The organism is Streptomyces sp. NPDC053541 (assembly GCF_044544705.1).
Classification (GTDB): domain Bacteria; phylum Actinomycetota; class Actinomycetes; order Streptomycetales; family Streptomycetaceae; genus Streptomyces.
On sequence record NZ_JBITXM010000002.1, the window covers coordinates 114,265 to 169,589 of the forward strand.

A 55,325-nucleotide genomic window follows, 5' to 3' on the forward strand; every position below is an offset into this window, starting at 1 on the left:
CCGGGTGCGGGTCCGCGTGCAGCAGCCCGGTGCGCGCCGGGCCGGAGAACAGGAACCGGGCGAGCAGCTGACCGGCCCGGTCCCGCTGCTCCGGCGTGCCGTCCGCGATCACCTCCGACAGCGGCACCCCGTCCATCCACTCGGTGACCAGCACCTGCTCCGACTGGTGCACCACCGCCGGCACCACCACGTCCGGGTCGCCGGCGAACTCCTCGGCGTGCGCCCGCTGGGCCTCCGCCTCCAGCCCGTAGTCCAGCTCCTCCGAGACCCGGTCCCGCAACTCCGTGATCAGCGGCTTGACGTCCATGCCCGGGATCAACGGGCCGAGCAGGCGGGCGAACCGGCTCAGCTGGGTGAGGTCCGAGAGCAGCGCTTCCCCGGCGCCCGGGTACTGCACCTTCACCGCGACCTCGCGGCCGTCGTGCCACACCGCCCGGTGCACCTGCCCGATCGACGCGGCCGCCGCCGGCTTGTCCTCGAACTCCTCGAACAGCTCCCGCCAGTCCGCGCCGAGCCGCTCGGCGAGCACCGTGTGCACGGTCCGGGTCGGCATCGGCGGTGCCGCGTCCTGAAGCCGCGTCAGCGCCGCCCGGTAGGGCCCGGCGATCTCCTCGGGAAGGGCCGACTCGAAGACGGACAGCGCCTGCCCGAACTTCATCGCCCCGCCCTTCAACTCGCCCAAAACCCTGAACAACTGATCGGCCGTGCGCTGCTGGAGCTCGCGCGCCACGATCTCCGCGGACCGCCCGCCGATCCGCTTGCCCAGGCCCCAGGTGGCCCGGCCCGCGAAGCCCAGCGGCAACGCGGCCAACTTGGCGGTCCGGGTGACCGCCTTCCGGGGAAGATCAGACATGCGCCCTCCAGGTCCCAGACTGCCGTGCCGTGCGGGACGTCCGCCCCGCCATTGTGTCCTGCACCGCTCCGGCCGCGGTCGCATGCTCCCCCTCGGGGCCGCGGCGCGCCCCGCACGGACACGCCGGATGTGCCCGGACCGGGGCCGAGCGCCACTCCAGCAGCGGCAGCGACGCCTCCCAGCGCGCCCCGGTGCTGGCCGGCAGGTCCCCGTCCAGGAAGGCCAGGGCGTGCGCGGCGGCCAGCCCCGCGACCGCCGCCGCCAGCGTCACGTCGCACGCGGGCAGCGCGTGCGGCGGCCCCGAGCGCCACTGCGCCGGCAGCCGCGGCCACACCGGCTCCCGGTCGGTCCGCTCCCGCTGCATGCAGCCCGCGCAGGCCGTGCCGCCCGGCAGCACCAACGGCCCCACCACACCGGTGGCTTCGAGCACCCCCGCGTACAGATGCGGCGTCCCCGTGGCGAGCCAGGCCTCCGCCGGCAGCGGGTCCGGCACATAGGCACCGAGCCCGTCCCGCGGGGTCACCACCACCAGCGCGAGCCCCGGCTCCCCGCCCCCGTCGTCCCGCCCGCCGGAGGCGGCCCGCGGCGGGCGTCCGCCCGGCGCCGAGCGGCCCACGAGGCGCCGCGCCGCCACCGTCCGGCGCTCGCCGACCGCCTCGGCCGGCAGGCCGCCGGGCGTCACCTCCCACGGCGGGACCGTGCCCCGGTCGAGCACCTCGACCCGCCCCACCCCGGCCGCCGAGAGCAGTGCCGCGACCGCCGCGCCCACCCGTCCCGCGCCGCGCACCTGCACCCGCGCCGCCCGCCGCGCGGCCAGCGTGCGCGCCGCGCCGTCCGGCTCCCGGTGCACCACCGACAGCGAGGCCAGATCCGCCCGCACCGGGTCGAGCTCCTCCGCCGCGCCCGGAGGCCCGCCCGGAGGCCGGGCCTCCGCGTCGGCGATCAGCCCGGCGGCGGCGAGCCGGTCGAGCAGCGCGTCGAGCCGCCCCTCCGGCAGCCCCAGCGCCGCCGCCTCGGCCCGCAGCAGCTCCAGACCCCGCGTCCCGTCGAGCAGCCCCAGGAGGCTGCCGGTCGTCAGGTCCAGCGGACCCAGGACCACCGCGTGCGCGGGCGTCACCCCGAACTGCACGGACTGCATGTCGCGCCAGGCGCGCCGCAGCGCCGGCTTCACCATCGGATGCATCAGCCACCCCCGTCGTGCCCCGTCATCGCTTGCACGGTCAGGTTGCCCGCTCCGCGGGATCCGTGCGCCGGGTTGTCCACAGGGCTGAGGCATTAATCATTCGAATGCGGCGGTGCGCGACGTCCGCCGCCGCCTCCGGGTAACGTCGGGGCCGTGCCGGACGACCCACACCGCAGCGTGACCAGCGAACCGCCCCGCTCCCCGGGGACGAGCGCGGTCGAGGTGCGCCGGAGTTCCCGCCGGCGCAGAACGGTCTCCGCCTACCGCGAGGGCGACCGGACCGTCGTGCTGATCCCCGCCCGCATGTCGGCGGCCGAGGAGAAGCGCTGGGTCACCGTGATGCTGGACAAGCTGGCCGCGCAGGAGAGCAAGCGGCTCCTCGGCGACCGCGAGCTGACCGAGCGCGCCGCCCGCCTGTCCGAGCAGTACTTCGGCGGCCGGGCCCGCCCCCGCTCGGTGCGCTGGGTCACCAACCAGAACACCCGCTGGGGCTCCTGCACCCCTTCCGAGGGCAGCATCCGGCTGTCCCACCGGCTCCAGGGCATGCCCGAGTACGTGATCGACTACGTGCTCTGCCACGAGCTGGCCCATCTCCTCGTGCCCGGCCACGGCCCGCGCTTCTGGGGCCTCCTGGAGGCCTACCCGCGCACCGAGCGGGCCCGCGGCTATCTGGAGGGCGTGGCCGCGGCCGCACGGCTGCCGCACCTGCCGCGACCGGACGGCGCCGCGGGCGACGAGGACGCGGTGCAGGACGAGGGCGCCGTGCAGGAGGAGGACTCCGCGTCGGGGCGGGGCTCCGCTCCGTAGCGGACCGTTCCGCTCCGTAGCCGAGTGCTCCGGTTCTGTACCGAAGAGCCACGGCCCTGCCGCGATGTCCGGATCAACCGTTAGCCTGGCGCGACGCAATCGTCGTTATCGGATGGGGGACGGTCGTCACTCATGGCCAGGGAATTCCAACGCGGCCACAAGGCCAAGATCAGCGATCTCACGGCGGGCACCGATCTGTACGTGGGCGTGCAGATCGCGGCGCCCGGCCTGACCTTCGACATCAGCTGCTTCGGGCTGGACGCCGACGAGCGGCTCTCCGACGACCGCTACTTCGTCTTCTTCAACCAGCCCAAGTCGCCCGAGGAGTCCATCCAGCTGCTGGGCGCGCAGGCCGGTGACACGGAATCCTTCCGGGTGACACTCGACCGGATCCCCGCCCACATCCACAAGCTGTCGTTCACCGCGACCATCGACGGCGCCGGCCAGATGTCCCAGATCGGGCCCGGCTGGATCCGGATCGTCGCGGGCGGCGAGGAGGTGGCCCGCTACGCCTTCGACGGCGCGGAGTTCTCCACCGAGCGCGCCGTCATGCTCGGCGACTTCTACCTCAAGGACGTGTGGCGCTTCGCCGCCGTCGGCCAGGGCTTCGACGGCGGACTGGAAGCGCTCCTGAAGAACTTCGGCGGCGAGGTCGCCGAGGAGGAGCCCGCCGCGCCGCAGCCGCCGCAGGGCGCCGCCCCCGGCTTCGCGCCGCCGGCCCAGGCCGCCGCGCCGCCCGCCTTCGCCGCCCCGGCCGCTCCCGCCCCGGCGCCGGCCCCCGCGCCCGCCCCGTCCTTCGGCGCGCCGGCCGCTCCGACGCCGCCGCCGGCGCCCGCTCCGGTGCACTCGGCGCCGACGATGGTCGGCCCCGTGACGCCCCAGGCGCCCACCCCGCCGCCCGCGCCGGCCCCGGCCCCGGCCCCCTACGGGCAGCCGCCGCAGCCCCCGCAGTACGGCCAGGTCCCGGGCCAGACGCCGCCGCACGGCGCGCCCGCCCCCTACGGGCAGCCGGCCCCCGGCCCGTACGGGCAGCCCGCGCCCGCCGCCCCCTACGGGCAGCAGCCGCAGTTCGGCCAGGTCCCGGGACAGGTCCCCGGCCAGCTGCCGCCGCAGGGCGTGCCCCAGGGCGCCCCGGCCGCCGGCGCCGGGCTCGCCGCCGCGCTCGCGCCGTTCAAGGAGACCGCGACCGGCGTCCGCTGGACCCCGCAGAACCAGCAGCTCATGCGGGTCGACCTCGCCATGGGCGGCGTCCCGGTCCTGGCCCGCCAGGGCTCCATGGTCATGTACCAGGGCAAGGTCGACTTCTCCTACAAGGGCGCCGGCTTCGCCGGCCGGATCGTCGGCAACGCCACCGGCCAGGAGATGCAGCTGATGCGCTGCACCGGCCGCGGCCAGGTCTTCCTCGCCGAGAACGGCGCCCACCTGCACCCGATCGAGCTCCAGGGCGACGGCATCTGCGTCTCCGCCGAGAACGTGCTCGCCTTCGACGAGTCGCTCCAGTACGAGGTGCGGCGCATCGAGGGCCACGGCATCCCCGGCGGCGCGCTGTTCACCATGCAGTTCCAGGGCACCGGCACCGTCGTCGTGAAGACCCACGGCACCCCGGTGGTGCTGCCGGTCACGCCGACCACCTTCGCCGACAGCAACGCCGTCGTCGCCTGGTCGTCGGCCTCCCAGGTCATCCTGTCCAGCCAGGTCCGGCTGCGCCGCAACGCGTACCCCGGCCACAGCGGGGAGACCGTGAACCTCCAGTTCCGGGGAGCCCCCGGCAACTTCATCGTCGTCCAGCCCTACGAGGTCTAAGGGGAGCCCGGAACCATGAACCAGCAACTCGCGGGCTACGCCCCGACCCCGATCGCGGCCCGGATGGAGAACCACGGCCGCTCCATGCTCAAGGTCGCCATGGCCACCGGCCAGGACCTGTACGCGCGCACCGGCTCGATGGTCGCCTACGAGGGCTTCATCAGCTACGAGCCCAACCCGCCGGCCGTCCGGCAGGTGGCCCAGCAGTGGATCACCGGCGAGGGCGCGCCGATCATGAAGTGCACCGGCGACGGCCTGCTCTACCTCGCCGACTACGGCGCCGACGTCGTCGTCATCAACCTCAACAACGACTCCCTCTCCGTCAACGGCAGCAACCTGCTCGCCTTCGACGCGCACCTCCAGTGGGGCGTCGAGCGGGTCAAGGGCCTGGCCAAGTTCGCCGGCCAGGGCCTGTTCAACGTCGAGATCTCCGGCACCGGCTGGGTCGCCATCACCTCGCGCGGCACCCCGGTGGTCGTCGACTGCGGCCGCGGCGAGGACGAGACCTATGTCGACCCGGACGCCCTGGTCGCCTGGTCGCCCGCGCTGAAGGTGAAGGGCAAGCGCAGCTTCAAGGCCTCCTCCCTGATCGGCCGGGGCAGTGGCGAGGCGTTCCAGATGGCCTTCTCGGGCCAGGGCATCGTCGTCGTACAGCCGAGCGAGGACAGCAGCGACCGGCTCCGGATCCGGGGCTGAGGGGGAGCGAGAGACACATGCAGAGCCCGCTTTTCAACCACGCCGAGCAGCAGAGCCAGGAGCGCTACGTCGTGCAGAACCCGCAGATGCTGCGGGTCTCCCTGGTCGGCCAGGACGACGTCCTGGCCCGCAAGGGCGCGATGGTCGCCTACCAGGGCCTGATCGACTTCGACGGCGAGTACCAGACCTCCGGCCAGCGCCGGGCCCGCGCCCGCACCGGCGAGGGCCTCGACCTGATGCGCTGCTCCGGGCAGGGCACGGTCTACTTCGCCAACCTCGCGCAGTACATCCACGTCGTGGACGTGGACCACGAGGGCCTCACCGTCGACAGCGCCTACGTCCTCGCGCTGGACTCGACCCTGCACACCGAGGTCATCGCGGTGGACAGCCAGTACGGGGTCTCCGGCACCGGCAAGTACCAGCTGAACATCACCGGCCGCGGCAAGGTCGCCCTGATGACCTCGGGCCAGCCGCTGATGATGCAGGTCACGCCCGACAAGTACGTGAGCGCCGACGCCGACGCGATCGTCGCCTGGTCCACCGGGCTGCGGGTCCAGATGCAGGCCCAGACGCACAACTCCGGCGTCCGTCAGCGCCGCGGCAACACCGGTGAGGGCTGGGAGCTCAGCTTCCTCGGCCAGGGCTTCGCCCTGGTGCAGCCGAGCGAGGTCATGCCCCCGCAGAACGCCGCCATCGGGCAGGGCATCGCCGCCCAGTACGGCGTCGGCCAGCACGGCGCGCACGCGCAGAACCAGAACAACGCCTGGAACTGAGACGGGGCCCGCGGGCGCGCGGGCCAGGACACGGGTAAGGGGCGGTCGCCATGGCGACCGCCCCTTACCCGTGAGTCACAGGCGCTTGAGACCCATGTGTCACAGCCGCTTGAGCGTCTCCTCCAGGAGCCGCACCACCGAGGTGTCCGCCACCCCGGCCACCTCGTCGTACGCGAACCAGCGCAGGTCCAGCGACTCGTCGCTGATCTCCTCCGCCGCCCCGGCCGGGGCCAGCGCCGCGTACTGCACGTCCAGGTGCCAGTTGCAGGGCGCCGGGATCGGGTGCCGGTCGAGCCGCACCGGGCCGCCGGGCAGCAGCGTCAGACCCGGGATGCCGGACTCCTCCGTGGCCTCGCGCAGCGCCGCGCCCGCCACCGTGGTGTCCTCCGGCTCGCAGTGCCCGCCCATCTGCAGCCACATGTTCAGCTTCCGGTGCAGCGTGAGGAGCACCCGGCCCCGCTCGGGGTCGATCACCAGCGCGCTGGCCGTCACGTGCCCGGCCGAGCACGGCTTGTACATGCCGTCCTCGTGCGCCGCGAGGTGCTCCAGATAGACGTCACGCAGCTCCTGCTGGTCCTCGTACCCCTTCAGCACCAGGACCGCGTCGTCGTGCAGGCTCACTTGTCGGTGTCGTCCTTGTCGTCCTCGGAGGCGTCCTCGGCGCGCCCGCGCGCCGCCTCGCCCAGCATCTTGTCCAGCTCGGAGAAGTCCGGCTGCTCGCGGTGGACGAAGCCGTCCGGGTCGTCCAGGTCGGTCGCCGTCGGCAGCATGTCCGGGTGCTCCCACAGGGCGTCCCGGCCGTCCACGCCGCGCGCGTCGGTGAGCGAGGCCCACAGCCGCGAGGCGTCCCGCAGCCGGCGCGGACGCAGTTCGAGACCGATCAGGGTGGCGAAGGTCTGCTCGGCGGGGCCACCGGTCGCCCGGCGCCGGCGCAGCGTCTCGCGCAGCGCGTCCGCCGAGGTCAGCCGGGTCTTCGCGGCCTCGTGCACCACCGCGTCCACCCAGCCCTCGACCAGCGCGAGCGCCGTTTCGAGCCGGGCCAGCGCGGCCTTCTGCTCGGCGGTGTCCTCGGGCTGGAACATGCCCTGCTGGAGCGCCTCCTGCAGCTGCTCGGGATGCGTCGGGTCCAGCCGGCCCACCGCCTCCTCCAGCTTGGAGGTGTCGACCTTGATGCCGCGGGCATAGCCCTCGACCGCGCCGAACAGGTGCGAGCGCAGCCACGGCACGTGCGCGAAGAGCCGCTGGTGGGCGGCCTCGCGCAGGGCCAGGTAGAGCCGCACCTCGTCGGCGGGGACACCCAGGTCCTTGCCGAAGGCCGCCACGTTCAACGGGAGCAGCGCGGCCTTGCCGGCCGGGCCGAGCGGCAGGCCGACGTCGGTCGAGCCGACGACCTCGCCCGCGAGCACGCCCACGGCCTGGCCGATCTGCTGCCCGAACATGGCGCCGCCCATGGAGCGCATCATGCCGATCAGCGGGCCCGCCATGGCCTGCATCTCCTGCGGCAGGACGTCGCCCATCGCCGTGCCGACCCGCTCGGCGACCGGGTCCACGAGCTGCTTCCAGGCCGGCAGGGTCGCCTCGACCCACTCGGCGCGGCTCCACGCCACGGCCGTGCCCGCGCCCGAGGGCAGCGAGGTGGCCTGGTCGAGCCACAGGTCGGCGAGGCGCACCGCCTCCTCGACCGCCGCCTTCTCGGCGGGGCCGACGCTCGCGTCCTTCGTGCCGTCGGGGGTGCCCTGCGCCACGACCTGGCGCGCGATCTGCTTGGCCATGTCCCAGTTGACCGGCCCGCCCTCGTAACTGAGCATCTGGCCGAGCTGCTGGAAGGCGGCGCCCAGGTCCTGGGGGTTCATGTTCCCGAACATCGCGGCGAACGGGTTGTCCGCGCCGCCCGGTCCGCCCATGCCGGGCAGCCCGCCGAAGCCGAACGGGTTGGCCCCGAAGGGGTTGCCCCCGCCCTGGCCACCGGACCCCTGGCCACCTCCGGCGGGGTCCTTCTTCTTGCCCTCGTCGCCGTTGTCCGGCTCCTCCGGCGGAAGGCCGAATCCGAATGGGGTGTCGCTCACAGGTTTCCTCGGCTCGTCGGGCCGCCGGCTTCCTGCCGACGGCGGGCTCTCACCACCAGCGTAGGCGGTGGCCCGCCGGTCGGGCCGGGCCGACGGCAGGCGACCGCCCCGACATCCGCACCGGATCCGGGCTCGGTGCTCCGCCGGGCCGTGGCCTGGGGCAGGATGGACGCCACCTGGTACGTACGCGTCATTCGGGTACGTACTGAAGACAACCGCTGGAGACGCCCGGTGAGTTCCCCTGATCCTCAGGTTCGCGCAGCGCGAAACCACTCAACCCGGTCCGCCGCGCGCGGCCCCGTCGTCGCGGTCACCGGTGCCGCGGCCGGCGTCGGCGACCTGCTGACCCGGCGCCTCGCCGCGTCGGACGAGGTCAAGCAGGTCATCGCGATCGACGAGCGCCGGGGCGAGGTGTCCGAGGCGCAGTGGCACATCCTCGACGTGCGCGACCCGGCCATCGCCGAGAAGCTCCGCGGCGCGGACGTGGTGGTGCACCTCGCGGTCGACCTCGACCTGGAGACCGACCCGGCCGCGCGCACCGCGTACAACGTGCGCGGCACCCAGACCGTGCTGACCGCCGCCGCCGCGGCCGGCGTGCACCGGGTCGTGCTGTGCACCTCGGCCATGGTCTACGGCGCGCTGCCCGACAACGACATCCCGCTGTCCGAGGACGCCGAGCTGCGCGCCACCGCCGAGGCCACCGGCGTCGGCGACCTCCTGGAGATCGAGCGGCTCGCCCGGCGCGCCCCGCGCGCCCACCCCGGCCTCAACGTCACCGTGGTCCGCCCGGCGGTCCTGGTCGGCGGCACGGACACGGCGCTCACCCGCTACTTCGAGTCGCCCCGGCTGCTCGTCGTCGCCGGCTCCCGCCCCACCTGGCAGTTCTGCCACGTGGAGGACCTGGTCAGCGCGCTGGAGTACGCGGCCCTGGAGAAGGTCGACGGCGAGTTCGCGGTCGGCTGCGACGGCTGGCTGGAGCAGGAGGAGGTCGAGGAGCTGTCCGGCATCCGGCGCATGGAGCTGCCCTCGGCGGTCGCCCTGGGCGCCGCGGCCCGGCTGCACCGGATCGGCCTCACCCCGTCCCCGGCGGGCGACCTCGCCTACACCATGCACCCGTGGGTGGTCAGCGTCGGCCGCCTGCACGACGCCGGCTGGCGGCCGCAGTGGACCAACGAGGAGGTGCTCGCCGCGCTCCTGGAGGAGGTGCAGGGCCGGCACACGGTCGCCGGGCGCCGGCTCGGCCGCAAGGACGCGACGGCGGCGGGCGCGGCCGGCGCGACGGTGGCGCTGCTCGGCACGGCGGCCCTGGTGCGGCAGATGCGGAAGCGGCGCGGCCTGTAGGACCCTCCTACGGAGGGTCCGGCCCGCCGGTGGAAAACGCTATTCCGCGCCGTCGGCGGCGTACGGCACGATGGAGCCATGGCAGACACGCACGCCCACGCCAGTGACCACCCCGGTGAGCGGGTCGCGGACGACCCGATCAAGCTCCTCGCCATCCGTGACGTCCCGCTCTCCCTCGACGAGGTCTTCCGCGCCGTCGGCGACGACGCGGCGGGCGGCACGACCCTGTTCGTGGGCACGGTGCGCAACCACGACGGCGGCGCCGACGTCGACGCGCTCGGCTACTCCTGCCACCCGACCGCCGAGGCGGAGCTGCGCCGGGTCGCCGAGAAGGTGGTGGCGAACTACCCGGTCCGTGCCCTGGCCGCCGTCCACCGGGTGGGTGACCTCCGTGTGGGTGACATCGCGGTGGTCGTCGCGGTCTCCTGCCCGCACCGCGGCGAGGCCTTCGAGGCCTGCCGGATGCTGATCGACGACCTCAAGCACGAGGTCCCGATCTGGAAGCACCAGACCTTCTCGGACGGCACCGAGGAGTGGGTGGGCGCCTGCTGAGCCCTCGCTCCGAGTCTGGGGGTCCCCCCGGCCGGAGGCTGGGGGAGGGTGGGCGCCTGCTGAGCCCTCGCCCCGAGTCTGGGGGTCCCCCCGGCCGGAGGCTGGGGGAGGGGCGGGGCTTGCTGAGCCCTCGTCCGCATGCACGAACCGGCGCAAGGCGCCACGCCGACCACCCGTAGCCGAACGCCCCGATTTGCGTAACCGCCCCCCGCGCGTGAGCGTTGATTCCGCGGATGAATAATCTGCGATCAACCACTGATCATCTGCTGATCAACTCACTGCGGACCATTGGGGATGGGAGGTCGGGATGGCAGCGCTGGCTTGGTTGCTGATTCCGCTTTTCGCCGTCGTCGGCGCGGCGATATGGGGAAGCTGGGCTTCGAGGAACAAGACGATAGGCGACGTCGCCGAGCTCGCGGGCTACGCGCGCTTCCGGGACGCCATGGAGCGTTCCCACGCCGTCCCCGCCGGGCCCGCGCACGCCGCCGCCTCCGCTTCGCTGGTCGCCGAACGAGAGACCGCCCCGGCCACCACCACCGGCTGAGCACGGCTGATCACATACGGACCGCCCCGGGGGCGCACTCACAGACCGGTCCCGTACTGTCGTTCCATGCCACGCCGCACCGCGACGATGCTCGCCTCCACCCTGGTCCTGATCACGCTGCTCTGCGTCGGCGTCCTCATTCCGGTCCCGTACGCGGAGATGAGCCCCGGTCCGACCGTGAACACCCTCGGCGAGGCCCGCGGCGAACCGGTTCTGCAGATCTCCGGGCACCAGACCTACCCGACCTCCGGCAACCTCAACATGACGACGGTGCGCGTCACCGGGGCGGACTACCGGATGAACGCGGTCGAGGCCGTGTACGGCTGGCTGGCGCACGACAGCGTGGTCGTCCCGCACGACACCCTCTACCCGGACGGCAAGACCGAGGAGGAGTCGAGCCAGGAGAACGCCGAGGAGTTCAGCCAGTCCCAGGAGAGCGCCAAGGTCGCCGCCCTCAAGGAGCTGAACATCCCGGTGACCACCCGGGTCGTCGTCGCCACCGTGGTCAAGGGCACCCCCGCCGAGGGCAAGCTGCACGCGGGCGACGTGATCCGTGCCGTGGACGGCACGCCCGTCAAGGAGCCCGGCGACGTGGCCAAGCAGGTCACGAAGCGCAAGCCCGGCCAGGACGTGGTCTTCACGATCGTCCCGGCCAAGGCGGCCGCCGCCGCGGAGAAGGCGCACAAGGACGCCACCGAGACCGAGCGGGTCGTCATCCGGACGGTGAAGTCGGACGAGGGCGACCGGGCGATCGTCGGCATCCAGGCCGGCACCGACCACGTCTTCCCGTTCACCATCGACATCAAGCTGGCCGACGTCGGCGGCCCCAGCGCCGGCCTGATGTTCGCGCTCGGCATCGTCGACAAGCTCACCCCGGGACAGCTCACCGGCGGCAAGTTCATCGCCGGCACCGGCACCATCGACGACAAGGGCGAGGTCGGCCCGATCGGCGGCATCGAGATGAAGCTGGTCGGCGCGCGCCGGGCGGGCGCCCAGTACTTCCTGACGCCCGCCGACAACTGCGCCGCCGCGGCCTCCGACACGCCCGCCGGCCTCACGCTGATCAAGGTCGACACCATCGACGACGCGACGAAGTCCCTGGAGAAGCTGCGCAACGGCGACACCGCGTCGCTGCCCAGCTGCTCCCAGGGCTGAGCCCGGTCTCCCGGGCGGGGGGCCTACGACTCGAAGGTCGCCGCCAGCGCGTCCGCGAGCCCCGGCACCAGGTCGGGGCCGGTCAGCACCTCGGTCGGCGAGTCCTTCTCGCGCAGCCGGATCGCGGCCTCGCGGGCCCCGTCCCGCAGCACGGCGACCGTCATCCGGACCTCCTGGCGGTCCGGGTGCCGGGCCACCCACTTGGCGAGCTGCGCCTCGCTCAGGTCCTTCGGCACACTGGCCTCGGCCGACGGCGGCAGCATCAGCCGCTCGACGGTGAGCGCGCAGCCGGCCACGCCCTCGGGCCAGGCGATGGTGCCGAGGAACTCGTCGAGCGCCTTGCCCTTCGGCAGCTCGTCCTGCTCGATCGGCGTGTAGGTGGTGGTCTCGTCGGCGGCGCCGCCGAGCTGGGAGGCGAGCGAGGGCGCCTGGGCGCGCAGGCGCGCGGTGTCGACCAGGGCGAACAGCCGGGCCGGCCGGTCCCAGCCGAGACCCGAGGCGTACTCGTCGATCTCGAGCACCGCGCGGGTGAGGGGGCTCGCGGCCATCGGAGGGCCGGAGGGGGAAACGTTGGACATGAGCAATATCCTGCCTGGTCTTCTCCCGAAGACGGGAACTAGGTAAAGCCTCAGTAAGTTGCATCAGTGGGCTCTACGATCGCGGAGCCTGCTTATCGACGCATTCGACGCATCAACCTCGAGGGGCGCACGTTGGCTTTCCAGATGCCGGACCGCGGCGGCGGCACAGGTCCTTCCGGACCGAGGATCAGAGTCGGCCGGCCGTCCCGGCGCGCCCGTACGCTGCTGATGACGCTGGGCGTCCTGGCGGTCCTCGCCATGGTGTTCGTGATGTTCGCCGGGTTCTGGACGGACTGGCTGTGGTTCCGCTCGGTCCACTACTCGTCGGTGTTCACCACCACCCTGTGGACCAAGATCGGGCTGTTCCTGGTGTTCGGCCTGCTGATGGCGCTGGCCGTCGGGCTGAACGTCTGGCTGGCCTACCGGCTGCGGCCGCCGCTGAGCGCGATGTCGCTGGAGCAGCAGAGCCTCGACCGGTACCGGATGGGCGTGGCGCCGTTCAAGAAGTGGGTGCTGCTCGCGGTCACCGCGCTGGTCGGCCTGATCGCCGGCGCCTCGGCCTCCGGCCAGTGGCGCACCTGGCTGATGTGGGTGAACGGGGTGCCCTTCGGCGAGAAGGACCCGCAGTTCCAGCTCGACGTGGCGTTCTACGCCTTCGACCTGCCCTGGTACCGCTTCCTGCTGGCCTTCGGCTTCGCCGCCACCGTGCTCTCGCTGATCGCCGCCGCCCTCACCCACTACCTGTACGGCGGGCTGCGGATCACCAGCCCGGGCGCCCGCGCCACCGCCGCCGCGACCGGCCACCTGTCGGTGCTGCTCGGCGTGTTCGTGTCGCTGAAGGCCGTGGCGTACTGGCTGGACCGGTACGGCCTGGCGGTGAAGTCCAGTGACTTCAAGGCCACCGGCAACTGGACCGGCCTGCGCTACGTGGACGCCAACGCGTACCTGCCGGCGAAGACCATCCTGTTCTGCATCGCCGTGATCTGCGCGGCGCTGTTCTTCGCGACGCTGTGGCGGCGCACCTGGCAGCTGCCGGTGATCGGCTTCGGCCTGATGGTGCTCTCGGCGATCCTGATCGGCGGTCTGTACCCGGCCATCGTGCAGAAGTTCCAGGTCCAGCCGAACGAGCAGGCCAAGGAAGCGCCGTACATCCAGAAGAACATCGACGCGACCCGCAAGGCCTACGCGATCGACGCCACCAAGCCCGAGGAGTACTCGGGCAAGTCGACGGTGAAGGCCAAGGACCAGCTGCGGGCCGACGCGGACACCGCGGCCAGCTACCGCCTGGTCGACCCGAACGTGGTGTCGCCGACCTTCCAGCAGCTGGAGCAGAAGCGGAAGTACTACCAGTTCCCGCTCACCCTGGACGTCGACCGCTACCAGGGCAAGGACACCGTGGTCGGTCTGCGGGAGCTCAACATCAAGGGCATCCCGAAGCGGAACTGGATCAACGACCACTTCACCTACACCCACGGCTACGGCGCCATCATGGCGACCGGCACCCAGACCGACAGCAACGGCTCCCCGGTCTTCACCGAGCAGGGCCTGCCGACCACGGGCATGCTCCCGAAGTACGAGCAGCGGGTCTACTACGGCGAGAAGACCGACCAGTACTCCATCGTCGGCGGGCCCCAGAAGGAGCTCGACTACGAGGAGAACGGCGAGAAGACCACCAGCTACCAGGGCAACAGCGGGGTCAGCCTCTCCAACACCTTCAACCGGGCGGCGTACGCGGTCGCGTTCAGCGAGCCGCAGATCCTCTACTCGGGGGCCATCGGCGAGGGTTCGCGGATCCTCTACAACCGCACGCCCAAGGAGCGGGTCGAGGCCGTCGCGCCGTGGCTGACCATCGACGGCGACGCCTACCCGGCGGTCGTCGACGGACGGATCCAGTGGATCGTCGACGCCTACACCACCACCAACGGCTACCCGTACGCCTCGCGCACCACCCTCGGCGAGAGCACCGCGGACGCCCTGACGGTCGGCAACCAGCAGCGCGCGGTCGTCGCCCAGCAGAACCAGGTCAACTACATCCGCAACTCGGTGAAGGCCACCGTCGACGCCTACGACGGCACGGTGACCCTCTACCAGTGGGACACCAAGGACCCGGTCCTGAAGACCTGGATGAAGGCCTTCCCCGGCACGGTCAAGGAGCGCTCCGCGATCAAGCCGGAGCTGCTGGCCCACCTGCGCTACCCGCAGGACATGTTCAAGGTCCAGCGCGAGCTGCTGACCCGCTACCACGTGCAGGACCCGGCGCAGTTCTACAGCGGCTCGGACGCCTGGCAGGTGCCGGACGACCCGACCAGCAAGGACGGCAACGCGGTCCCGCCGTACTACCTGAGCCTGAAGATGCCCGGGGACACGGCGCAGACCTTCTCGCTGACGACGACGTTCACGCCGAACGGACGTCCCAACCTGGGCGGCTTCATGGCGGTGGACGCGGACGCCAACAGCAAGGACTACGGCCGGATAAGGCTGTTGAGGGTCGGCGAGAACGTGCCGGGACCCCAGCAGGTGCAGAACAAGCTGAACAGCCTCCCGTCGGTCGCGACCTTCGTGCGGGACATGAAGGGCGCGGACTCCGACATCATCTACGGCAACCTGCTGACCGTCCCGCTCGACGGCGGCTTCCTGTACGTGGAGCCGGTGTACGCGCAGGGCCGCACCGGTCAATACCCGCTCCTGAAGAAGGTGGCGGTGTCCCACGTGGACGCCGACCAGCCGAAGGGCGACACCACCACGGACACCACGGTGTTCGCGGACAACCTGACGGGCGCCCTGAACGCGGTGTTCGGGGTCGAGGGCACCCAGCCGCCGGCCACCCAGCCGCCCGGCACCAAGCCCCCGACGACGCCGACGACCGACGAGGCCGCGCTGAAGCAGGCCATCGCGGACGCGCAGAAGGCGTACGACGACGGCGAGGCGGCGCTCCAGAAGGGGGACTGGGCGGCTTACGGCAAGGCCCAGGACGCCCTGCAGGAGGCCCTGCGGAAGGCGGCGGACGCCGGAGCGAGGATCCAGCCCGCCAATCCCGGCGCCAAGCCCTCCGCGCAGCCGTCGGCCACACCGTCCGCCCCGCCGGCCGGAGGTTAGGCCGGCGGACCATCGGTCAGGGCTTCACTCCGCGTCGTGATACGGTTGCGTTACCGACGCGGGGTGGAGCAGCTCGGTAGCTCGCTGGGCTCATAACCCAGAGGTCGCAGGTTCAAATCCTGTCCCCGCTACTGACACGAAGAGGGCCCGAATCCATAAGGATTCGGGCCCTCGACGTGTGTCCGGAGCGACCTCGGGCACGAAGGGCGGTATGGATGGGGCGAGTTGGCGTGAGTCGTGTTTGACTTGTCTCTCTGTGGGCATGTCGACAAAACGCTGAAGTGACCTCACTGGCTGCGATATACCAGGTGTACGCGGGTTGCGGGTGGTGCGACGATGGTATTTATGGGGGACAGGGCAACTCTGTTGGAGACAGGGCGGTTTGTGCAGCGGCATGCCGGAAACGCCGCAGACGAGATCATCGAGGCCGCGGGGGCCGTCGATGCGGCCGTCGACACCACCACCGACCAGGAGACCGAGGCCGAGACCGAGGCCCGCCACCGCCTCGCGGCCGAGAAGGGCGACACCGCCGCCATGAGCGTGCTCGGCGCGCTGCTGCTGCGCCGAGGGGACCTGGACGGCGCCGAACCCTATCTGCGCGGCGCCACCGCCCAGGGCGACCGCGCCGCCGCCAACAACCTCGGCGTCCTGCTGCACCAGCGCGGCTACCCGGACGAGGCCGCCGGCTGGTGGCGGGTCGCCGCCGTCGCCGGCTCCGCCCCGGCCGCCCACGCCCTCGGCCGGCACCACCGCGAGCGCGGCGACGAGCCCGCCGCCGAGTACTGGCTGCGCCAGGCCGCCGAACAGGGCCACGCCCTCGGCGCGTACGCCCTCGCCGACCTCCTGGAGCACCGCAGCGACGTCGGCGCCGAGCGCTGGCTGCGCGCCGCCGCCGAGCAGGGCCACCGCGAGGCCGCCTACCGGCTCGCCCTCGCCCTGGAGCGCCGGGCCACCGGCCCGGCCGCCCGCGGCCCGCACGCCCACCACACCGGCACCGGCCGCCCGGCGCCCGCCGGCGAGACCGCTCCCGCAGCCCAGGACGCGCTCGCCGAGGCCGAGCAGTGGTTCCGGCAGGCCGCCGCGCGCGGCCACCGGCGGGCCGCGCTGCACCTCGGCGCCCTCCTGGAGAAGCGCGGCGAGCTGAAGGAGGCCGGCCGCTGGTACCTGACCTCCGCCAAGGACGGCGAGGCCAGGGCCGCCCGCGCGCTGGGCTTCCTGCTGCGCGACGCCGGCGACGAGGAGAGCGCCGCCGTGTGGTGGCTGCGCGCCGCCCAGGACGGCGACGGCAACGCCGCCAACGCGCTCGGCGCGCTGCACGCCGCCCGCGGCGAGCAGCAGACCGCCGAGCGCTGGTACCGCGCCGCCATGGACGCCGGCGACGTCAACGGCGCCTACAACCTCGGGCTGCTCTGCGCCGCCCAGGACCGCACCCAGCAGGCCGAGCAGTGGTACCGCCGGGCCGCCTACGCGGGCCACCGCGAGGCAGCCAACGCGCTGGCCGTGCTGCTGCTCCAGGCCGGGGACGCGGGCGGCGCCGAGCCGTGGTTCTCCAAGGCCGCCGAGGCCGGCAGCGTCGACGCCGCCTTCAACCTGGGCATCCTGTACGCCGGCCGGGACGACGACCGCACCGCGCTGGTCTGGTACGAGCGGGCCGCCGCCGCCGGTCACACCGAGGCCGCGCTCCAGGTCGGCATCGCGCACCTGCGCGACGGCGACGAGCAGGGCGCCGAGCGGCACCTGCGCTGCGCCGCCGGCGGCGGCAGCGCCGAGGCCGCCTACCGGCTCGCCACCGTCCTCGACGCGCGCCGCCCGGCGCCCGGGCCGCCCGCCCTCGGCGCCCCGCGCGAGGAGAAGAGCGAGTGCGAGGAGTGGTACGAGCGGGCCGCCCAGCAGGGCCACCGCCGGGCCCAGGTCCGGGTCGGCATGCTGGCCGCCGCCCGCGGCGACGTCGAGGAGGCCGCCCGCTGGTACCGGGAGGCGGCCGAGGCCGGCTCGCGCAACGGCGCCTTCAACCTCGGGCTGCTGCTCGCCCGCGAGGGCGCCGAGCGGGAGGCCGCCCTGTGGTGGACCCGGGCCGCGCACGCCGGGCACGGCCGGGCCGCGCTGCGGCTCGCGCTGCTCGCGGCCCGGCGCGGCGAGCTCACCGAGGGGCGCCGCTGGTGCGACCGTGCGGTGGAGCTCGGCCCGGCCGAGGTCGCGGAGCGGGCGGCCCGGCTGAGCGAGGCGCTGCACCAGGAGCTCACGGCGTAACGGATTTGCGCTGGTCCGAGGGGTCCCGTAAGGTTGTGTTCACCGACGCGGGGTGGAGCAGCTCGGTAGCTCGCTGGGCTCATAACCCAGAGGTCGCAGGTTCAAATCCTGTCCCCGCTACTCAGTAGCACGAAGGCCCGGATCGTCTCGACGATCCGGGCCTTCGTCGTCTGCGCGGTGAGCGTACGCGGAAAGCCCCGCCGGGAGGCGGGGCTTTCGTGTGCCGTCAGGCGGACGCGCAGTTCGGGCAGATGCCCCGGTAGGTGACCTCGACGTCCGAGATCGTGAAGCCGAAGCGCTCCGAGGCGGGCAGGTCGGCCAGCGGGTCGCCGGCCGGGTGCACGTCCCGGATCGCGCCGCAGCGGGCGCAGACCAGGTGCTGGTGCGGACGGTGGGCGTTCGGGTCGTAGCGCTTGGCGCGCCCGTCCGTGGCCACCTCCAGCACCTCGCCGAGCGTCACCATCTCGCCCAGCGTGTTGTAGACGGTCGCGCGGGAGATCTCGGGCAGGCGCTCGACGGCCCGGGCGTGGACCTCGTCGGCGGTCAGGTGCACGTGGTCTCCGTCGAGCACCTCGGCCACGACACGGCGCTGCGCGGTCATCCGCCAGCCACGGCCGCGCAGTCGTTCCAACAGGTCACTCATGGGGGTCAGGGTAACAGTCGCCGCCCGGGAGCCCCGAAGCCGTGTGACTTCGGACACGATCCTTCTTTAGACCAGGTCCACCATGGCCCCGGCGTCTGCCCCGGCCCCCGCCCCCGCTCCCGCCCGGTGGGCCGGCAGCCAGCAGCGGATGATGTCGCGGACGGAGACGATGCCCACCGGTCCGTGCTCGTCGAGCACCACCAGATGGCGGAAGCCGCCGCGGGTCATGGCCTCCGCGGCCTCCTCCAGGGTCCAGGTCGGGGCCGCGAAGACCACGTCCCGGGTGGTGTGGGCGTCGCAGGTCTCGTGGTCGGGGTTCCGGTCGGTGCCGATGGCGTTGAGGACGTCGCGTTCGGTGAGGATGCCGAACCCGCCGGCGTCGCCGTCCTGGACGACGGCCGCGCCGACGCGGCGCGCCGACATCAGCCGGGCGGCCTGGCGCAGTGTGTGGGCCGGTCCGATGGTGAGGATCAGGGTCGTCATGGCGTCACGGACGAGCATGGAGGGAACCACCTCCGGTTCGGTGACTTGAGAACTTTTTCACAAGTTCACAAAGGGGGGATTCTCAGAGTGACACCGGGGGAGGGGGCCGACAAGGGGGCGCGCGCAGCGCCCCCGGGCGCACACCGGGGGCGGATGACGGAACGTCAGGCGTGACCGGGGGTCAGCCCTGCCGCGGCGGCTCCGTGTTGAGGTAGCTCAGCAGCTCGCCGTGGAGCAGCCCGTTCGACGCCGCCGCGTTGCCGCTGTGCGGGCCGTGCCGGCCGTCCAGGCCGGTGAAGGTGCCGCCGGCCTCCTGCACCACGATCGCCGTGGCCGCCATGTCCCACAGCGACAGCTCCGGCTCGGCGCACAGGTCGACCGAGCCCTCGGCCACCATCATGTACGGCCAGAAGTCGCCGTACGCCCGGGTCCGCCAGCACGCGCGCGTGAGGTCCAGGAAGCCGTCGAGCCGGCCCCGCTCCTCCCAGCCGCTCAGGCTGGAGTACGCGAAGGAGGCGTCCTCCAGGCGGCCGACCTTGGAGACCCCGATCCGGGTCGCCGAGGCCAGGCTGCGGCCGGTGTACGCGCCGAGGCCCTTCGCCGCCCACCAGCGGCGGCCGAGCGCCGGGGCCGAGACCACGCCCACCACCGGCTGGAAACCGGTCTCGCCGGCCTCCATCAGCGCGATCAGGGTCGCCCACACGGGCACCCCGCGCACGTAGTTCTTCGTGCCGTCGATCGGGTCGATCACCCAGCGGCGCGGGCCCGAGCCCTCCACGCCGTACTCCTCGCCGAGGATCGCGTCCCGCGGCCTGGCCCGCTGCAACTGGCCGCGGATCAGCTCCTCGGCGGCCTTGTCCGCCTCGCTGACCGGGGTCATGTCGGGCTTCGTCTCGACCTTCAGGTCGAGTGCCTGGAACCGGTCCATCGTGGCCGCGTCCGCGGCATCCGCGAGGACATGGGCGAGACGCAGATCGTCGTGGTAATCGGCCATGGTCGAAACTCTATCCCCCGAAGACGCGTCGCCCCGCGCCGACCCTTGACACTGCGTGGCCGCCCGTCAACGCTGAGCGCAGAACCGATCCGGCTGGGAGGCGACGATGCCGACTGCCCGAGAGTCCCTGCTCGACACGGCCCTCGAGGCCCTCGGCGCCCTGCCCTGGTCCGCCGTGCGGATGGTCGACGTGGCCGCCCGCGCCCGGGTGTCCCGGCAGACCCTCTACAACGAGTTCGGCAGCAAGGAGGGGCTCGCCCGCGCCCTCGTCCGGCGCGAGGCCGACACCTATCTCCACGGGGTGCGCCGGGTGCTCGCGTCCCCCGCGCCGCCCGCGCGCAACCTGGTCGCCGTCGCCGAGTGGACCGTGGCCCGCGCCGCCGAGCGCCCCCTCCTGCGGGCCCTGCTCACCGACGCCTGGACCGAAGGCCTGCCCCGGCCGCGCCCCGCCCGGCCGGGCGCCCGGCCCGCCCCCGTACCCGCCCAGCGGCGCGCCGACGCCGGGCCGCCCGCGCCCGGCGAACTGGTCGCCGAGACGGCCGCCTGCGCGGGGGAGCGGTGGGCGGCCGGCTGCGAGCTCGCCGTGCGGCTCGCGCTCAGCCATGTGGTGGCGCCGCCGGTCACCGCGCCGGGCGCTCAGTGCGCGGAGCCGGACAGCTGGAGGCCGACCACCCCGACGATCACCAGCGTGATCGAGACGATCTTGAGCGTGGACACCACGTCACCGAGGAAGACCATTCCGTAGATCGCGGTGCCGGCCGCCCCGATCCCGGTCCACACCGCGTACGCCGGACCCACGTCCAGCTTGCGCAGCGCCAGCGTCAGCAGGCCGAAGCTGCCGAGGGCGAAGGCGGCGAACGCGATCGTCGGCCAGAGCCGGGTGAAGCCGTGCGACAGCTTCAGGCACACCGCGAAGCCCGTCTCCAGGAGCCCGGCGACCACCACCAGCAGCCACGCCATCGTCAGTGCCTCCCACGCCCCATATGGATCACTTGGTGCGATTATGCACTTACCAGGCGGGTCCGCCCGCAAACGTGCGCGGTCAGTCGCCCTCGCGGCGCTCCCGGGTCGCCAGCAGCCGGCGCAGCGAGTACAGCCGGGCCGGATCCGCGTGCCCCTCGGCCACCCAGGCGTCCAGCGCGCAGTCCGGCTCGTCGTGGCTGCACGCGCGCGGGCAGTTCTCGGTGCCCGGCTCCAGGTCCGGGAAGGCGTGGATGACCCGGGACGGATCGACGTGGTGCAGGCCGAAGGACCGCACGCCCGGCGTGTCGATCACCCAGCCGTCGACCTTGTCCAGCGGCAGCGCGAGCGCCGAGGTCGTGGTGTGCCGGCCGCGGCCGGTCACCGCGTTCACATGTCCGGTGAGCCGCCGCCGCTCCTCCGGCACCAGCGCGTTCACCAGGGTCGTCTTGCCCACGCCGGAGTGCCCGACGAAGGCGGTCACCCGGTCGCCCAGGTGCTCGCGCACCCGGTCCGCCGCGGCGCCGTCGTACAGCTCCTCGCGGTTGACCACCACGTACGGGATGTCCAGGGCGCCGTACAGCTCGAGGAGCATCGAAGGCGGGGCCAGGTCCGACTTGGTCAGCACCAGGAAGGGGTCCAGCCCGCCGTCGTAGGCCGCCACCAGACAGCGGTCGATCAGCCGCGGGCGCGGCTCGGGGTCGGCGAGCGCCGTCACGATGGCCAGCTGGTCGGCGTTGGCGACGACCACCCGCTCGTACGGGTCGTCGTCGTCGGCCGTGCGGCGCAGCACCGAGCTGCGCTCGCCGATCCGCACGATCCTGGCCAGGGTGTCCTTCTCGCCGGACAGATCGCCGACCAGGGAGACCCGGTCGCCCACCACGGCGGCCTTGCGGCCCAGCTCGCGGGCCTTCATCGCCATCACGGTCCGGCCCTCGACCAGACAGGTCAGCCGCCCGCGGTCCACGGTGAGGACCATGCCCTCGACGGCGTCCTCGTGCTTGGGGCGGATGTTGGTCCGGGGGCGGCTGCCCTTGCGGTTGGGGCGCTGGCGGATGTCGTCCGCGTCGGTGTGCTTGCCGTAACGCCGCATGGCTCAGACTCCGAGCATTTCGGTCCACATCCTGGGGAAGTCGGGCAAGGTCTTCTCGGTCGTCTTCACGTTCTCGATCTCCACGCCCTTCACGGCCAGGCCGATGAGCGCGCCCGCGGTCGCCATCCGGTGGTCGTGGTACGTGTGGAAGAGGCCGCCGTGCAGCGGGCGCGGGCGGATGTGCAGGCCGTCCTCGGTCTCCGTGACGTCGCCGCCCAGCGCGTTGATCTCCCGGGTGAGCGCGGCGAGCCGGTCGGTCTCGTGCAGCCGCAGGTGCGCCACCCCGCGCAGGGTGGACGGGGAGTCGGCGAGCGCGGCGACCGCCGCGATGCCCGGGGTCAGCTCGCCGACCTCGCCGAGGTCGACGTCGATGCCGTGGATCCGGCCGGTTCCGGTGAAGGTGAGACCCCGGTCGGTGAGCTCGCAGGAGCCACCCATCTCGGTGAAGATCTGCCGCAGCGCGTCACCGGGCTGGGTGGTCCTGGCCGGCCAGTCCGGCACGGTGACCCGGCCGCCGGTGACCAGCGCCGCCGCCAGGAACGGCTGGGCGTTCGACAGGTCCGGCTCCACCACCAGGTCCCGGCCGAGCAGCGCGGACGGGGTGACCCGCCACACGTCGGGACGCCCGCCGTGCTCCGGCTCGTCGACCTGGGCGCCGACCGCGCGCAGCATGTCGACCGTCATCCGGATGTGCGGCAGCGAGGGCAGCCGGGTGCCGACGTGCCGCACCTCCACGCCCTGGTTGAAGCGGGCGCCGGAGAGCAGCAGCGCGCTGACGAACTGGGAGGACGAGGAGGCGTCGATCTCCACGACCCCGCCCTCCAGGCCGCCGGCGCCGTGCACGGTCATCGGCAGCGCGCCGCGCCCGTCGTCGTCGATCCGGGCGCCCAGCGCGCGCAGCGCGTCGATCACCCCGTGCAGCGGGCGCTCGTGGGAGCGCGGGTCGCCGTCGAAGCGCACCGCGCCGTTCGCGAGCGCCGCCACCGGCGGCAGGAAGCGCATGACCGTGCCCGCGTTGCCGACGTCGACGGTCGCCGGGCCGCGCAGCCCGGCCGGGATGATCCGCCAGGCCTCGCCGGTGCCGTCCGGGCCCACGCCCTCGTCGATCTTCACGCCCAGGGTGCGCAGCGCCTCCGCCATCAGCAGGGTGTCGCGCGAGCGCAGCGGGCGGCGCACCCAGCCCGGCTCGGCGGCCAGCGCGGCGAGCACCAGGGCGCGGTTGGTGACCGACTTCGATCCGGGCACGGTGACGGTGGCGTCGACGGCGCCGGCCGCGTACGGGGCGGGCCAGCGGCCGGTGAGCGGGTCGGTGGACGGGGTGCTGTCGGTCATGCCCTCACTTTACGGGGGCGAAGGGGGCCCGCTACACGGCGAGCAGCCACCGCCCGCCGCCGATCAGACAGCAGATCGAGACCGCGTGGAAGAACAGCAGCCACAGCGTGGGCGGCACGTGGGTGAGCCGGCCCAGCTGGTCCGCGTCCGAGTCGCCGGCGCCGCCGTGCCGCCGCTTGGCCTGGAGCTCGAAGGCCGGACGCACCCCGCCGAGCAGCAGGAACCACACCACCGCGTACGCGAACACCGCCTGCACGTCCGGGCCGGTGAGCCAGGACACCAGGAGGAAGAGGCCGCCGGTGAGCAGCACCGTGAAGATCCCGTACGCGTTGCGCACCATCGGCAGCATCGCCAGCAGCAGCGCCGTCGCCAGCCACAGCAGCAGCGTGACCCGGTGCGCGGAGAGCAGCGTGGCGCCGCCGAGACCGAGCAGCGGGGCCGCGGTGTAGCCGGCGGCGGCCGTGAGGATCATGCCGAGGCCGGTGGGGCGCCCGCGCGAGACGGTCAGGCCGCTGGTGTCGGAGTGCAGCCGGATGGCCTGGAGGCGGCGGCCGGTGACCAGCGCGACCAGGGCGTGGCCGCCCTCGTGCGCGATGGTGACCGCGTTCCGGGACAGGCGCCACAGGGGGCGCGGCACCACCGCGGCGAGGGCGGCGACCGCCGTGGCGATCACGATCCACTGCTCGGGCGCGGTCTGGGTGCCGAGCACGTCGAGGTCGGGACTCATGGTGCGGACGGCTCCTTGGTGGGGTGACGGGTCGGCGTGGCAGTGTGGCACGCATGTGCGGACGGTATGCGGCGAGCAGGAGCCCCGAGGAGCTGGCGGCGGCCTTCGGGGTCGAGAAGTGGGAGCCGGAGGAGACCCTGGCACCCGACTGGAACGTGGCTCCCACCAAGGAGGTCCACGTCATCCTGGACCGTCCTCTCAAAGACGCGGAATCGCGCCGCCCGGTTCGCCAGATGCGGGTCCTGAAATGGGGCCTCGTACCGTCCTGGGCCCCGGGCCCCGAGAACGCCGCCCGGATGATCAACGCCCGCGCCGAGACCCTGCACGAGAAGCCGTCCTTCAAGGAGGCCTTCGCCCGGCGCCGCTGCATCGTGCCGGCCGACGGGTATTACGAGTGGGTGACCGGCTCCGAGGAGCGCGAGCTGGAGGTCGAGGGCAAGCGGAAGCGGGCCCGCAAGCAGCCGTATTTCGTGACCCCCGCCGACGGCTCGGTCTTCGCGATGGCCGGGATCTACGAGTTCTGGCGCGACCGGACCCTGCCCGACGGCCACCCGCTGGCCTGGTGGGTGACCTGCTCGGTGGTCACCACCGAGGCCGAGACCGCGCCGCTGGGCGTCGCCCCGGCCGAGGGCCCGCGCGCGCTCGCCGACATCCACCCCCGGATGCCGCTGATGCTCACCCCTGACCGCTGGGACGCCTGGCTGGACCCGGCCCGCACCGGGCCGGACGCGCTGCGCCCGCTGCTCGACCCGCCGCCCGCCGGCCTGATGCGGGCCTATCCGGTGCCGACCGCCGTCAGCAACGTGCGCAACAACGGACCCGAACTGCTGAAGGAACTGGACGGCCCGGAGGAGGCGACCCTCTTCTGACCCTCCGCGGCTCGACCCCGCGGGGTCGACCCTCCGCGGTCGATCCGCGGCCGGCCCTCCGCCGCTCCGGCCGCCGGGCGCGGCAGGATGGGCACGTGACGAAGAGCGAGACCGTTCCGACCGCAGCCGGGGACGCCCGGATCACCTGGCACCCCGCCCGCAGGCCCTGGACCGTGCTCGCGGTGAGCCACGGCGCCGGCGGCGGCATCGAGGCCCGCGACCTGGTGGCGCTGGCCGCCGCGCTGCCCGCCGAGGGCGTCAGCGTCGCCCTGGTCGAGCAGCCCTGGCGGGTGGCCGGCAAGAAGGTCGCCCCCGCGCCGAAGACCCTCGACACCGGCTGGCGCGGACTGTGGCCCGCGCTCGCCGCCCCCGGCCTGCCGGTGATCGCCGGCGGCCGCAGCGCCGGCGCCCGGGTCGCCTGCCGCACCGCCGCCGAGCTCGGCGCGAGCGCCGTCCTCGCCCTCAGCTTCCCGCTGCACCCGCCGGGCCGGCCGGAGCGCTCCCGAGCTGACGAACTACGCGCCCCCGGCGTGCCGGTCCTCGTCGTGCAGGGCGGCAACGACCCCTTCGGGAAGCCGGACGAGTTCCCGGCCGGGCCGCACACCCTCGCCGAGGTGCCGCACGCCGACCACGGCTTCGCCGTCCCCAAGCGCGCCCCGATCACCCAGGACGAGGCCCTCGACGCCGTCGTGGCCGCCGTCACCGGGTGGCTCCCGTCACTGCGCTGACCACCCCGCGGGGGCCGGGAATGCCGGGCGGGGGAGTGCTGTTGTGACGGACATCGGTGCTTGGAGCAAAGGAAGAGGGAGTCCGTCGCATGGGTTCTGCCATCTGCCGTGAGCGCCCGCAGGCCACGGAGCTCGACTGGACCGTGCTGCCCGCGGCGCGGGTCGCCCCTGTCCGGGCGGCGGGCGGGGCCGTTCCTCGTCTATCCTCCGAAGCGAGCGGGTCCGCGTTCGGGTTCGCCGCAGCGCTGGAGGAGGTGGGTCCGGTCACTGGGACCGACACAGGGACCGACGACGGCCCCGAGGAGACGACCGAGGAGCGCAACGCGCGCTTCGAGCGGGACGCCCTCGGCTACCTCGACCAGATGTACTCGGCCGCGCTCCGCATGACGCGCAACCCCGCGGACGCCGAGGACCTGGTGCAGGAGACCTACGCGAAGGCGTACGGCTCCTTCCACCAGTTCCGCGAGGGCACGAACCTGAAGGCGTGGCTGTACCGCATCCTCACCAACACCTTCATCAACTCGTACCGCAAGAAGCAGCGCGAGCCCCAGCGCTCGGCCGCCGAGGAGATCGAGGACTGGCAGCTCGCCCGCGCCGAGTCGCACATGTCGACCGGACTGCGCTCCGCCGAGTCGCAGGCCCTCGACCACCTCCCCGACTCCGACGTGAAGGAAGCGCTGCAGGCGATCCCCGAGGAGTTCCGCATCGCCGTCTATCTGGCGGACGTCGAGGGCTTTGCGTACAAGGAGATCGCCGACATCATGGGGACACCCATCGGTACGGTGATGTCCCGACTGCACCGGGGCCGCCGCCAGCTGCGCGGCATGCTCGAGGACTACGCCCGCGACCGCGGGCTGGTACCCGCGGGCGCCGGAGAGTCGTCGCACGATCTGAAAGGCTCGGGCTCATGAGCTGCGGAGAGCCGCACGAGACGGACTGCTCGGAGATCCTGGACCATCTCTACGAGTTCCTCGACCGCGAGATGCCGGACAACGACTGCACCAAGTTCGAGGTGCACTTCGAGGAGTGCTCCCCGTGCCTGGAGAAGTACGGGCTCGAGCAGGCCGTGAAGAAGCTGGTCAAGCGCTGCTGCGGCAGTGACGACGTGCCGATCGACCTGCGCGCCAAGGTGATGGGCCGGATCGAGCTGATCCGCGAGGGCCATCTGCTCCCCGAGCAGGACGCCGCCGCACCCGCTCCGGCCACCCCGCAGGAGCAGTAGGCCGCACGGGCACACGGGAGGCCGGGCGAGGACGCGCCCGGCCTCCGCCGTACCCGCCCGCGGCGCGTCCGTCGGCCGCGCGGCCGTATCGGCTGATCGGCTTGTATCACCCGATGGTGCGAATCGCCCCCGGCCGCCGGTCGGCGCCCCGCCGACTCGCTAGCGTGGCGGGCGTGATGGGCGTGAAGGTCAATCCGCGGGGCAGGACCGTCCCGCTCGCGGCGCACGGCTTCGTCGGCTGCGCCGCGCTCGCCGCCGCCGCGGTCACCCTCCCCGCGTTACGCCCCGCCGCCGGCACCCCCTGGCCGACCGTGCTGCTGCTCGCCGCGCTCTACCCGCTGTGCGAACTGCCCGCCCGCTGCCGGCTCACCGGCGGCGCCCCGGGCGGCCGGGACGGCGGACCCGCTCCGCTCGGCACCGGCTCCTTCTTCCCCGTCCTCATCGCCGCCGCGCTGCTCCTGCCGCCCTCCGCCGCGGCGCTCACCGCGCTGCCCGGGGCCCTGCTCAGCCGGGTCGACCGCCCGCCCGTCGCCCTGCGCCGGGTCTGGCGGGCCGCCCAGCTCGCCCTCACCGTGGCGGCCGCGGCCGCCGTCGGCCGCACCCTGCGCTGCCCCGACTCCCTCGGACTCGGCCCGCAGACCCCCGACTTCCCCTACGTGCTGCTGCCGGCCGGGGCGACCGCCCTCACCTTCTGCCTGGTCCTGACCGCCCTCGACGGCGCCGTCCGGGCCGTCGCCGAACAGCTCCCCGGGCGCACCGCCTGGCACGGACTGCTCGGCCGGGCCCTCGCCCCGCACGCCGTCCACGGACTCGCCGGACTGATGATGGCGGTGCTGTGGCGCAGCGCGTACGGGCCGGTGGCCGCCCTGTTCGCGCTGCTGCCCGTGTACCTGTCCGGCTGGGGCTTCGCCCAGTACCACCGGGAACGCGCCGCCCACCAGGCCACCATCCGCGCCCTCGTCCAGGCCGTCGACATCAAGGACCGCTACACCCGCGGCCACAGCGAACGCGTCGGCCGCGCCTCCGTCCTCATCGCGCGGGAGCTCGGCATGGACGAACCCCGCCTGGAGGTCGTGCGCTTCGCCGGCATCCTGCACGACGTCGGCAAGCTCGGCGTGCCCACCCGGGTGCTCCGCAAGGACGGCCCGCTCACCCCCGAGGAACGCCGGATCATCGAACTCCACCCCGAGTACGGGCACGAGATGGTCCGCGGCATCGGGTTCCTCGGCGAGGCCCGCACGGCGATCCTGCACCACCACGAGCGCATGGACGGCTCCGGCTACCCGTACGGCCTCAAGGGGAACGAGATCCCCGAGTACGCGCGCGTGGTCGCCGTCGCCGACGCCTTCGACGCCATGACCTCCACCCGCTCCTACAGCCGCGCCCGGCCGGTCGGGACCGCGCTCGAAGAGCTGGAGCGGTGCGCCGGCAGCCACTTCGACCCGCGGATGGTCGCGGCCCTCGTCCGCGCCCTCGACCGGCACGGCTGGCAGACCGGCGTCACCGCCGACGAACCGGCCGTCCCGACCCCGCGCGGCCCCACGCCCGCCGCCGACCCCGTGCCCGCAGCCGACCCCGTGCCCGCCCCGCTCCAGGAGCCCGCGTGAGCGGCGGCCGGCGCCTCGTCGGCCTGGTCCACGGCGGCGCCCTGCTGCTCGCCCTCACCGCCCTCGCCGGCACCCTCTGGCACGGCCTCGACGAACCCGGCCACGCCCTCGCCTTCGGCGCCCTCATCGCCCTCGGGGAACTCACCCGCTGGGGCGCCCGGCCCGGCGAGAAGGAACCCGCCCCGCTGGCCGCAGCCGGCGCCCTCGCCTACGCGCTGCTCGGGCAGAGCGCCGGCCGGCCCACCACCCACGGCGTGCTCCAGACCGTCACCGTGGTCGTCGCCGCCGGCCTCGCAGGGACCGTCCCGCACATCGCCCGCGGCCACGGCCCCGACCGCGACCAGCTCGCCCGGCGGATCCTCACCGTCGGCTTCGCCGCCCTCTGCTTCCAGCCCCTCTACAACTCCGGAACCCTCACCGCCCTGATCGGCGACGGCCCCGGACACGCCCTCTTCCTGGTCCTCCTGCTGCTCCTCACCGCCCTCTGCGACGCCGTCCTCGCCGCCCTGCTGCGCCGTGCCCGTCACGGACACCCCTACGGGCCGCTGCTCCGCGACGAGCTGCGGGCCCTGCTCGGCATCGGCTCCGCCGTGTGCGCCACCGGGGCCGTGATGGCCCTCGGAGTGGCCGTCGCGGGACTGTGGGCGCTGCCCGTCTTCGCCGTACCGCTGCTGATCACCCAGGTCTCGCTGCGCCGCTGGGCCGCCGTGCGCACCACCAACCGGCAGACCATCGCCTCCCTCGCCCGCGCCACCGAGATCGCCGGCTGCACCCCGCCCGGGCACGCCCACCGGGTCGCCGCGCTCAGCCGGGCGGTCGGCCTGGAGCTCGGCCTGTCCGGGCCCGCGCTGACCGTCCTCGAACACGCGGCGCTCATGCACGACATCGGACAGCTCTCGCTGGTCGACCCGGTCGACGGCGGCGCCACCGCCCCGCTGCCGCCGGCCGAACAGCGCCGGATCGCCCTGCTCGGCGCCGCCGTGGTGCGCCAGACCGGGGTCCCCGAGGCCGTCGCCCGGATCGTCGAGCGGCAGGCCGACCCGTACCGCGAGCAGCCGCTGCCCGCCCGGATCGTGCGGGTCGTGAACGCCTACGACGACCTGGCCGGAGGCCGGACGGGCGGCGGTCTCGGCGCCCTGGAACGGCTCCGGCTCGGCACCGCCCGCGACTACCACCCCGAGGTCGTCGAGTCCCTCGCACGCGTTCTCGCCCGGGGCGGCGTCGCCCCAGCTCCTCCGGGGTAACCCATGGGTAATGAGCGCGCGTCCGACCGGGCATGGTTGGATGCGAACAAGAGGGTGTAGCGACCGGCAGGCGGGAATCGTGAGGATCTTCGGGAAGGTACGGCATCGGCCCTCCGCCTCGTGGCGGCAGGCCACCGACCGCGCGTTCACGCTGATCGGCGACGGCCGGTACGAGGACGCGGGCGCGCTGCTCACCCGCGCGGCGGACCTGGAGCCCTGGCTCTCCGAGTCCTGGTTCAACCTGGCCCTGCTGCACAAGTTCCGGCACGACTGGGAGCAGGCCCGGGCCGCCGGGCTGCGCGCCGTCGCCCTGCTCGACAAGGAGACCGGCGCCCCCGACTGGTGGAACGTGGGCATCGCCGCCACCGCCCTGCAGGACTGGCCGCTGGCCCGCCGCGCCTGGCAGGCCTACGGGCTCCGGGTGCCCGGGGCCGCCTCCGGCACCGGCGAGCCGGCCGGCATGGAGCTGGGCAGCGCGGCCGTGCGGCTCTCGCCGGAGGGCGAGGCCGAGGTCGTGTGGGGCCGCCGGCTCGACCCGGCCCGGATCGAGGTGCTGTCCATCCCGCTGCCGTCCTCGGGCCGCCGCTGGGGCGAGGTCGTGCTGCACGACGGCGTGCCCAACGGCGAGCGCACCACCAGCGCCGGCCCCTCCTACCCGGTCTTCGACGAGATCGAGCTGTGGGCGCCCTCCCCGGTGCCCACCTGGGTGGTCCTCCTGGAGGCCGCCACCGAGGCCGACCGGGACGCCCTGGAGCAGCTGGCCGCCGACGCGGGCTTCGCCGCCGAGGACTGGTCGTCCTCCGTGCGGCTGCTGTGCCGGGCCTGCTCCGAGTCGACCATGCCCAGCGCCGAGGGCGAGGGCGAGCACCTGGACCCGCACGACCACAGCGAGCCCGGCCACCCCGGCCCGCTGGGCCACCGCTCGCCCGGCGAGCTGTGGGTGCCGGAGCGCGAGTGCGGCATCGCCGCGCCCGCGGGCCTGGTCCGCGGACTGCTCGACGGCTGGGTCGCGGACAGCCCGGACAGCCGGGAATGGCGTGATCTGGAAGAAGTCTGCTGACCGCTGTTTGTAGGCTGTACCCCACAGTCACGACGGATCCCTCGGATCTCAGGAAGAAGGCGTACGGCGGACATGTCGCAGCAGGGCACTGAGCAGGAGCAGACGGGCGTGTACGCCGTGGACGACGAGGGCTACATCGTCGACACGGAGGACACCGAGGCCCGCGAGACCGCCCACCGCGAGCGCGGCACCTCGCGCCCCATCACGGTCGTGGGCAACCCCGTCCTGCACCGCGAGTGCAAGGACGTCACCTCGTTCGACGCCGAGCTGGCGTCGCTCATCGACGACATGTTCGCCAGCCAGCGCACCGCCGAGGGCGTCGGCCTCGCCGCCAACCAGATCGGCGTGGACCTGAAGGTCTTCGTGTACGACTGCATGGACGACGAGGGCAAGCGCCACGTCGGCCACGTGGTCAACCCGGTCCTGGTGGACCTGCCGGCCGAGCAGCGGCACCTGGACGACGGCAGCGAGGGCTGCCTGTCCGTGCCGACCGCCTACGCCGAGCTGCCCCGCCCGGACTACGCGGAGGTCACCGGCCAGGACATGCTCGGCAACCCGATCAAGGTCCGCGGCACCGGCTACTTCGCGCGCTGCCTCCAGCACGAGACCGACCACCTCTACGGCTTCCTCTACATCGACAAGCTGTCGAAGCGGGACCGCAAGGACGCCCTGCGCCAGATGGCCGAGGGCACCCCGCGCTACCCGGTGGTCCCGAACGAGTGACCTCGTCGCCGATGCGCGAAAGGGCCCCGCACCGTCACCGGTGCGGGGCCCTTCCTCGTGGGCGTACGGACTAGAAGTCCTCGTCCAGGTCCACCGAGCCCTCGACCGCCACCTGGTAGGCGGACGGGCGGCGCTCGAAGAAGTTGGTCAGCTCCTGGACGCCCTGGAGCTCCATGAAGGAGAACGGGTTCTCCGAGCCGTAGACCGGGGCGAAGCCGAGGCGGGTGAGGCGCTGGTCGGCGACGCACTGGAGGTACTCGCGCATCGACTCGGTGTTCATGCCCGGCAGGCCGTCACCGCACAGGTCGCGGCCGAACTGCAGCTCCGCCTCGACGGCCTCCTTCAGCATGTCGGTGACCTGCTGCCGGAGTTCGTCGTCGAAGAGCTCGGGCTCCTCCTTGCGGACGGTGTCCACGACCTCGAAGGCGAAGTTCATGTGCATCGTCTCGTCGCGGAACACCCAGTTGGTGCCGGTCGCCAGGCCGTGCAGCAGACCGCGGGACCGGAACCAGTAGACGTAGGCGAAGGCTCCGTAGAAGAACAGGCCCTCGATGCACGCGGCGAAGCAGATCAGGTTGAGCAGGAAGCGGCGGCGGTCGGCCTGCGTCTCCAGCCGGTCGATCTTCTCCACCGAGTCCATCCAGCGGAAGCAGAACTGCGCCTTCTCGCGGATGGAGGGGATGTTCTCGACGGCCGCGAAGGCCGCCGCCCGGTCGTCCGGGTCGGGCAGGTAGGTGTCGAGCAGCGTCAGATAGAACTGGACGTGCACGGCCTCCTCGAAGAGCTGGCGGCTCAGGTAGAGCCGCGCCTCCGGGGAGTTGATGTGCTTGTAGAGCGTCAGCACCAGGTTGTTGGCCACGATCGAGTCGCCGGTCGCGAAGAACGCGACGAGGCGGCCGATCATGTGCTGCTCGCCCGGGGTGAGCTTGGCGAGGTCGGCGACGTCCGAGTGGAGGTCGACCTCCTCGACGGTCCAGGTGTTCTTGATGGCGTCGCGGTAGCGCTCGTAGAAGTCCGGGTAGCGCATCGGACGCAGGGTCAGTTCGAAGCCCGGGTCGAGCAGGTTGTTCTTACGGCTGGTCACTGGCAGGCCTCGCAGGACTCGGGGTTTTCCAGGGAGCAGGCGACGGCGTCCGCGTCGGGGGCCGCCTGCTGGACGGGGAGGGTGGTCGCCTGGGCGGCGCGGGCGATCCGGGTCGCCGGGCGCGAGCGCAGGTAGTACGTGGTCTTCAGGCCCTGCTTCCAGGCGTACGCGTACATCGACGACAGCTTGCCGATGGTCGGCGTCTCCATGAACAGGTTCAGGGACTGCGACTGGTCGAGGAAGGGGGTGCGGGCGGCGGCCATGTCGATCAGGCCACGCTGCGGGATCTCCCAGGCGGTCCGGTACAGCTCGCGCACCTCGGCCGGGACCCAGCTGAAGCCGGCCACCGAGCCGTTGGACTCGCGCAGCGCCTCGCGGGTCTGCGCGTCCCACACGCCGAGCCGCTTGAGCTCGGCCACCAGGTAGGAGTTGACCTGGAGGAACTCGCCGGACAGCGTCTCGCGCTTGAAGAGGTTGGAGACCTGCGGCTCGATGCACTCGTAGACGCCGGCGATCGAGGCGATGGTGGCGGTCGGGGCGATGGCGAGGAGCAGGCTGTTGCGCATGCCGACGGCGGCGATCCGCTCGCGCAGCGCGGCCCAGCGCTCCGGCCAGGTCAGCTCGACGTCGTAGTGGTCGGGGTGCAGCACGCCCCGCGCGGTGCGGGTCCGGTCCCAGGCGGGGAGCGGTCCGTTGCGCTCGGCGAGGTCGGCGGAGGCCTCGTAGGCGGCCAGCATGATCCGCTCGGCGATCCGGGTGGAGAGCGCGCGGGCCTCGGCGGAGTCGAAGGGCAGCTTCAGCTGGAAGAAGACGTCCTGGAGGCCCATCGCGCCCAGGCCCACCGGGCGCCACTTGGCGTTGGAGCGGCCGGCCTGCTCGGTCGGGTAGAAGTTGATGTCGACGACCCGGTCGAGGAAGGTCACGGCGGTGCGGACGGTCGCGTCCAGCCGGTCCCAGTCGAGCTCGCCGGTCTCCGGGAGCACGAAGGCGCCGAGGTTGACCGAGCCGAGGTTGCAGACGGCGGTCTCGCCGTCGTCGGTGACCTCGATGATCTCGGTGCAGAGGTTCGAGGAGTGCACGACGGTGCCGGGCTCGGCGGTCTGGTTGGCGGTGCGGTTGGAGGCGTCCTTGAAGGTCATCCAGCCGTTGCCGGTCTGCGCGAGGGTGCGCATCATGCGCCCGTAGAGGTCCCGGGCCGGCATGGTCTTGCGGGCCAGGCCCGCCGCCTCGGCCTTGCGGTAGGCGGCGTCGAACTCCTCGCCGTACAGGTCGACCAGCTCGGGCACGTCGGCCGGGGAGAACAGCGACCACTCGGCGTCCGCGTTGACCCGGCGCATGAACTCGTCCGGGATCCAGTGCGCCAGGTTGAGGTTGTGGGTGCGGCGGGCGTCCTCGCCGGTGTTGTCGCGGAGCTCCAGGAACTCCTCGATGTCGGCGTGCCAGGTCTCCAGGTAGACGGCGGCGGCGCCCTTGCGGCGGCCGCCCTGGTTCACGGCGGCGACGGAGGCGTCGAGGGTCTTCAGGAACGGCACGATGCCGTTGGAGTGCCCGTTGGTGCCGCGGATCAGCGAACCGCGGGCGCGGATCCGGGAGTAGGAGAGGCCGATGCCGCCGGCGTGCTTGGAGAGGCGGGCGACCTGGTGGTAGCGGTCGTAGATGGAGTCCAGCTCGTCCAGCGGGGAGTCGAGCAGGTAGCAGGACGACATCTGCGGGTGGCGGGTGCCGGAGTTGAAGAGCGTGGGGGAGGACGGCAGGTAGTCGAGCCGGCTCATCAGCCCGTACAGCGCGGTGACCTCGTCGAGCGCGCGGACCGACTCGTCCTCGGCGAGGCCGCAGGCGACCCGGAGCATGAAGTGCTGCGGGGTCTCGACGACCTGGCGGGTGATCGGGTGGCGCAGCAGGTAGCGCGAGTAGAGCGTCCGCAGGCCGAAGTAGCCGAAGCGGTCGTCGGCGGCCGGGTCGATCGTCGCGTCGAGGCGCTCCGCGTGCCGCGCGACGAACTCGGCGGTGCGGTCGGCGATGAGGCCCTCGCGGTGGCCGACGGCGACGGAGGCGGAGAAGGAGACGGCGCCCTGGCCGGCCGCCTCCTCGGCGATCGTGAGCGTCAGGAGCCGGGCGGCGAGCCGGGAGTACGCCGGGTCCTCGGCGATCAGGCCGGCGGCGGCCTCCGTGGCGAGCCCGCGCAGTTCCGCCTCGTCCGAGCCGGGGTGCCGGCCGCGCAGCGCGGCGGCGGCGACCTTGCCCGGGTCGGTGTCCGGGAGGTCGGCGGTCAGCTCGGTCAGGGTCCGCAGGAGTACGGTCCCGGGGCCGTCGTTCTCGATCGCTGCGGCCGGATCGGCGGGCGCGATGGTCACGTGGGGGCTCTCCCTCGCTCGGCTCGGGGCCAGGGCGGGGAGGCGGGAACGGGCGGCCACGGGCAGGGCGGCGCCGCGTCCACCGGCCCATTCCGCGAGGCCCGGACGTCTGTGGCACCCGGACCGGACGGACCGGGCGCGCTGTCGGCAGGTCTTCGGACTCACCCGGACGCGAAACACGCGAAAGCACACCGTTGCGGGACAGTTCCGGATTTCCACCGGATTCCCCTGCGGCGACAGCGAGGAAGAGCATACATGTGGGGGGCGCCGCCGAATGCGCCCCCCACATGTTGTGTCGCTCAGAGTTCGAGGGCGTAGGCGAGGAGCGTGAAGTCGTGGTCGGGGAGCGGCTTCCAGTCCCGTTCGGGGGCGCGGACGAAGCCGAGCCGTCCGTAGACGCGGTGCGCGGTGCCCATGGTCGGCTGGGTGGAGAGCACGAGCCGGCGGATGCCGTCGAGGGCCCGCGCCCGCTCGACGCAGGCCCGCACCAGGGCCTCGCCGACGCCCCGGCCGCGCGCCGCGTGGGCGACCGCCAGCATCCGGAACTCGGCCTCGTCCGGCTCCGCGATGTCGGCCCACGCGCCGCTGCCGGTGGTGAAGGTCACGCCGCCGAGCACCGTGCCGTCGGTGTCCACCGCGACCAGCACCTCGGCCTCGGCGGCCCGGCGCGCCACGTCCCGCAGCAGGTGCGCGTAGTCGTCGTCCTCGCCGAAGGCCAGGAAGCCGTCGGCGAGATAGGCGTGTGCGGTGAGCTCGCCGAGGGCCTCGTACTCCTCGGGGCGCACTGCTCTGATCGTGAAGTCCATGGCAGGCAGTCTGCCCCGGACACGGCTCCGCCCGCCTCCGGGAATCCCGGGGGCGGGCGGAGCCGGTGCACGACGGTGCCGGGGCCGGTCCGGGGTCAGTGACCGGCGGCGCCGACCTTCGGCAGCTCGGTGACGACGCCCGCGTCACCGGCGTCGGCGGTGTAGTCCTCCGGCGAGGTCTCGTCGACGCCCTCGGGGGCCTTGACGGCCTTCAGGACGAAGGTGAGGACCACGGTGACGAGCACGTTGAGCACGAAGGCGGTGAGGCCGATGTAGCCGATCTCGCCGATGCCCGGGATCTCGGCGGAGGAGCCGCCGAAGTGCTTCTGGGTGGGGCTCGCGACGCCGTACGCGGCGGCCGTGCCGTACACCATGCCGACCGCCCAGCCGGCGAGCAGCGCCCAGCGGTGCATCCACCGGGTGAACAGACCGCCGACCAGGGCCGGGAAGGTCTGCAGGATCCAGATGCCGCCGAGCAGCTGGAAGTTGATGGCGACGGTCTTGTCCATGGTGAGGACGAAGACCAGCGCGCCGACCTTCACCAGCAGCGAGACCAGCTTGGAGACCTTGGTCTCCTGCGCGGCGGTCGCGTCGGGCTTGATGAAGTCCTTGTAGATGTTGCGGGTGAAGAGGTTGGCCGCGGCGATCGACATGATCGCGGCCGGCACGAGCGCGCCGATGCCGATGGCGGCGAAGGCCACGCCCGCGAACCAGTCCGGGAACATGTTCTCGAAGAGCTGCGGGATGGCGAGCTGTCCGTTGGTCACCTTCACACCGGCGGCGATCGCCATGAAGCCGAGCAGCGCGAGCAGGCCCAGCATCAGCGAGTACAGCGGCAGGATGGTGGTGTTGCGGCGGATCACCTCACGGCTCTTGGAGGACAGCGTCGCGGTGATCGAGTGCGGGTACATGAACAGCGCGAGCGCCGAGCCGAGCGCCAGCGTCGCGTACGTCCACTGGCCCGCCTCGCCGGGCACCAGGGCGCCCTTGGGCTTGCCGGTCGCGGGGTTGACCGTCTGGTAGGCCTCGGCAGCCTTGCCGAAGATCTCGTCGAAGCCGCCCAGCTTGATCGGGATGTAGATGATCGCCACCGCGATGACGAGGTAGATCAGGGTGTCCTTGACGAAGGCGATGAGCGCCGGGGCGCGCAGACCCGAGGAGTAGGTGTACGCGGCGAGCACGCCGAAGGCGATGAGCAGCGGCAGGTCCTTGACGAACCAGTTGGTGTTCTCGCCGCCGCCGACGCCCATCACGTCCAGGACGGCCTGGATGCCGACCAGCTGGAGCGCGATGTACGGCATGGTGGCGAGGATGCCGGTGACCGCGACCGCGAGCGACAGGCCCTTGGAGCCGAAGCGCCCGCGGACGAAGTCGGAGGTGGTCACGTAGCCGTGCTTGTGCGAGACCGACCACAGGCGCGGCAGGAAGGTGAAGATCAGAGGGTAGACCAGGATGGTGTACGGCACGGCGAAGAAGCCGGCCGCCCCCGCCGCGTAGATCGCCGCCGGGACGGCGACGAAGGTGTACGCGGTGTAGAGGTCGCCACCGAGCAGGAACCAGGTGATCCAGGTGCCGAACGATCTGCCGCCCAGGCCCCATTCGTCGAGGCTGTGCTCGTTCTCGGCCTTGCGCCAGCGCGCGGCCAGGAAGCCCATGACCGTGACGGCCAGGAAGAAGAAGACGAAGACGCCGAGCGCGACGCCGTTCACGCCGTCCTTCACTGCGACGCACCCCCCTTGCGGGCGCGCTGGTCACGCTGCCACAGCTTGTAGGCGACCATGGTGAGCCCGGTCGAGATCACGACCCAGAGCATCTGGTACCAGTAGAAGAACGGGACGCCGACGAAGGTGGGCTCCACCTTCGCGTACGAGCTCACCCAGAGCATCGCGACGAACGGCGCGAAGAGACAGAGCGCGATCACCACTCTCATCGGGGTGATGACCGATTGTTTCCCTTGTGTCGCTTGTGACATGGCGATCCCGTCCCACGAGCCGATGACCTGGTAATGCCGAGGAAATCTAGGGGACCGTTCGCATTCTCGGAACCCCTGTCCGTATCACGGATCTGTTCCTGTTCGGGTTCACAGCCAGCCCTCCTTCACCGCGCGGACCCCCGCCTCGAAGCGGCTGCGGGCGCCGAGCCGGGACATCAGCTCCGAACTCATCCGGCGCACGGTGCGCAGCGAGACCCCGAGCCGTCGGGCCGCGATGTCGTCGGTGCAGCCGATGCCGAGCAGCATCAGCAACTCCCGCTCCTGCGGCGAGAGGTCGTGCTCGTCGCGGCGCGGGGCCTCGCCGAAGGGGGTGCCGGCCTCCCAGATGCGGTCGAAGAGGACCACCAGGGCGTGCACCAGGCCGGGGCTGCGCACCTCCAGGGCGCCGGCCCGGCCGTCCTGCGGGTCGAGCGGGACGAGCGCGGCCTCCCGGTCCACGACCACCATGAGCATCGGCACCACGGGCACGGTGCGGGCCTCGCCGCCGAGGCCGCAGTACCAGCGCACGTACTCGACGGTCGGCGGGTCGTTGCGGAAGCTGTCCTGGTAGATCGAGCGGATCCGCACCCCGCGCTCCAGGGCGAGCTGGTCCAGCGGCTTGCTGGCGTCCATGGTGTCGGGCAGCTGCGCGCCGCCCGGCAGCAGCGACAGGCACTCGGTGCGGGCGCCGGCGGCCAGGTCCTCCAGGCGCTCGCGCACCGCGTCGAGCCCGCTGATCCGGTCGACGGGGTCGCGGTGGGCGGTGTGCGCGGCGTGCCCGGGACGCTCGGCGTAGCCGGCGAGGATGCCGGCGACGGCGCGCCCCGCCTGCTCCACCTGGCGTCTGCGCCGGCCGAGTTCGGCCTCGGCGCGGGACAGCAGGAAGGAGAAGCCGACGTCGGGGGAGTAGGGCTCCACCTCGCCGGAGGACTCGTCCATGAGGACGAGCTTGAGGTCCGCCAGGCACAGCAGCGCCTCGCGGACCTCGCTCTCGCTGCGGCCCAGTTGGGCCGCCATCTCCGCCACCCCGTACTCGGGCCGTTCCAGGAGCAGACGGTAGACGTGCTCCGTCGACTCCTTGATGCCGAGTGCCTCCAGCATTCCGATCTCCCCCTTGTCACGGCGGTCGTCGATGCTAGAGGGGTGCACCCTTCTAGGTCTAGACCAATCGGGGTGAACTCCGAGGGGTGAGACGGTGATCCGGTTCCGGTACGGGCAGGGCCCGGGCCGCCGCCGCGCCGAGCAGGGTCGTGAGGGCGAACCCCGAGGCCAACAGGGCGAGTTCGACCTGAGGGCCGATGCCGGTCGCGAGGACCGCGAGGGCGGCCGCGGCCGCCGCGGGGAGGGCGGGCCGTTCCAGGGTGACGCAGAAGGCGCAGGCGCCCACCACCAGCGGCACCCAGCCCGTCACCGCGCCCGTGGCCGCCGGGCCGTACTGCCACAGCAGCACCGGGACGCCCGCCGCCGCGCCCGCCGCGAGCAGGGCGGCGAGCAGGGAGCGGGCGGCGCGCGGGGCGCCCTCCCGGCGGGCCAGGACCGCGAAGGCGGCCAGCGCCGCCGCCGGCACCGCGTACGGCAGCAGCCGGTAGTCGCCCGCGACCAGGTCCCGGTCCACCACGCCCGAGCCGCCGACCCGTGCGCCCGTCCCGGCGAGCGCCGCCCGCACCGCCTCGACCGTCCGGGCGCCGCCGGCCGTCATCGGCTCCTCCTGCGGCACCACCACCACGAGCGCCGTGCCGTCCCGCCGCCACCCGGGCCCGTCCGGGGCCACCGCGAACCGCACGCCCGGCACCGCCCCGGCCGCCCGCACGGCCGCGTCCGCCGCGCCCGCCGAGCCCGAAGGGACCAGGACCTCCAGGGGGTTGAGCACCCCCGGCGCCACCCCGGCCGCCGCGAGCCGGTCGAGCCCCGCGCGGGCCGGACCCGCCGCCACCAGGGCGCGCGCCTCCGGGTTGCCGACCCGGAGGAAGGACGCCGCGCCCGCGCAGAGCACCAGGAGCACGAGGGCGACGCGCGGCAGGGCCCGGGACGCGGACGGGCGCCGGCCGGCCCGCCGGGGCGCGCGCTCGGCCCGCGGCAGCAGCGGGTCCAGCCACCGGGCCACCGCGAGCCCGGTCAGGCACACGGCCGCGCCCGCGATCCCGGCCGAGCGCAGGAACGTCCCCGGGAACAGGGCCAGCACGCCGCACGCCGCCGCCCCCGCCGCGCCGAAGGCGCGGGCCGAGCGGGCCGCGGCTCCGGGCGGGAGCGCCCGCCGGTGCACCGCGAGCACCAGGGACGCCACCGGCACCAGGTAGACCACCACGAAGCTCACCGGTGTCACCGAGGCCACCGCCTCCGTCACGAGCAGCGCGCCCACCGCGGTCGTCGCCGCGAGCAGCAGCGGGACGAGCACCCCGAGCGGCGAGCGGAAGGTCACGACGAGGAGGACCAGGAGGCCCAGCGCACAGGCCGCCCGCGCGGCCAGGGCGAGCGGACCGGGCCCGCCGGCCGCGCTGTCCGCCGTCAGCGGCAGCACGCCCGTCACCTCCGCCCCGGCCGCCCGCAGCGCCCGCGCCGTCTCCTCGATCGCGGCCAGCCCCGCCAGGTCCGCCCGCCCGGCGCCCGGGTACACCAGCGTGTACGTCAGGCCCCGCTCGGTCCGGGTCAGCGTCCGCGCCCCCGGACCGGCCGCCCGGGCCACCGCGCCCGGGTCCTCCGGCGGCGCCACGGCCACCAGCGGCGGGACCGCCGCCCCGTTCCCGTACCGCTCGTGGACCTCCTGGTTGGCCCGGTGCCCGGGCCCGCCGACCGTCGTGAACGACTGGTCGAACCGCCCGAGCCCCGCCACCGCGAGAGCCCCGCCGACCGCCAGCAGGAACAGCCACCCGGCGAGCGGCCACCCCGGTCCACCGGGCCTTCCGAGCCGCCTGGGCCGTCTCTTCCGGATCCTGCCGGGCTCTCGACTCCCCCAGAGCTCCGCCCGGGTGGTGCCCCCGGCGAAGCCTGGGGGAGTGCCCCCACCACATCGCTTCCGCCCCCTCGGCCCGGCGGCCGGGGAGGTGCCGCCACCTCCGCCTTGCGATCCTTCCCCTGGGCCCTGGCGGGCCTGGGGAGGCTCCAGCCCTGTGCTCTGGCGGGCCTGGGGAGGCTCCAGCCCTGTGCTCTGGCGGGTCTGGGGAGGCCCCGACCCTGGGCCTTGGTGGGTCTGGGGAGGCCCCGACCCTGGGCCTTGGTGGGTCTGGGGAGGCTCCGCCCTTGGGCCTTGGTGGGTCTGGGGAGGCTCCGCCCTTGGGCCTTGGCGGGTCTGGGGAGGCCCCGCCCCTGGGCCTTGGCGGGTCTGGGGAGGCTCCGCCCTTGGGCCTTGGTGGGTCTGGGGAGGCCCCGACCCTGGGCCTTGGCGGGTCTGGGGAGACCCCGTGCACCGGACGCCGCTCTCCCCCGTAGCCCTTCGGGCACGGGAGGTGCCCCCTGATCCGGCCTGATCCGAAAGAAACGACCTAGTCGGCATCGTCGAGTCGCTTCCGCAGCTCCTCGTCGAGCGTCAGCCCCACCGCGCCCAGCGCCTCGTCGAGCTGGGCCGGCGAGCTCGCGCCGATCACCGGGAGGACCGGGAGCCGGCCGCCCATGGCCCAGGCGAGGACCACCTGGTTCGCCGTCGCACCCGTCTCCGCCGCGACCTCCGCGAGCACCTTCAGGCGCCGCTCCGAGCCCGCGTGCCGGTACTGCTCCGGCACCTCCTTGGTGGGGTCGGTGTAGGCGCCGGTCAGCTGGGTGGTGTACGCCGTGAAGGTCAGCTCCGGGCGGGTGGCCAGATAGTCGAGCAGCTCCTCGGAGGCGTGCGGGTTCACCCCGAAGTCGGCGCCGGGGCGCGGCCGCAGATAGGTGAACCGCTGCTGCACCGCCGCGTAGTCCGGCACCCCGGCGGCCCGCGCCGCGCCCCGGGACTCCTCGATCCGCCAGGCCGCGAAGTTGGAGCAGCCGGCCCGGCCGATCTTCCCGGCCGCCACCAGCTCGCCGAAGGCGCCCATGGTCTCGGCGACCGGGGTCGCCCGGTCGTCGATGTGCGCGTAGTACAGGTCGATCCGGTCCGTGCCGAGGTTGCGCAGGCTCTCCTCCACCTGGCGGCGGATCACCGGCGCCGACAGGCCCTCCGCGCACTCCGGCCACGCCGAGCCCGGCGGGTCCGGAAGCGCGCCCACCTTGGTGGCGAGCACCATCTCGTCCCGCACGCCCCGGCTGCGCAGCCAGCGCCCGATGACCCGTTCGCTCTCCGCGCCGGTGGCCCCCGGCTCCCAGAAGGCATAGGTGTTGGCGGTGTCGAGGAAGGTGCCGCCGGCCTCGTGGAAGCGGTCGAGCACCGCGAAGGCGGTGGCCTCGTCGATCCGGGTGCCGAAGGGCAGGGTGCCCAGGCACAGCGTGCTCACGCGCGGCCCGTCGGGGCCGCCCAGCGTGGTGTGCTCCATCAGTCGATTCCCTTCTCGGGGTGGACGAGGGTGAGTTCCTGGACCAGGTGGTCCGACAGGCCCCGCGCCTCGCGGAAGCGGTAGCCGCCGACCCGGGCGCCGCCGCCGGTGAACGTCCAGTCGATCCGCCACAGCCGCAGCCGCGCCCGGGCGTTCCAGCTGGCCGGCAGGACCGAGCGGCAGGCGCCGATCGCGTCGCGCAGGGTGCCCGGCATCCGGCGGATGTCGCCGATCGCCGCGCTGGTGTTGAAGTCCCCGGTGACCAGCACCGGATGCGGGTTGTCCCGGAGGTCGGCGACGAGCGCCGCGTACTCCGCGTCCCGGGCCCGGGCCCGCCGCCGCATGTCCCGGAAGAAGGCCGGCCGCAGCGGGTTCATGACGGTCAGCTGCACCGGGATGTGCACGTTGTACGTGGAGAGCACCCCGCCGGGGGTGCGCAGGTCCGCCCGGAGCGAGCAGGCGCCCACCGGCACCGGCGGCCCGGCGAGCGGGAACCGGGACAGCGTCACCGCGTTGTTGCCGATCGCCCGGTGGTGGCCAGGGAACGCGGCCCGCAGCCGCTCCTCGTCGTCGATGTCCCAGACCTCGCCGCCCTCGAAGCCGTTCAGGTACTCCTGGAGCACGTACACGTCCGCGTCGAGCCCGCGCAGGAAGGCGTAGAAGCGGTCCGGGTCGCCGTCCTGGTTCCAGTGCTGGGTGTTCCAGGACACCAGCCGCGGGCCCTCCCGGCCCGGGGCCTCGGCTCGCCGCCGGCGCAGCAGCGCCCGCGCGTTGATCCCGTTCTGCGGCCAGGCCACCAGCAGACAGCCGGCCGCGAGCGCGGCGGCGCCCCACGCCCGTCCGGCCAGGGCAGCGGCCAGCAGCGCCAGCGGGACGGCGGCCAGCGCGACCGGCGGCAGCAGCGAGACCGCGAGCCAGGGCCACCAGCGCCCGTTGAGCGCGAGGTGCAGGGCGAGGAAGCCCGCCCAGCCGAGGGAGCACAGGAGGACCACGTCAGTCACTCCCCGGCAGCCCGACCCACAGCTCCTGCGGGGCGTGGTCGGACAGCTTCTCCGGATCGCCGAAGGCGTAGCGCTCGGCCCGCGCCCCGTTCCCGGTGAACGCCCAGTCGGTGCGCCAGAAGGGCTTCCAGCCGCCCTCCTCCCAGCTCGTGGGGTACGGGTCGGTGCTCACCTCCGCCGCGTCGGCCAGGCGCTCCCGCAGCGGGTCCAGGTCCGCCATGGCGGCCGTCGCGTTGAAGTCGCCGGCCACCACCACCGGGTTGCGGTTGGCGGCCACGTCGGCCGCCAGGCCCGCGTACTGGGCCCGGCGCGGGGCGAAGCGCTCCCGCATGTGCCGGTAGAAGGCGGGCGAGAGCAGCCCGTCCGGCATGCTGTTCCACACCGGCATGTGCACGTTGTAGAACGACACCACCCGGCCCCTGACCCGCACGTCCGTGCGCAGCACCTTGGTCTCGCGGTACTCGGTCGCCCAGTCGGCGCCCGCCGGGACCGCGCGGGCCGGGCCGACCGGCGGCCTGCCCACCACGGGGAAGCGGGACAGCGTCACCAGCTCGCCGCGCACCACCACCTCGTACCCGGGGAACTCCCGGCGCAGCCGCGCCAGGTCGTCGATCGGGAGCTTCCCCTTCCGGTCGGCGGTGACGTGCTGGTACTCGTGCAGCAGGTACACGTCCGCCCGCTTGGCCTTGAGGAAGGCGTAGAAGTGGTCCTGGGTGCCGAGCAACTGGTTCCACGAGTTGGTGTTCCAGGCGAAGACCCGGACCGCGTCCGCGCCCGGCCGCGGCTCCGCGCGCCAGGGCGCCACCGGGTCGATGCCCGACTGCCCGAGGCCGAGGAGCAGGGCGAGGCCCGCCGCGCCGAGCGTCCGCCACCGGGCGGCGCCCCGGGCCAGCGGCGCCAGGGCCGCGAGCAGCAGCGGGACCAGGGCGAAGGCGGCGGGCGGCACGATCCCGACCAGGTTCCCCAGCCAGAACCGCCCGTCGGCCGCCCACTCGACCAGCAGCAGCACCAGCCAGGCCGCCGCCGCGCCCGCCACCAGGCGGTTCCGGCGCCGCCCCCGGGGCCGTACGACCGGGGCCGGGGCGGCCTCGTCCCGTACGGCCTGCGGCGCGAGGGTGTCAGCCACGGCCCGCACCCGCCGGGGAGGGCACCGCGTCCGGGCGCGGCTGGGGGTCGTACAGGTGCCGGAAGCGCGCCGAGCACAGCCACTGCACCCCGGCGACCGCGATGGCCGCGAACACGGTGAGGTTCACCAGGAAGTTGACGGCCACGAAGTAGCCGAGGAAGAGCCGGCCCCGGTGCCGCCGCACCTCCCGGTACATGTCCAGGTCGCCGAGCACGCCCAGGACGAACAGCGCGAGCGGAAGCAGCGCCCACGGCCAGCCCCACAGCGGCGGCGCGGCGAGCGCGGCGACCGCGAGCGGGGCGGCCAGGCTGGCGCCGGCCCGGGGTCCGGTGACGAAGCCGCCCTGGAGGTGGCGGCGGCCCAGGATGAGCGGCACGGCGAGCCGAGCGCGGGCGAAGACCTTGTCGAGGACGATCCTCAGGGTGTCGTCGTGGTCGTGCCGCCCCCGCACCTCCAGGGAGCTCAGCACGGTGTACCGCTCGGAGATGCGGCGCCCGTAGTCCTGGTCCTCGGTGTGCCGCAGGATCGGGTTGAAGGGGCCGACCTCCTCGAAGACCCGCCGGCGCATGGCCAGGATCGCGGTGTGGACCGTGGTGATCACCCCCTCCGACCGCAGCAGCAGGTGGTACTGCTGGAGCGAGCGGTACTCCTCGATCAGGCTGTCCCGGATCAGCGGCTCGGGCTCGTAGGTGCCGCAGATCGCGCCGTACTCCTCGCCGTCGCCGAGCAGCCGGACCGCGTTCGCCACGGCGTCCGGGTGCATGGCGACGTCGGAGTCGAGGAAGACCAGGATCTCGCCCGAGGTGACCTCGGCGCCGAGGTTGCGGGCCACCGCGACCCCGCTGTTGACGCCGGTGGACACCACGCGGGCCCCGGCCTCGGCCGCGATCCGCGCGGAGTCGTCGGTGGAGCAGTCGTCGACCACGACGACCTCGATGTTCGGATAGCTCTGGCCGAGCGCGGCCTCGACGCACAGGCCGATCGAGCGCCCGTAGTTGTAGTTGGGGACGATGACGGAGACCAGGGGGAGGGAGGACATGGGCGGGTGCTCCTAGAAGAGGACCTTGGCGAGGGACAGGGCCCCCTGCCGCCAGGGTTCGACGCTGGTGACGCCCTCGCTCCGGCGCGCCGGACGGGCGGTGGTCTGCCGGGCGCGCGCGGCCTGCTCCGCGCGCCACCAGGCGAAGGTGCGCAGGATCGCGTCCCGGTTGGAGTGCCGGGGCCGGAAGCCGAGCGCCTCGCGGGCCTTGTCGGTGGCGACGAAGCTGTCGTCGAGCAGCTTGTGCAGCAGCCGCCCGTAGACCGGGGAGAGCCCGGAGCGCTGGAGCAGGCTGAGCGCGGCGAGGGCCGGCCGGGCGGGCAGCGAGCGCACCTTCCCGCCGTGGCCCGCCGCGTCCAGGACGGCCTGGAAGTCCTCGCGGAGCGTGCCGAACTCGGTCGCCCCCAGGTTGAAGGTGTCGTCGGCCCGCTCGGCCGGCGCCTCCATGGCGGTGACGACCGCGTCCACCAGGTCGGCCACGTCGAACATCTGGATGCGCACGTCGCCGCGGCCGAGGACCGGGAAGTTCCGGCCCTCCTCGGCCCACTCGAAGAGCATCGCGAACAGGCCCATCCGGCCCGGCCCGAGGAAGGTCTTGGGCCGCAGGATCGGCAGGCACATCTCCCGGCCCCGGAAGCGCTCGGCGACCTCCTCGGCCTCGGCCTTGGCCGCGCTGTACGTGTCGACCGGCTCGCGCGGGTGGTCCTCCGGGGTCGGCACGGTCTTCGGCAGCCCGTACACGGCGGTCGAGGAGATGTGCACGACCCGCGGCACCGCGTTCGCCTCGGCCGCGCCGAGCACCGTCTCCGTGCCGCCGACGATCACCGACCGTATGGTCTCGGCCGGATAGCTGGGCAGGGCGGCGGCGCAGTGCACCACCACGTCCGCGTCCGCCGTCACCCGCTTCATCACGGGCGCGTCCCGTACGTCCGAGACGGTGTGGACCAGCTGCTCGTGCGTGGTGCGCGGGGCCCGCAGGTCCACGCAGTGCACGTGGTGCCCGTCGGCGAGCAGCCGGTCGATCAAGGTCGCGCCGAGCATGCCGGCGCCGCCGGTGACCACGACTCGGTTTCCTTCGGGGCGGGTTACCACAGCGAGGACACCTTCTCCTTGACGAAACGGGTGAGCAGTCGGGGCAGGCCCTGGGCGAGGGTCCGGTCGAGGGCGTCGAGGAAGAACTCGACCTCGTGCTCCTCGGCGACCAGGGAGGGTGCGACCATCAGCGGGTTGTCGCCGTTGAGCGTGTAGTACGTGTAGACGCCGTGGTCCCGGTAGAGCGCGTTGACCACCGACGAGGTGACGAGCTTGGTGCGGAAGCGCGGGTCCTTCGTCATCGCGCCCGGCACCAGCTTGGTGACCAGCTCCAGGAGCCTGGGGCCCTTGTGCAGGAAGACGCCGTGCAGCGCGCCGTGCCCGCGGACCTCGGCCACCACGTCCGGGTGCTCCTTGGCGATCCGCTCCAGACCGGGGGCGAGGATCCGCTCGATGGCCCGGGCGCGGGCCGGATAGTCGTCCTCCACGGCCACGTTGACCGCCTCGATCGCGGTGACCGCCTCCTCGCCGAAGCCGTAGTAGGTGGTCGAGGTCGACTGGAGCAGCGCGTCCGTGAGGTTGTCGTAGGCCTTGCGGAAGACCGGTTCGCGGGCCACGAAGGCGGAGATGGACGACTTGCCGCCGCCGAAGGACTTCGAGGTGGTGAGGACGTCGGGGACCAGGCCCTCGTAGCGCATGAAGTGGAAGAGGGTGCCGGTCTTGCCCCAGCCGGTGTAGATCTCGTCGAAGAGCAGCACGATGTCCTCGGCCGTGCACAGCTCCCGCAGCCCGCGCAGGAACTCCTCCGAGCACTCGTTCATGGTGGACGCCGACAGCGGCTCGATGAGGATCGCGTACACGTCCGACTCGCCCTTGGCGGTGCGCAGTTCGGCCACCAGCTGCCGTACGGAGTCCAGGTCGCCGTAGCGGAAGACGCCCACGCCCGGGATGCCGGGGAACTGGAAGGTCGACTGGTTCTGCCCGGTCAGCGCGCCCGAGCCGAGCAGCTTGCCGTGGAAGGAGATGTCGGCCCGCAGCACCCGGGAGCGCCGGCCGCCGTGGTACTTGTACGCCAGCTTGACCGCGCCCTCGACCGCCTCCGCCCCGGAGTTGGGGAAGAAGGACATGTTCAGGTCGCCGGGAAGGAGCTGCGCGAGGTTGTGCCCGAGCGCGGCCACGTACGGCGAGAAGTAGGTCTTGTGGACCTCCATGCTCCGGCGCTCCTGGAAGCGCTGCCGGGCGGCGAGGATCCGCGGGTGGTTGTGGCCGTGGTTGAGGACGCCGACGCCGCCGGTGAAGTCGAGCACCCGCCGGCCGTCGCGCTGGGTGATCCAGACGCCCTCGGCGCTGGCGACGAGCTCCTGGCCGAAGCCGAAGGAGGTCATCAGGGAGACCTGGGACTTGTTGACGTGGTCCTTGTAGAGGTCGTGGACCTGGCGGGTGGTCAGCGACTCGCAGTCGTCGACGGTGTAGAGCTGTCCGGACACGGGGTTCCTTCGGGTCGGTGGGGAGCGGGGGAGGAGGGCAGGGGCGTGCGGGGCACGGGATCCCGGGGCAGGGGTCTTCGGGGCACGGGTCTTCGGGGCAGGGTGAGGAGCAGGGCGGTGCCGCCGACCAGGACCTCGCTGAGCGTGCAGACCACCCGGCTGGCCACCGCGACGGCGGTCGCCTGCGGCCAGGGCAGGACCGCGGTCAGCGAGAGCAGCAGCAGGGCCTCGCGGGCGCCCCAGCCGTCCGGCAGGACGACCACGAGGCTCGCGGCGGCGGTGGCCAGGGCGAAGCCGCCCACGCAGACCGGCAGCGCGGTCAGCGGCGGGGCGCCGAGCATCACGGCGAGCGCCCACAGGTGCAGCCCGGACACCGCCCAGGAGGCGGTGGCGGCGGCCAGCGCCCGGCGCACGCCCCGGGCGCTCGCGCGGGCCTCGGGCGCCGGCCGGCGGGCGAGCCGGGCGGCGGCAGCGGCGAGCCGGTTCAGCAGCCGCGGTCTCGCCACGAGGACGAGGGTCAGCGCGCCGGGCAGCACCAGCCACCAGGCCCCCGTGCCGAGCGTCCAGGGCGCGGCGAGCGGGCCGACCGCCAGGCCGGTGAGGACGGCGACGAGCAGGTTGAGCAGGAAGACGGCGAGCACGACCGGCGCGGGCACTCCGGCGGCGCCGGCCATCCGCAGCTGGGCGAGCACGCCCCAGACGGCGCCCGGCACGTACTTGCCGAGGTAGGAGGTGAAGTAGATCCGGGTGGTGGTGCGGCCGGGCAGCCGCGGCCCGAGGTCGGCGAGCAGGCTGCGCCAGGTGGCCATGGTGAACAGGACGGCGACGGCGTTGGCGGCGAGGGCGAGCAGCAGGTACGGCACGGAGCCGGGCCGCAGTACGAGCGCGGCGAGTTCACCGGCCCGCTCGTAGAGCGCGAGGCCGATGCCGGTGGCGACGGCGAGCGGGAACAGGATCCGCAGCAGCCGCCGGATCCGCACGGCGCCGGGGCGGGCGACGGTGGCCGTGGCCATCAGCCGAGCCGGCCGAGCAGCCAGGCGGCGGCCAGCAGGGCCGCCCACAGCAGCGCGTTGGTGACCGTGGTGCGGTCGGCGAACAGCGCCCGGGTGGGGTTGCCGCCGCCCGCGTCGACCACGACCAGCTGGAGGTAGCGGGCCAGGCCGAAGAGCGCGCAGGGCGCGGTGAGCACGGCGACCAGCGGCCCGTGCGGGCCGAAGACCGCGCTGGACTGCACGTGCAGCACGTAACTGACCGCCGCGAGCACCGCGGTGAGGCCGAGCAGCTGGTCGAGGAAGCCGACCGTGTAGCCGCGCAGCGCGGGCCGGTGCAGCACTCCGCCGACGGCCATCTCGTGCCGCCGCTTGCCGAGCACGAGCAGCAGGCAGAGGGTGAACACGCCGAGCGCGAGCCAGCTGGGCACCGGGTTGCCGGAGGCCAGACAGCCCTGGGCGAGCCGCAGCACGAAGCCGAGCGCCACGACGAACACGTCGAGCAGCGGCACGTGCTTGAGCCCCTTGCTGTACGCGGCGTTCAGGGCCACGTACGCGGCGACCGGCCACCAGTCGGCGGGCGCGGCGACGCCGGTGGTGACGGTCGCTCCGACGGTCGCCGCGAGCAGCAGCGCGAGGGCGGCGGCGAAGGCCACGGCGGCGCCGACGCCGATCCGGCCGGCGGCGATCGGACGGTGCCGCTTCTCCGGGTGGCGCCGGTCGCGGTCCCGGTCGCCGAGGTCGTTGACCAGGTAGACCAGCGCGGACGCCAGGGTGAAGACGACGAGCGCGGCGAGCGCGCCGGCCAGGGCGGGGCCGTCGAGCCGGGGCGCGCCGAGCAGCCCGAGCGGGACGACGACCAGGTTCTTGGTCCACTGCCCGGGGCGGACCAGGGCGGTGAGGTCGGCGAGCAGGCCGGGTGGCCGGGGCGAGGGCGGCCGGGCCGTGGGGCGGGTCTGCCGGCCGGTGAGCGTGGGCGTAGCCATGTGCGGACTCCTGGGGCGGATCAGACGGAACGGGCGGATCGGACCGGCGGGCGCTCAGACGGACGTGCCGGCGGCCGGGGGGTTGGCGGGGGCGGGCGGGGCGGCGCGGCGGCGGACGCTCGGCCCGAAGTCCGGTTCGGTCAGCCAGCGGACGAGGCCGCGGGCGGCGCCGAGCACGATCGCCTGGTGGAGCAGGAAGTGGACCGCGGTGAAGTACAGGAGGAAGCCCGGGCCGCGCCGGCGCAGCGCGAACCGGCTGAGCCCCGGGTCGGCGCAGGCGAAGAGCAGCACGAGGGCGGCCGGCACGAGCAGCAGCCAGGGGGAGAGCAGCCCGAGCAGCAGGGCGGGGCCGGTGAGCGCGGCGGCGAGCACCCCGAGCGGCCGGTTGGCGGTGAGCCCGCCCGCGCGCATCTGGCCGAGCGCCGCGACGAGCAGCTGGGAGCGCCGGTACTGCTCCGAGAGCATCGCGCCGAGCCGGTCCACGTCGTCGTGCCGGCCGCGGATCGCCTCCGTCATGACGATCCGGTGGGAGCGGATCAGCCGGCCGCTGTACTCGACGTCCTCGGAGTCGCGCAGGTTCTCGTCGAAGGGGCCGACCCGCTCGAAGACCTCCTTGCGAAGGGCGCCGAGCGCGAAGAACGCGGTGCGCACCTCGCCGGCGGCCCGGCGGCGCCAGAAGTGCGCGTGCAGGGCGTGGTAGCGCTCGACCGGCCCGTCGTCGAAGAGCGGCTCGGGGTCCAGGACGCCGTGCACACAGCCGAGTCCGGGGTCGGCCTCCAGCAGGTCGACGGCGTTGGCCAGCGCCTCGGGGTGCAGCGCGGTGTCGGAGTCGAGGAAGAACAGGATCTCGCCGCGGGCGGCGGCGGCCCCGAGGTTCCGGGCGGCGGACACCCCGCGGTTGCGCGGGTTGGCGATCAGCACGACCCCGAACTCCCGGGCGATGTCCCGGGACCGGTCGGTGCTGGCGTCGTCGACCACGATGACGTCGAGCGGGGCGTGGGTCTGGGCGAAGACCGAGGCGAGGCAGGCGCGCAGGGTCTTCTCGTAGTTGTAGTTGGGGATGATGACGGAGACGCTGGGACGGGCCCTGGGCATGGTCGTTCCTCGAAGGGTGCGGGGCGGGGGCTTCACAGGAGCCGGAAGTCCGCGATGCGGTGGTTGCGGAGTTCGGGCGAGTGTCCGAGGAGGCGCCGGCAGAGCTGCAGCGCGTGGCCGACGGCCTCGATCTCGTCGGGTGCCCGGACGTACAGGGCGAGCCGGACCGACCGGTCGAGGACCAGCGCCCGGGCGGACTCGAAGCGGTCCTGCGGCCGGGCGACGCGGTGCAGCGTCTCGACGAGTCGGGTCGCGGACGGGAGGGGTGGGGGGGCGTCGTCCGGGGCGGGTTCGTCGTCCGGTGCCCTCATCGCGATGCCGATGAGGTAGATGGCCGATCAGCCCCAGGAGAATCCGTCGCCGCTGTCACCGGGCTGCGCGGGGGCGGTGACGGGGGCCGGTGCCACGGTGTCCCCGGCGGTGACCGCGGCCGGCGCCGGACCCGTCCCCGCGGCGCCGAGCACGAGGGCGAACGCCGCGGCGGCGGGGACGAGAAGGGTGAACGGGGCGAAACGGGCGAGCGTGCGCATGGCGGAGCAGCCTTCCGGGTGAGTGGGGATCAGGGCCGTGGCGGGTCCGGCCCGGTGCCGCTCCCGGTGTCCCCGGGGCGGCCTCGACGGGTCCAAGACTGGCCCGCCCCAGGGCCCGTGTCACCGGAGAACGGCTGGCGCCAAGCCGCCTGGTCACTTGGGGACAGCGCCCCGTGCGGGCCCCGGCACACCGCTGACCAGGCGCTTCCGGGCCGGCGTCACGTTGCTGCCAGGCGGAAGCTGCCGGGCGGCGCGCCCGGCCGCGGGGCGCCCGCGCGGGTGCTCCGCCCGCCCCGTACGAGAAGGCGGGGGAGGGAGAGACCGGGAGGGGGAGACGCCGAACGGCCGCACCCCGTGGTGGGGGTGCGGCCGTTCCGGGGGCCTGGTGTCGCGCGCGGTCAGCCGTTGGGGCGCTGGAGGCGGGCGACGAACTTGTAGCGGTCGCCGCGGTAGACCGAGCGCACCCATTCGACCGGTTCGCCGTTGGCGTCCAGCGAGTGGCGGGAGAGCATCAGCATCGGCAGGCCCACGTCCGTGCCGAGCAGGCCGGCCTCGCGCGGGGTGGCCAGCGAGGTCTCGATGGTCTCCTCGGCCTCGGCGAGGTGTACGTCGTACACCTCGGCCAGTGCGGTGTAGAGCGAGGTGTACTTCACCAGCGAACGCCGCAGCGCGGGGAAGCGCTTGGCGGACAGGTGGGTGGTCTCGATGGCCATCGGCTCGCCGCTGGCCAGCCGCAGGCGCTCGATGCGCAGCACCCGGCCGCCGGTGGTGATGTCGAGCAGCCCGGCCAGGGTGTCGTCGGCCGTCACGTATCCGATGTCGAGCAGCTGCGAGGTGGGCTCCAGGCCCTGCGCCCGCATGTCCTCGGTGTACGAGGTGAGCTGGAGGGCCTGGGAGACCTTGGGCTTGGCCACGAAGGTGCCCTTGCCCTGGATCCGCTCCAGGCGCCCCTCGACGACCAGCTCCTGCAGGGCCTGGCGGACCGTCGTGCGCGAGGTGTCGAACTCCGCGGCGAGGGTCCGCTCGGGCGGCACCGGGGTGCCGGGCGGAAGGGTCTCCGTCATGTCCAGCAAGTGCCGCTTGAGGCGGTAGTACTTGGGCACGCGCGCGGTACGGGTGGCGACCCCGCTGTCTGTCTCGGTGTTACCCGCGTCCGTGGCCATGGCCTGCCTCTCCGACTCCTGTGCTGCTGCCGTCACCGGCTCCTCCGTCTGTCGCGGCTCACATGGTGGCACGGACCGGTCACGGGTCGTCGCCCTCCCTCAGGTGTCGGTCCGATAACGGACGCGACTGCCCTTCTTATACACCCTTGACACCCCTAAAGGTCTAGGCCAAGCTCCGGGTACTGGTCTAAACCATTAAAGACCAGGTCCCAGCCCCACAGCATCACTCGACGTATGTCTCCGCGCGGTGGGAGGGGGGAGCAGGCATCCCTGAGGAGGGTGGCGTGAAGCGCAAGCTCATCGCGGCGATCGGTGTCGCGGGCATGATGGTCAGCATTGCCGCGTGTGGTTCCGACAGCGGCGACAAGGGTGACAAGGGCAAGGCCGGGGGCGGCGACAAGACGATCACCGTCTGGGTCATGGACGGTTCCGCGCCCGACGCCTGGATGGCCGAGGTGAACAAGGCCTTCGAGGCCAAGCACCCGGGCGTCAAGGTCAAGGTCGAGAAGCAGCAGTGGAACGGCATCCAGGAGAAGGTCACCACGGCCCTCTCCGAGGACACCCCGCCGGACGTGCTGGAGCTCGGCAACACCCAGACCGCCGGCTACGCGGTCACCGGCGGCCTCGCCGACCTCTCCGGCGACAAGGCCAAGCTCGGCTACGACGGCTGGAACAAGGGCATGCTCGCCTCCGCCGAGGTCGACGGCAAGCTCTACTCCGCCCCCTGGTACGCCGCCAACCGCGTGGTCGTCTACGACAAGGCCGCCTTCAAGAAGGCCGGCGTCACCCCGCCGAAGACCCGCGCCGAGTGGATCGACGGCCTGAAGAAGCTCAAGGCCTCCGACCCGAAGTCCCAGGCCATCTACCTGCCGGGCCAGAGCTGGTACGTGCTCGCCGGCTTCATCTGGGACGAGGGCAGCGACCTCGCCGTCAAGGACGGCGACAAGTGGAAGGGCAACCTGTCCTCCCCCGAGGCCGTCAGTGCCATGAACTTCTACAAGGAGCTGGCGTCCTACTCCACCGCTCCGAAGGACAAGGACGAGGCGACCCCGCAGCAGTCCACCGACGTCATCCCCAAGGGCGGCGTGGCGTCCTGGATCGGCCTCGGCTGGGAGGCCGGCGGCGCGATCGACGCCATGAAGAAGGCCGGCAAGACCGCCGACTTCGGCTACTTCCCGATCCCGGGCAAGACCGCCGACAAGCCGGGCTCCGTCTTCTTCGGCGGCTCCAACCTCGCCGTGGCCGAGCGGTCCCAGAACAAGGACCTCGCCAAGGAGTGGCTGGCCCTGGCCGCCGGCAAGGAGTACATGACCAAGTACGCCGCCGCCACCGAGGGCGCCCTGCTCCCGAACAACGACGCCGCGCAGTTCAAGCCGGCCGCCGGCTCCTTCGCCGAGGCCATGGCGCTGGCCGCGCCCGTCGGCAAGATCACCCCGGTGACCCCGGGCTGGGCGAACGTCGAGACCGCCCCGAACCCGATCAAGGACTACATGACCAAGGTCCTGAAGGGCGAGGACGCCAAGGCCGCCGGCGAGGCCGCCGACAAGGTCATCGCCGAGCGCATCAACCAGCAGTGATCCCCGCCCGGCGGTGCGGTCCGGCGACCCGGACCGCACCGCCGGTGCTCCGCAGTTTGCGAGCGGCCCGCTCCCCCGGGCCGCGTCCCGGTGGGCCGGGAGCCCCAGAACCGCGAGGAAGAAGATCATGACCGTGGACTCCCCGGGGACGGCGACCGCCGGCCCCCAGGACGCGCCCGGGAGGGCGGCAGGGACGTCACCGACCCCGCCGGCCGCGACCGGCCCCAAGGAAGTTCCTCAGCGCGCGCGGGGGAAACGCTCCCTGCCCGGCGGGCTGCTGCCGTACCTGCTCGTCGCCCCGGCCCTGCTGTCGATGGCGGCGCTGCTGCTCTATCCGCTCGTCCGCAACGTGATGCTCTCCTTCCAGCAGCTCGGCCGGAAGGAATTCATCACCCGCGAGACGGTGTGGGTCGGCTTCGACAACTACACCGCACTCCTCGGTGACTCCGAGTTCTGGACCGTCGTCGTCCGCTCGGTCGTCTTCACCGCCGCCAACGTGCTGCTGATCATGGCCATCGGCACCGGCATCGGCCTGCTCCTCAACCGCCTCGGCAAGAAGATGCGGCTGGTGCTCTCGCTCGCCCTGGTCTTCGCCTGGGCCATGCCGATCGTCGCCTCCGTCACCGTCTTCCAGTGGCTCTTCGACGAGCAGTTCGGCGTCATGAACTGGGTCATGCGCACGCTCGGCTTCTCCGGCTACGAGCAGCACAACTGGCTGGAGACCGGCTTCTCGACCCTGGTCGTCTCGCTGCTCCTGCTGGTCTGGGGCTCCGTCCCCTTCGTCGCCCTCAACATGTACGCCGGCCTGACCACCATCGGCACCGAGCTGTACGAGGCCGCCAAGATGGACGGCGCCAACGGCTGGCGCACCTTCTGGGCCGTGGTCTTCCCGAACCTCAAGCCCTTCTTCCTGGTCACGACCTTCCTGGAGATCATCTGGATCTTCAAGGCGTTCACCCAGGTCTACGCGCTGAACAAGGGCGGCCCCGACCGCGCCTCCGAGACCCTGCCGGTCTTCGCCTACGTCGAGGGGCAGGGCCAGTTCCACTACGGCGTCGCCGCGGCCATCTCCGTCCTGACGATCGTGATGCTCGTCGCGATCATGTCCTTCTACTTCCGCCTGATCCTGAAGCAGGAGGAGCAGCTGTGAGCACCACCACCCCGGCCGCGCCGGCCGCCCAGGCCCCGCCGGCACCGTCGGCCCCGAAGAAGTACCGCCACCGCAAGCGGCTCACCGTCGGCGCCGTCGTCAAGAAC

The 55,325-nt window shown here is 73.3% G+C and carries 52 protein-coding genes, 2 tRNA genes, 1 pseudogene and 1 riboswitch (1 of these 56 running past the window's edge); of the genes and pseudogenes, 23 read left to right on the top strand and 32 right to left on the bottom strand.

The genetic code is table 11. The features are described from left to right. A protein-coding gene (locus ACIGW2_RS04640) for an ABC1 kinase family protein (protein ID WP_391656224.1) crosses the window boundary here: on the bottom strand, positions 1-853 show its 5' portion. It extends 521 nt beyond the left edge of the window; 853 of the gene's 1,374 nt are visible here — the first part of the coding sequence; it begins with the start codon at positions 851-853; its stop codon lies off the left edge, out of view. Beyond that, positions 846-2,036 (bottom strand): ThiF family adenylyltransferase, encoded by a 1,191-nt coding sequence (locus ACIGW2_RS04645; protein ID WP_399841060.1) that lies wholly within the window; start codon positions 2,034-2,036, stop codon positions 846-848. Before ACIGW2_RS04645 ends, ACIGW2_RS04640 begins: the two co-directional genes overlap by 8 nt. 153 nt (positions 2,037-2,189) lie before the next feature. On the opposite strand from ACIGW2_RS04645, the gene ACIGW2_RS04650 reads away from it, so the two are divergent. The 4 genes from ACIGW2_RS04650 (at position 2,190) to ACIGW2_RS04665 (ending at position 6,115) form a co-directional block, all read left to right on the top strand. Next, a complete protein-coding gene (locus tag ACIGW2_RS04650) occupies positions 2,190-2,843 on the top strand; it encodes a M48 family metallopeptidase (protein ID WP_391656222.1) in 654 nt (217 codons plus the stop codon). 132 nt (positions 2,844-2,975) lie between these two features. Then, on the top strand, positions 2,976-4,646 hold the full coding sequence (locus tag ACIGW2_RS04655) for a TerD family protein (protein WP_399841063.1): 1,671 nt from the start codon (positions 2,976-2,978) through the stop codon (positions 4,644-4,646). Positions 4,647-4,661: 15 nt separating this feature from the next. Further along, positions 4,662-5,342, top strand: coding sequence for an AIM24 family protein (locus ACIGW2_RS04660; protein ID WP_391656220.1), 681 nt, complete (start codon positions 4,662-4,664; stop codon positions 5,340-5,342). 17 nt (positions 5,343-5,359) lie between these two features. Next, positions 5,360-6,115 (top strand): AIM24 family protein, encoded by a 756-nt coding sequence (locus tag ACIGW2_RS04665; RefSeq protein ID WP_361579248.1) that lies wholly within the window; start codon positions 5,360-5,362, stop codon positions 6,113-6,115. Positions 6,116-6,214: 99 nt separating this feature from the next. Here the strand turns inward: ACIGW2_RS04665 and ACIGW2_RS04670 are convergent, their stop codons facing one another. Then, positions 6,215-6,736 (bottom strand): NUDIX hydrolase, encoded by a 522-nt coding sequence (locus tag ACIGW2_RS04670; protein ID WP_361579250.1) that lies wholly within the window; start codon positions 6,734-6,736, stop codon positions 6,215-6,217. After that, the gene (locus ACIGW2_RS04675; protein ID WP_391656219.1) at positions 6,733-8,181 is read right to left on the bottom strand and encodes a zinc-dependent metalloprotease; all 1,449 of its coding nucleotides are present in this window, start codon (positions 8,179-8,181) and stop codon (positions 6,733-6,735) included. The genes ACIGW2_RS04670 and ACIGW2_RS04675 overlap by 4 nt, the downstream gene beginning before the upstream one ends. Positions 8,182-8,412: 231 nt before the next feature. Here ACIGW2_RS04675 and ACIGW2_RS04680 point away from each other — a divergent pair, with 231 nt between their 5' ends. The 4 genes from ACIGW2_RS04680 to ACIGW2_RS04695 all read left to right on the top strand — a co-directional run bounded on the left by ACIGW2_RS04680 (position 8,413) and on the right by ACIGW2_RS04695 (position 11,773). Next, positions 8,413-9,522: an SDR family oxidoreductase gene (locus tag ACIGW2_RS04680; protein WP_361579254.1), complete on the top strand. Its 1,110-nt coding sequence runs from the start codon at positions 8,413-8,415 to the stop codon at positions 9,520-9,522. Positions 9,523-9,600: 78 nt separating this feature from the next. Further along, positions 9,601-10,074 carry a molybdenum cofactor biosynthesis protein MoaE gene (locus tag ACIGW2_RS04685; RefSeq protein ID WP_361579256.1) on the top strand — a complete coding sequence of 158 codons (474 nt, stop codon included), beginning with the start codon at positions 9,601-9,603 and terminating at the stop codon, positions 10,072-10,074. Positions 10,075-10,381: 307 nt separating this feature from the next. Beyond that, the gene (locus ACIGW2_RS04690) at positions 10,382-10,618 is read left to right on the top strand and encodes a hypothetical protein (RefSeq protein ID WP_356072233.1); all 237 of its coding nucleotides are present in this window, start codon (positions 10,382-10,384) and stop codon (positions 10,616-10,618) included. A gap of 66 nt (positions 10,619-10,684) precedes the next feature. Beyond that, positions 10,685-11,773 carry a PDZ domain-containing protein gene (locus ACIGW2_RS04695; RefSeq protein ID WP_391656218.1) on the top strand — a complete coding sequence of 363 codons (1,089 nt, stop codon included), beginning with the start codon at positions 10,685-10,687 and terminating at the stop codon, positions 11,771-11,773. Positions 11,774-11,796: 23 nt separating this feature from the next. Here the strand turns inward: ACIGW2_RS04695 and ACIGW2_RS04700 are convergent, their stop codons facing one another. Continuing rightward, positions 11,797-12,351 carry a PPA1309 family protein gene (locus ACIGW2_RS04700; RefSeq protein WP_361579260.1) on the bottom strand — a complete coding sequence of 185 codons (555 nt, stop codon included), beginning with the start codon at positions 12,349-12,351 and terminating at the stop codon, positions 11,797-11,799. 144 nt (positions 12,352-12,495) lie between these two features. On the opposite strand from ACIGW2_RS04700, the gene ACIGW2_RS04705 reads away from it, so the two are divergent. The 4 genes from ACIGW2_RS04705 (at position 12,496) to ACIGW2_RS04720 (ending at position 17,817) form a co-directional block, all read left to right on the top strand. After that, the gene (locus tag ACIGW2_RS04705; protein ID WP_399841682.1) at positions 12,496-15,447 is read left to right on the top strand and encodes a UPF0182 family protein; all 2,952 of its coding nucleotides are present in this window, start codon (positions 12,496-12,498) and stop codon (positions 15,445-15,447) included. 57 nt (positions 15,448-15,504) lie between these two features. Further along, positions 15,505-15,578, top strand: a tRNA-Met gene (locus ACIGW2_RS04710). Between the two features lie 205 nt (positions 15,579-15,783). After that, positions 15,784-17,697, top strand: coding sequence for a sel1 repeat family protein (locus tag ACIGW2_RS04715; protein ID WP_391656217.1), 1,914 nt, complete (start codon positions 15,784-15,786; stop codon positions 17,695-17,697). Between the two features lie 46 nt (positions 17,698-17,743). Next, positions 17,744-17,817 (top strand) — tRNA-Met (locus ACIGW2_RS04720). 106 nt (positions 17,818-17,923) lie between these two features. Here the strand turns inward: ACIGW2_RS04720 and ACIGW2_RS04725 are convergent. The 3 genes from ACIGW2_RS04725 to hisN all read right to left on the bottom strand — a co-directional run bounded on the left by ACIGW2_RS04725 (position 17,924) and on the right by hisN (position 19,817). Further along, positions 17,924-18,340: a Fur family transcriptional regulator gene (locus ACIGW2_RS04725; protein ID WP_356072198.1), complete on the bottom strand. Its 417-nt coding sequence runs from the start codon at positions 18,338-18,340 to the stop codon at positions 17,924-17,926. 66 nt (positions 18,341-18,406) lie between these two features. Continuing rightward, a complete protein-coding gene (locus tag ACIGW2_RS04730) occupies positions 18,407-18,841 on the bottom strand; it encodes a cyclic nucleotide-binding/CBS domain-containing protein (RefSeq protein ID WP_391656216.1) in 435 nt (144 codons plus the stop codon). Between the two features lie 163 nt (positions 18,842-19,004). Next, on the bottom strand, positions 19,005-19,817 hold the full coding sequence (hisN, locus tag ACIGW2_RS04735) for a histidinol-phosphatase (RefSeq protein WP_356072194.1): 813 nt from the start codon (positions 19,815-19,817) through the stop codon (positions 19,005-19,007). Between the two features lie 106 nt (positions 19,818-19,923). Here hisN and ACIGW2_RS04740 point away from each other — a divergent pair, with 106 nt between their 5' ends. Further along, positions 19,924-20,562 (top strand): TetR/AcrR family transcriptional regulator, encoded by a 639-nt coding sequence (locus tag ACIGW2_RS04740; protein ID WP_391656215.1) that lies wholly within the window; start codon positions 19,924-19,926, stop codon positions 20,560-20,562. Here the strand turns inward: ACIGW2_RS04740 and ACIGW2_RS04745 are convergent. From ACIGW2_RS04745 to ACIGW2_RS04760, 4 genes are all read right to left on the bottom strand, one after another. Then, the gene (locus ACIGW2_RS04745) at positions 20,454-20,777 is read right to left on the bottom strand and encodes a multidrug efflux SMR transporter (RefSeq protein WP_356072189.1); all 324 of its coding nucleotides are present in this window, start codon (positions 20,775-20,777) and stop codon (positions 20,454-20,456) included. The genes ACIGW2_RS04740 and ACIGW2_RS04745 overlap by 109 nt on opposite strands. A gap of 82 nt (positions 20,778-20,859) precedes the next feature. Continuing rightward, positions 20,860-21,870: a ribosome small subunit-dependent GTPase A gene (gene rsgA / locus ACIGW2_RS04750; protein ID WP_361579270.1), complete on the bottom strand. Its 1,011-nt coding sequence runs from the start codon at positions 21,868-21,870 to the stop codon at positions 20,860-20,862. 3 nt (positions 21,871-21,873) lie between these two features. Continuing rightward, entirely contained in the window at positions 21,874-23,202 is a 1,329-nt protein-coding gene (aroA, locus tag ACIGW2_RS04755; RefSeq protein WP_399841075.1) for a 3-phosphoshikimate 1-carboxyvinyltransferase, read from the bottom strand. Between the two features lie 31 nt (positions 23,203-23,233). Next, positions 23,234-23,929 carry a M50 family metallopeptidase gene (locus tag ACIGW2_RS04760; RefSeq protein WP_391656213.1) on the bottom strand — a complete coding sequence of 232 codons (696 nt, stop codon included), beginning with the start codon at positions 23,927-23,929 and terminating at the stop codon, positions 23,234-23,236. 53 nt (positions 23,930-23,982) lie between these two features. Here ACIGW2_RS04760 and ACIGW2_RS04765 point away from each other — a divergent pair, with 53 nt between their 5' ends. The 8 genes from ACIGW2_RS04765 (at position 23,983) to def (ending at position 31,382) form a co-directional block, all read left to right on the top strand. Further along, positions 23,983-24,798, top strand: a complete 816-nt coding sequence (locus ACIGW2_RS04765; protein ID WP_391656212.1) for an SOS response-associated peptidase — start codon at positions 23,983-23,985, stop codon at positions 24,796-24,798. Positions 24,799-24,893: 95 nt separating this feature from the next. Continuing rightward, the gene (locus ACIGW2_RS04770) at positions 24,894-25,526 is read left to right on the top strand and encodes an alpha/beta family hydrolase (protein WP_391656211.1); all 633 of its coding nucleotides are present in this window, start codon (positions 24,894-24,896) and stop codon (positions 25,524-25,526) included. Positions 25,527-25,780: 254 nt separating this feature from the next. Further along, entirely contained in the window at positions 25,781-26,437 is a 657-nt protein-coding gene (locus ACIGW2_RS04775) for a sigma-70 family RNA polymerase sigma factor (RefSeq protein ID WP_356072227.1), read from the top strand. Continuing rightward, entirely contained in the window at positions 26,434-26,748 is a 315-nt protein-coding gene (rsrA, locus tag ACIGW2_RS04780; protein ID WP_391656210.1) for a mycothiol system anti-sigma-R factor, read from the top strand. The genes ACIGW2_RS04775 and rsrA overlap by 4 nt, the downstream gene beginning before the upstream one ends. A gap of 176 nt (positions 26,749-26,924) precedes the next feature. Next, entirely contained in the window at positions 26,925-28,355 is a 1,431-nt protein-coding gene (locus tag ACIGW2_RS04785) for an HD-GYP domain-containing protein (protein WP_399841685.1), read from the top strand. After that, complete coding sequence (locus ACIGW2_RS04790) at positions 28,352-29,599, top strand: HD-GYP domain-containing protein (RefSeq protein ID WP_391656209.1); 1,248 nt, start codon at positions 28,352-28,354, stop codon at positions 29,597-29,599. The genes ACIGW2_RS04785 and ACIGW2_RS04790 overlap by 4 nt, the downstream gene beginning before the upstream one ends. 79 nt (positions 29,600-29,678) lie before the next feature. Beyond that, positions 29,679-30,659, top strand: coding sequence for a hypothetical protein (locus tag ACIGW2_RS04795; RefSeq protein ID WP_265866586.1), 981 nt, complete (start codon positions 29,679-29,681; stop codon positions 30,657-30,659). Positions 30,660-30,731: 72 nt separating this feature from the next. Continuing rightward, complete coding sequence (def, locus tag ACIGW2_RS04800) at positions 30,732-31,382, top strand: peptide deformylase (protein WP_361579285.1); 651 nt, start codon at positions 30,732-30,734, stop codon at positions 31,380-31,382. 70 nt (positions 31,383-31,452) lie between these two features. On the opposite strand, the gene ACIGW2_RS04805 is transcribed toward def, so the two are convergent. From ACIGW2_RS04805 to ACIGW2_RS04900, 20 genes and pseudogenes are all read right to left on the bottom strand, one after another. Further along, positions 31,453-32,409 (bottom strand): ribonucleotide-diphosphate reductase subunit beta, encoded by a 957-nt coding sequence (locus ACIGW2_RS04805; protein WP_391656282.1) that lies wholly within the window; start codon positions 32,407-32,409, stop codon positions 31,453-31,455. A gap of 53 nt (positions 32,410-32,462) precedes the next feature. Then, the gene (locus tag ACIGW2_RS04810) at positions 32,463-34,820 is read right to left on the bottom strand and encodes a ribonucleoside-diphosphate reductase subunit alpha (protein WP_399841080.1); all 2,358 of its coding nucleotides are present in this window, start codon (positions 34,818-34,820) and stop codon (positions 32,463-32,465) included. 128 nt (positions 34,821-34,948) lie between these two features. Continuing rightward, positions 34,949-35,110, bottom strand: a riboswitch (cobalamin riboswitch). A gap of 9 nt (positions 35,111-35,119) precedes the next feature. Then, positions 35,120-35,626: a GNAT family N-acetyltransferase gene (locus ACIGW2_RS04815; protein WP_391656207.1), complete on the bottom strand. Its 507-nt coding sequence runs from the start codon at positions 35,624-35,626 to the stop codon at positions 35,120-35,122. Between the two features lie 95 nt (positions 35,627-35,721). Beyond that, entirely contained in the window at positions 35,722-37,347 is a 1,626-nt protein-coding gene (gene mctP, locus ACIGW2_RS04820; RefSeq protein WP_361579291.1) for a monocarboxylate uptake permease MctP, read from the bottom strand. Then, complete coding sequence (locus tag ACIGW2_RS04825; RefSeq protein ID WP_391656205.1) at positions 37,344-37,556, bottom strand: DUF3311 domain-containing protein; 213 nt, start codon at positions 37,554-37,556, stop codon at positions 37,344-37,346. The genes mctP and ACIGW2_RS04825 overlap by 4 nt, the downstream gene beginning before the upstream one ends. A 150-nt stretch (positions 37,557-37,706) precedes the next feature. After that, positions 37,707-38,699, bottom strand: a complete 993-nt coding sequence (locus ACIGW2_RS04830; protein ID WP_391656204.1) for a LuxR C-terminal-related transcriptional regulator — start codon at positions 38,697-38,699, stop codon at positions 37,707-37,709. 58 nt (positions 38,700-38,757) lie between these two features. After that, a complete protein-coding gene (locus ACIGW2_RS04835; protein ID WP_399841085.1) occupies positions 38,758-40,428 on the bottom strand; it encodes a hypothetical protein in 1,671 nt (556 codons plus the stop codon). A gap of 239 nt (positions 40,429-40,667) precedes the next feature. Continuing rightward, positions 40,668-41,036 (bottom strand): annotated as a pseudogene (locus tag ACIGW2_RS04840) (hypothetical protein); the annotation flags it as partial. A gap of 41 nt (positions 41,037-41,077) precedes the next feature. Further along, positions 41,078-42,043 (bottom strand): aldo/keto reductase, encoded by a 966-nt coding sequence (locus tag ACIGW2_RS04845; protein ID WP_399841088.1) that lies wholly within the window; start codon positions 42,041-42,043, stop codon positions 41,078-41,080. Beyond that, positions 42,043-43,035 carry an endonuclease/exonuclease/phosphatase family protein gene (locus ACIGW2_RS04850; protein ID WP_391656201.1) on the bottom strand — a complete coding sequence of 331 codons (993 nt, stop codon included), beginning with the start codon at positions 43,033-43,035 and terminating at the stop codon, positions 42,043-42,045. Before ACIGW2_RS04850 ends, ACIGW2_RS04845 begins: the two co-directional genes overlap by 1 nt. A gap of 1 nt (position 43,036) precedes the next feature. Continuing rightward, positions 43,037-44,170: an endonuclease/exonuclease/phosphatase family protein gene (locus tag ACIGW2_RS04855; RefSeq protein ID WP_399841091.1), complete on the bottom strand. Its 1,134-nt coding sequence runs from the start codon at positions 44,168-44,170 to the stop codon at positions 43,037-43,039. Then, positions 44,163-45,209, bottom strand: coding sequence for a glycosyltransferase family 2 protein (locus ACIGW2_RS04860; protein WP_391656199.1), 1,047 nt, complete (start codon positions 45,207-45,209; stop codon positions 44,163-44,165). Before ACIGW2_RS04860 ends, ACIGW2_RS04855 begins: the two co-directional genes overlap by 8 nt. 12 nt (positions 45,210-45,221) lie before the next feature. Further along, a complete protein-coding gene (locus ACIGW2_RS04865) occupies positions 45,222-46,271 on the bottom strand; it encodes an NAD-dependent epimerase/dehydratase family protein (protein WP_399841095.1) in 1,050 nt (349 codons plus the stop codon). 23 nt (positions 46,272-46,294) lie between these two features. After that, positions 46,295-47,728: an aspartate aminotransferase family protein gene (locus tag ACIGW2_RS04870; RefSeq protein WP_399841098.1), complete on the bottom strand. Its 1,434-nt coding sequence runs from the start codon at positions 47,726-47,728 to the stop codon at positions 46,295-46,297. Continuing rightward, the gene (locus tag ACIGW2_RS04875) at positions 47,686-48,741 is read right to left on the bottom strand and encodes a lysylphosphatidylglycerol synthase domain-containing protein (protein ID WP_399841101.1); all 1,056 of its coding nucleotides are present in this window, start codon (positions 48,739-48,741) and stop codon (positions 47,686-47,688) included. Before ACIGW2_RS04875 ends, ACIGW2_RS04870 begins: the two co-directional genes overlap by 43 nt. After that, positions 48,741-49,703: a UbiA prenyltransferase family protein gene (locus tag ACIGW2_RS04880; protein WP_391656195.1), complete on the bottom strand. Its 963-nt coding sequence runs from the start codon at positions 49,701-49,703 to the stop codon at positions 48,741-48,743. The genes ACIGW2_RS04875 and ACIGW2_RS04880 overlap by 1 nt, the downstream gene beginning before the upstream one ends. A gap of 54 nt (positions 49,704-49,757) precedes the next feature. Continuing rightward, positions 49,758-50,798 (bottom strand): glycosyltransferase family 2 protein, encoded by a 1,041-nt coding sequence (locus ACIGW2_RS04885; protein WP_391656194.1) that lies wholly within the window; start codon positions 50,796-50,798, stop codon positions 49,758-49,760. 32 nt (positions 50,799-50,830) lie between these two features. Continuing rightward, on the bottom strand, positions 50,831-51,109 hold the full coding sequence (locus ACIGW2_RS04890; protein WP_399841104.1) for a hypothetical protein: 279 nt from the start codon (positions 51,107-51,109) through the stop codon (positions 50,831-50,833). A 27-nt stretch (positions 51,110-51,136) separates the two neighbouring features. Further along, positions 51,137-51,328, bottom strand: coding sequence for a hypothetical protein (locus tag ACIGW2_RS04895; protein ID WP_361579318.1), 192 nt, complete (start codon positions 51,326-51,328; stop codon positions 51,137-51,139). 398 nt (positions 51,329-51,726) lie between these two features. Next, the gene (locus ACIGW2_RS04900; RefSeq protein WP_356076053.1) at positions 51,727-52,491 is read right to left on the bottom strand and encodes a GntR family transcriptional regulator; all 765 of its coding nucleotides are present in this window, start codon (positions 52,489-52,491) and stop codon (positions 51,727-51,729) included. A 284-nt stretch (positions 52,492-52,775) separates the two neighbouring features. Between ACIGW2_RS04900 and ACIGW2_RS04905 the strand changes: the two genes are divergently transcribed. Together ACIGW2_RS04905 and ACIGW2_RS04910 are read left to right on the top strand one after the other, a co-directional pair. Then, on the top strand, positions 52,776-54,068 hold the full coding sequence (locus ACIGW2_RS04905) for an extracellular solute-binding protein (RefSeq protein WP_391656192.1): 1,293 nt from the start codon (positions 52,776-52,778) through the stop codon (positions 54,066-54,068). 127 nt (positions 54,069-54,195) lie between these two features. Next, the gene (locus ACIGW2_RS04910) at positions 54,196-55,218 is read left to right on the top strand and encodes a carbohydrate ABC transporter permease (protein WP_391656191.1); all 1,023 of its coding nucleotides are present in this window, start codon (positions 54,196-54,198) and stop codon (positions 55,216-55,218) included. Positions 55,219-55,325 lie beyond the last annotated feature (107 nt).

Excerpts from the sequence above, each read along its gene's own strand:
- ACIGW2_RS04785 (WP_399841685.1), top strand. The coding sequence starts at position 26,925 with ATGGGCGTGAAGGTCAATCCGCGGGGCAGGACCGTCCCGCTCGCGGCG.
- ACIGW2_RS04895 (WP_361579318.1), bottom strand. The coding sequence starts at position 51,328 with ATGCGCACGCTCGCCCGTTTCGCCCCGTTCACCCTTCTCGTCCCCGCC.
- ACIGW2_RS04825 (WP_391656205.1), bottom strand. The coding sequence starts at position 37,556 with ATGAGAGTGGTGATCGCGCTCTGTCTCTTCGCGCCGTTCGTCGCGATG.
- ACIGW2_RS04875 (WP_399841101.1), bottom strand. The coding sequence starts at position 48,741 with ATGGCCACGGCCACCGTCGCCCGCCCCGGCGCCGTGCGGATCCGGCGG.
- ACIGW2_RS04765 (WP_391656212.1), top strand. The coding sequence starts at position 23,983 with ATGTGCGGACGGTATGCGGCGAGCAGGAGCCCCGAGGAGCTGGCGGCG.
- ACIGW2_RS04815 (WP_391656207.1), bottom strand. The coding sequence starts at position 35,626 with ATGGACTTCACGATCAGAGCAGTGCGCCCCGAGGAGTACGAGGCCCTC.
- ACIGW2_RS04730 (WP_391656216.1), bottom strand. The coding sequence starts at position 18,841 with ATGCTCGTCCGTGACGCCATGACGACCCTGATCCTCACCATCGGACCG.
- ACIGW2_RS04685 (WP_361579256.1), top strand. The coding sequence starts at position 9,601 with ATGGCAGACACGCACGCCCACGCCAGTGACCACCCCGGTGAGCGGGTC.
- rsrA (WP_391656210.1), top strand. The coding sequence starts at position 26,434 with ATGAGCTGCGGAGAGCCGCACGAGACGGACTGCTCGGAGATCCTGGAC.
- ACIGW2_RS04885 (WP_391656194.1), bottom strand. The coding sequence starts at position 50,798 with ATGCCCAGGGCCCGTCCCAGCGTCTCCGTCATCATCCCCAACTACAAC.
- ACIGW2_RS04910 (WP_391656191.1), top strand. The coding sequence starts at position 54,196 with ATGACCGTGGACTCCCCGGGGACGGCGACCGCCGGCCCCCAGGACGCG.
- aroA (WP_399841075.1), bottom strand. The coding sequence starts at position 23,202 with ATGACCGACAGCACCCCGTCCACCGACCCGCTCACCGGCCGCTGGCCC.
- ACIGW2_RS04655 (WP_399841063.1), top strand. The coding sequence starts at position 2,976 with ATGGCCAGGGAATTCCAACGCGGCCACAAGGCCAAGATCAGCGATCTC.
- ACIGW2_RS04860 (WP_391656199.1), bottom strand. The coding sequence starts at position 45,209 with ATGTCCTCCCTCCCCCTGGTCTCCGTCATCGTCCCCAACTACAACTAC.
- hisN (WP_356072194.1), bottom strand. The coding sequence starts at position 19,817 with ATGGCCGATTACCACGACGATCTGCGTCTCGCCCATGTCCTCGCGGAT.
- ACIGW2_RS04900 (WP_356076053.1), bottom strand. The coding sequence starts at position 52,491 with ATGGCCACGGACGCGGGTAACACCGAGACAGACAGCGGGGTCGCCACC.
- ACIGW2_RS04725 (WP_356072198.1), bottom strand. The coding sequence starts at position 18,340 with ATGAGTGACCTGTTGGAACGACTGCGCGGCCGTGGCTGGCGGATGACC.
- ACIGW2_RS04715 (WP_391656217.1), top strand. The coding sequence starts at position 15,784 with ATGGTATTTATGGGGGACAGGGCAACTCTGTTGGAGACAGGGCGGTTT.
- ACIGW2_RS04695 (WP_391656218.1), top strand. The coding sequence starts at position 10,685 with ATGCCACGCCGCACCGCGACGATGCTCGCCTCCACCCTGGTCCTGATC.
- rsgA (WP_361579270.1), bottom strand. The coding sequence starts at position 21,870 with ATGCGGCGTTACGGCAAGCACACCGACGCGGACGACATCCGCCAGCGC.
- ACIGW2_RS04845 (WP_399841088.1), bottom strand. The coding sequence starts at position 42,043 with ATGGAGCACACCACGCTGGGCGGCCCCGACGGGCCGCGCGTGAGCACG.
- ACIGW2_RS04700 (WP_361579260.1), bottom strand. The coding sequence starts at position 12,351 with ATGTCCAACGTTTCCCCCTCCGGCCCTCCGATGGCCGCGAGCCCCCTC.
- ACIGW2_RS04660 (WP_391656220.1), top strand. The coding sequence starts at position 4,662 with ATGAACCAGCAACTCGCGGGCTACGCCCCGACCCCGATCGCGGCCCGG.
- ACIGW2_RS04705 (WP_399841682.1), top strand. The coding sequence starts at position 12,496 with ATGCCGGACCGCGGCGGCGGCACAGGTCCTTCCGGACCGAGGATCAGA.
- ACIGW2_RS04645 (WP_399841060.1), bottom strand. The coding sequence starts at position 2,036 with ATGCATCCGATGGTGAAGCCGGCGCTGCGGCGCGCCTGGCGCGACATG.
- ACIGW2_RS04760 (WP_391656213.1), bottom strand. The coding sequence starts at position 23,929 with ATGAGTCCCGACCTCGACGTGCTCGGCACCCAGACCGCGCCCGAGCAG.
- ACIGW2_RS04665 (WP_361579248.1), top strand. The coding sequence starts at position 5,360 with ATGCAGAGCCCGCTTTTCAACCACGCCGAGCAGCAGAGCCAGGAGCGC.
- ACIGW2_RS04740 (WP_391656215.1), top strand. The coding sequence starts at position 19,924 with ATGCCGACTGCCCGAGAGTCCCTGCTCGACACGGCCCTCGAGGCCCTC.
- ACIGW2_RS04690 (WP_356072233.1), top strand. The coding sequence starts at position 10,382 with ATGGCAGCGCTGGCTTGGTTGCTGATTCCGCTTTTCGCCGTCGTCGGC.
- ACIGW2_RS04830 (WP_391656204.1), bottom strand. The coding sequence starts at position 38,699 with ATGCTGGAGGCACTCGGCATCAAGGAGTCGACGGAGCACGTCTACCGT.
- ACIGW2_RS04805 (WP_391656282.1), bottom strand. The coding sequence starts at position 32,409 with ATGCGCTACCCGGACTTCTACGAGCGCTACCGCGACGCCATCAAGAAC.
- ACIGW2_RS04745 (WP_356072189.1), bottom strand. The coding sequence starts at position 20,777 with ATGGCGTGGCTGCTGGTGGTGGTCGCCGGGCTCCTGGAGACGGGCTTC.
- ACIGW2_RS04890 (WP_399841104.1), bottom strand. The coding sequence starts at position 51,109 with ATGAGGGCACCGGACGACGAACCCGCCCCGGACGACGCCCCCCCACCC.
- def (WP_361579285.1), top strand. The coding sequence starts at position 30,732 with ATGTCGCAGCAGGGCACTGAGCAGGAGCAGACGGGCGTGTACGCCGTG.
- ACIGW2_RS04880 (WP_391656195.1), bottom strand. The coding sequence starts at position 49,703 with ATGGCTACGCCCACGCTCACCGGCCGGCAGACCCGCCCCACGGCCCGG.